This is a genomic window from Sphingobium sp. CECT 9361 (genome assembly GCF_918741285.1).
Lineage (GTDB): Bacteria > Pseudomonadota > Alphaproteobacteria > Sphingomonadales > Sphingomonadaceae > Sphingobium.
In genome coordinates this window covers 1-45,199 of the sequence record NZ_CAKKNC010000025.1, presented here as the reverse complement: position 1 = coordinate 45,199, position 45,199 = coordinate 1, and the positions used below count along the sequence as shown (strand labels likewise).

At 63.5% G+C, this 45,199-nt stretch carries 45 protein-coding genes and 2 pseudogenes; 31 read left to right on the top strand and 16 right to left on the bottom strand.

Features of this window, described 5'->3' with window-relative positions:
* Positions 1–611: recombinase family protein (locus LQ220_RS21670; RefSeq protein ID WP_230190181.1), on the bottom strand; the 611-nt coding region annotated here is incomplete at its 3' end.
* A gap of 94 nt (positions 612–705) precedes the next feature.
* Between LQ220_RS21670 and LQ220_RS21665 the strand changes: the two genes are divergently transcribed.
* From LQ220_RS21665 to LQ220_RS21650, 4 genes and pseudogenes are all read left to right on the top strand, one after another.
* A complete protein-coding gene (locus LQ220_RS21665) occupies positions 706–3,603 on the top strand; it encodes a Tn3 family transposase (protein WP_230190180.1) in 2,898 nt (965 codons plus the stop codon).
* Positions 3,604–3,636: 33 nt separating this feature from the next.
* Positions 3,637–3,858, top strand: a pseudogene (locus LQ220_RS21660) (ATP-binding protein); the annotation flags it as partial.
* A gap of 178 nt (positions 3,859–4,036) precedes the next feature.
* Positions 4,037–4,692, top strand: a pseudogene (locus LQ220_RS21655) (transposase); the annotation flags it as partial.
* Positions 4,693–4,834: 142 nt separating this feature from the next.
* The gene (locus LQ220_RS21650; RefSeq protein ID WP_230190179.1) at positions 4,835–5,758 is read left to right on the top strand and encodes a lytic transglycosylase domain-containing protein; all 924 of its coding nucleotides are present in this window, start codon (positions 4,835–4,837) and stop codon (positions 5,756–5,758) included.
* 238 nt (positions 5,759–5,996) lie between these two features.
* On the opposite strand, the gene LQ220_RS21645 is transcribed toward LQ220_RS21650, so the two are convergent.
* Both LQ220_RS21645 and LQ220_RS21640 read right to left on the bottom strand, forming a co-directional pair.
* Positions 5,997–6,464 (bottom strand): hypothetical protein, encoded by a 468-nt coding sequence (locus LQ220_RS21645; RefSeq protein ID WP_230190178.1) that lies wholly within the window; start codon positions 6,462–6,464, stop codon positions 5,997–5,999.
* A gap of 144 nt (positions 6,465–6,608) precedes the next feature.
* Complete coding sequence (locus LQ220_RS21640) at positions 6,609–6,968, bottom strand: hypothetical protein (RefSeq protein WP_230190177.1); 360 nt, start codon at positions 6,966–6,968, stop codon at positions 6,609–6,611.
* Between the two features lie 345 nt (positions 6,969–7,313).
* Here LQ220_RS21640 and LQ220_RS21635 point away from each other — a divergent pair, with 345 nt between their 5' ends.
* The 20 genes from LQ220_RS21635 (at position 7,314) to LQ220_RS21540 (ending at position 27,516) form a co-directional block, all read left to right on the top strand.
* Positions 7,314–7,628 (top strand): hypothetical protein, encoded by a 315-nt coding sequence (locus LQ220_RS21635; protein WP_230190184.1) that lies wholly within the window; start codon positions 7,314–7,316, stop codon positions 7,626–7,628.
* Positions 7,629–7,696: 68 nt separating this feature from the next.
* Complete coding sequence (traL, locus tag LQ220_RS21630) at positions 7,697–7,981, top strand: type IV conjugative transfer system protein TraL (RefSeq protein ID WP_019054103.1); 285 nt, start codon at positions 7,697–7,699, stop codon at positions 7,979–7,981.
* A 1-nt stretch (position 7,982) separates the two neighbouring features.
* A complete protein-coding gene (locus LQ220_RS21625) occupies positions 7,983–8,555 on the top strand; it encodes a type IV conjugative transfer system protein TraE (RefSeq protein WP_230190176.1) in 573 nt (190 codons plus the stop codon).
* The gene (locus tag LQ220_RS21620) at positions 8,555–9,349 is read left to right on the top strand and encodes a type-F conjugative transfer system secretin TraK (protein WP_230190183.1); all 795 of its coding nucleotides are present in this window, start codon (positions 8,555–8,557) and stop codon (positions 9,347–9,349) included. Before LQ220_RS21625 ends, LQ220_RS21620 begins: the two co-directional genes overlap by 1 nt.
* On the top strand, positions 9,349–10,728 hold the full coding sequence (locus LQ220_RS21615) for a TraB/VirB10 family protein (protein WP_230190175.1): 1,380 nt from the start codon (positions 9,349–9,351) through the stop codon (positions 10,726–10,728). The genes LQ220_RS21620 and LQ220_RS21615 overlap by 1 nt, the downstream gene beginning before the upstream one ends.
* A gap of 11 nt (positions 10,729–10,739) precedes the next feature.
* Complete coding sequence (locus tag LQ220_RS21610; RefSeq protein WP_230190174.1) at positions 10,740–11,600, top strand: DsbC family protein; 861 nt, start codon at positions 10,740–10,742, stop codon at positions 11,598–11,600.
* Positions 11,597–12,784 carry a hypothetical protein gene (locus tag LQ220_RS21605; protein ID WP_230190173.1) on the top strand — a complete coding sequence of 396 codons (1,188 nt, stop codon included), beginning with the start codon at positions 11,597–11,599 and terminating at the stop codon, positions 12,782–12,784. The genes LQ220_RS21610 and LQ220_RS21605 overlap by 4 nt, the downstream gene beginning before the upstream one ends.
* Positions 12,785–12,791: 7 nt before the next feature.
* On the top strand, positions 12,792–15,398 hold the full coding sequence (gene traC / locus LQ220_RS21600; RefSeq protein ID WP_230190172.1) for a type IV secretion system protein TraC: 2,607 nt from the start codon (positions 12,792–12,794) through the stop codon (positions 15,396–15,398).
* On the top strand, positions 15,395–15,748 hold the full coding sequence (locus LQ220_RS21595; protein ID WP_230190171.1) for a hypothetical protein: 354 nt from the start codon (positions 15,395–15,397) through the stop codon (positions 15,746–15,748). Before traC ends, LQ220_RS21595 begins: the two co-directional genes overlap by 4 nt.
* Complete coding sequence (locus LQ220_RS21590; protein ID WP_019054095.1) at positions 15,735–16,337, top strand: type-F conjugative transfer system protein TrbI; 603 nt, start codon at positions 15,735–15,737, stop codon at positions 16,335–16,337. Before LQ220_RS21595 ends, LQ220_RS21590 begins: the two co-directional genes overlap by 14 nt.
* A 13-nt stretch (positions 16,338–16,350) precedes the next feature.
* Positions 16,351–16,839 carry a S26 family signal peptidase gene (locus tag LQ220_RS21585; RefSeq protein WP_230190170.1) on the top strand — a complete coding sequence of 163 codons (489 nt, stop codon included), beginning with the start codon at positions 16,351–16,353 and terminating at the stop codon, positions 16,837–16,839.
* Entirely contained in the window at positions 16,836–17,510 is a 675-nt protein-coding gene (gene traW / locus LQ220_RS21580; protein WP_230190169.1) for a type-F conjugative transfer system protein TraW, read from the top strand. Before LQ220_RS21585 ends, traW begins: the two co-directional genes overlap by 4 nt.
* The gene (locus LQ220_RS21575; protein ID WP_230190168.1) at positions 17,507–17,773 is read left to right on the top strand and encodes a hypothetical protein; all 267 of its coding nucleotides are present in this window, start codon (positions 17,507–17,509) and stop codon (positions 17,771–17,773) included. Before traW ends, LQ220_RS21575 begins: the two co-directional genes overlap by 4 nt.
* Complete coding sequence (gene traU, locus LQ220_RS21570) at positions 17,770–18,792, top strand: conjugal transfer pilus assembly protein TraU (protein WP_230190167.1); 1,023 nt, start codon at positions 17,770–17,772, stop codon at positions 18,790–18,792. The genes LQ220_RS21575 and traU overlap by 4 nt, the downstream gene beginning before the upstream one ends.
* A 14-nt stretch (positions 18,793–18,806) precedes the next feature.
* On the top strand, positions 18,807–19,565 hold the full coding sequence (trbC, locus tag LQ220_RS21565; RefSeq protein ID WP_230190166.1) for a type-F conjugative transfer system pilin assembly protein TrbC: 759 nt from the start codon (positions 18,807–18,809) through the stop codon (positions 19,563–19,565).
* A gap of 1 nt (position 19,566) precedes the next feature.
* Positions 19,567–21,708 (top strand): conjugal transfer protein TraN, encoded by a 2,142-nt coding sequence (locus LQ220_RS21560; RefSeq protein ID WP_230190165.1) that lies wholly within the window; start codon positions 19,567–19,569, stop codon positions 21,706–21,708.
* A gap of 10 nt (positions 21,709–21,718) precedes the next feature.
* On the top strand, positions 21,719–22,108 hold the full coding sequence (locus tag LQ220_RS21555) for a hypothetical protein (RefSeq protein WP_230190164.1): 390 nt from the start codon (positions 21,719–21,721) through the stop codon (positions 22,106–22,108).
* On the top strand, positions 22,108–22,929 hold the full coding sequence (gene traF / locus LQ220_RS21550; RefSeq protein ID WP_230190163.1) for a conjugal transfer protein TraF: 822 nt from the start codon (positions 22,108–22,110) through the stop codon (positions 22,927–22,929). Before LQ220_RS21555 ends, traF begins: the two co-directional genes overlap by 1 nt.
* Complete coding sequence (locus LQ220_RS21545) at positions 22,929–24,407, top strand: conjugal transfer protein TraH (RefSeq protein WP_230190162.1); 1,479 nt, start codon at positions 22,929–22,931, stop codon at positions 24,405–24,407. Before traF ends, LQ220_RS21545 begins: the two co-directional genes overlap by 1 nt.
* A 13-nt stretch (positions 24,408–24,420) precedes the next feature.
* The gene (locus LQ220_RS21540; RefSeq protein WP_230190161.1) at positions 24,421–27,516 is read left to right on the top strand and encodes a conjugal transfer protein TraG N-terminal domain-containing protein; all 3,096 of its coding nucleotides are present in this window, start codon (positions 24,421–24,423) and stop codon (positions 27,514–27,516) included.
* Between the two features lie 4 nt (positions 27,517–27,520).
* Here LQ220_RS21540 and LQ220_RS21535 read toward each other — a convergent pair whose 3' ends face one another.
* Positions 27,521–27,727, bottom strand: coding sequence for a DUF4346 domain-containing protein (locus LQ220_RS21535; RefSeq protein ID WP_230190160.1), 207 nt, complete (start codon positions 27,725–27,727; stop codon positions 27,521–27,523).
* Positions 27,728–27,978: 251 nt separating this feature from the next.
* Here LQ220_RS21535 and LQ220_RS21530 point away from each other — a divergent pair, with 251 nt between their 5' ends.
* Entirely contained in the window at positions 27,979–28,332 is a 354-nt protein-coding gene (locus LQ220_RS21530; protein WP_230190159.1) for a type II toxin-antitoxin system PrlF family antitoxin, read from the top strand.
* Between the two features lie 37 nt (positions 28,333–28,369).
* On the opposite strand, the gene LQ220_RS21525 is transcribed toward LQ220_RS21530, so the two are convergent.
* The gene (locus tag LQ220_RS21525) at positions 28,370–28,600 is read right to left on the bottom strand and encodes a DUF5818 domain-containing protein (RefSeq protein WP_230190158.1); all 231 of its coding nucleotides are present in this window, start codon (positions 28,598–28,600) and stop codon (positions 28,370–28,372) included.
* Positions 28,601–28,795: 195 nt separating this feature from the next.
* Between LQ220_RS21525 and LQ220_RS21520 the strand changes: the two genes are divergently transcribed.
* Entirely contained in the window at positions 28,796–29,167 is a 372-nt protein-coding gene (locus LQ220_RS21520) for a DUF6516 family protein (protein WP_230190157.1), read from the top strand.
* Positions 29,164–29,535: a helix-turn-helix domain-containing protein gene (locus LQ220_RS21515; RefSeq protein WP_230190156.1), complete on the top strand. Its 372-nt coding sequence runs from the start codon at positions 29,164–29,166 to the stop codon at positions 29,533–29,535. The genes LQ220_RS21520 and LQ220_RS21515 overlap by 4 nt, the downstream gene beginning before the upstream one ends.
* Before the next feature lie 62 nt (positions 29,536–29,597).
* Here LQ220_RS21515 and LQ220_RS21510 read toward each other — a convergent pair whose 3' ends face one another.
* From LQ220_RS21510 to LQ220_RS21485, 6 genes are all read right to left on the bottom strand, one after another.
* Complete coding sequence (locus LQ220_RS21510) at positions 29,598–29,972, bottom strand: hypothetical protein (protein WP_230190155.1); 375 nt, start codon at positions 29,970–29,972, stop codon at positions 29,598–29,600.
* Positions 29,973–29,988: 16 nt separating this feature from the next.
* Positions 29,989–30,192 carry a hypothetical protein gene (locus LQ220_RS21505; RefSeq protein ID WP_230190154.1) on the bottom strand — a complete coding sequence of 68 codons (204 nt, stop codon included), beginning with the start codon at positions 30,190–30,192 and terminating at the stop codon, positions 29,989–29,991.
* Positions 30,182–30,385, bottom strand: a complete 204-nt coding sequence (locus LQ220_RS21500) for a hypothetical protein (protein WP_230190153.1) — start codon at positions 30,383–30,385, stop codon at positions 30,182–30,184. Before LQ220_RS21500 ends, LQ220_RS21505 begins: the two co-directional genes overlap by 11 nt.
* 67 nt (positions 30,386–30,452) lie before the next feature.
* Complete coding sequence (gene mobF / locus LQ220_RS21495) at positions 30,453–33,497, bottom strand: MobF family relaxase (protein ID WP_230190152.1); 3,045 nt, start codon at positions 33,495–33,497, stop codon at positions 30,453–30,455.
* Positions 33,498–33,500: 3 nt separating this feature from the next.
* Positions 33,501–35,870, bottom strand: coding sequence for a type IV secretion system DNA-binding domain-containing protein (locus tag LQ220_RS21490; protein ID WP_230190151.1), 2,370 nt, complete (start codon positions 35,868–35,870; stop codon positions 33,501–33,503).
* The gene (locus LQ220_RS21485) at positions 35,857–36,150 is read right to left on the bottom strand and encodes a ribbon-helix-helix protein, CopG family (protein ID WP_230190150.1); all 294 of its coding nucleotides are present in this window, start codon (positions 36,148–36,150) and stop codon (positions 35,857–35,859) included. The genes LQ220_RS21490 and LQ220_RS21485 overlap by 14 nt, the downstream gene beginning before the upstream one ends.
* A 457-nt stretch (positions 36,151–36,607) precedes the next feature.
* Here LQ220_RS21485 and LQ220_RS21480 point away from each other — a divergent pair, with 457 nt between their 5' ends.
* On the top strand, positions 36,608–36,835 hold the full coding sequence (locus tag LQ220_RS21480; protein WP_230190149.1) for a hypothetical protein: 228 nt from the start codon (positions 36,608–36,610) through the stop codon (positions 36,833–36,835).
* 126 nt (positions 36,836–36,961) lie between these two features.
* On the opposite strand, the gene LQ220_RS21475 is transcribed toward LQ220_RS21480, so the two are convergent.
* Together LQ220_RS21475 and LQ220_RS21470 are read right to left on the bottom strand one after the other, a co-directional pair.
* Complete coding sequence (locus LQ220_RS21475) at positions 36,962–37,273, bottom strand: hypothetical protein (RefSeq protein ID WP_066213957.1); 312 nt, start codon at positions 37,271–37,273, stop codon at positions 36,962–36,964.
* A gap of 433 nt (positions 37,274–37,706) precedes the next feature.
* Positions 37,707–38,750, bottom strand: coding sequence for a DUF2493 domain-containing protein (locus tag LQ220_RS21470; protein ID WP_230190148.1), 1,044 nt, complete (start codon positions 38,748–38,750; stop codon positions 37,707–37,709).
* Positions 38,751–39,533: 783 nt separating this feature from the next.
* On the opposite strand from LQ220_RS21470, the gene LQ220_RS21465 reads away from it, so the two are divergent.
* Genes LQ220_RS21465 through LQ220_RS21455 form a run of 3 tightly spaced genes read left to right on the top strand, consistent with a single transcriptional unit; the run spans position 39,534 to position 41,500 of the window.
* Positions 39,534–40,142, top strand: coding sequence for a DUF6088 family protein (locus tag LQ220_RS21465; RefSeq protein WP_230190147.1), 609 nt, complete (start codon positions 39,534–39,536; stop codon positions 40,140–40,142).
* Complete coding sequence (locus LQ220_RS21460) at positions 40,135–41,181, top strand: nucleotidyl transferase AbiEii/AbiGii toxin family protein (RefSeq protein ID WP_230190146.1); 1,047 nt, start codon at positions 40,135–40,137, stop codon at positions 41,179–41,181. The genes LQ220_RS21465 and LQ220_RS21460 overlap by 8 nt, the downstream gene beginning before the upstream one ends.
* Before the next feature lie 49 nt (positions 41,182–41,230).
* Positions 41,231–41,500: a PilW family protein gene (locus tag LQ220_RS21455; RefSeq protein WP_230190145.1), complete on the top strand. Its 270-nt coding sequence runs from the start codon at positions 41,231–41,233 to the stop codon at positions 41,498–41,500.
* 203 nt (positions 41,501–41,703) lie between these two features.
* Here the strand turns inward: LQ220_RS21455 and LQ220_RS21450 are convergent, their stop codons facing one another.
* From LQ220_RS21450 to LQ220_RS21440, 3 genes are all read right to left on the bottom strand, one after another.
* The gene (locus LQ220_RS21450; protein ID WP_230190144.1) at positions 41,704–42,945 is read right to left on the bottom strand and encodes a type II toxin-antitoxin system HipA family toxin; all 1,242 of its coding nucleotides are present in this window, start codon (positions 42,943–42,945) and stop codon (positions 41,704–41,706) included.
* A complete protein-coding gene (locus LQ220_RS21445) occupies positions 42,942–43,154 on the bottom strand; it encodes a type II toxin-antitoxin system Y4mF family antitoxin (RefSeq protein ID WP_230190182.1) in 213 nt (70 codons plus the stop codon). Before LQ220_RS21445 ends, LQ220_RS21450 begins: the two co-directional genes overlap by 4 nt.
* Positions 43,155–43,558: 404 nt before the next feature.
* Positions 43,559–44,953: an ISNCY family transposase gene (locus tag LQ220_RS21440; RefSeq protein ID WP_230190143.1), complete on the bottom strand. Its 1,395-nt coding sequence runs from the start codon at positions 44,951–44,953 to the stop codon at positions 43,559–43,561.
* Between the last annotated feature and the right edge of the window lie 246 nt (positions 44,954–45,199).

Sequence of the window (45,199 nt, the reverse complement as noted above, 5' to 3'; positions counted from 1 at the left end):
CGCGCTCGAACTGCGCAATGCCTGCGAGCATCGTCGCCATCATACGACCGTGCGGCGTATCGACCTCGAAGGTCATGCCGCTCATCGCGACCACCGACACGCGCCAGCCCGACAGCCGGTTGAGCGTGCCGATCCGACTTCGGGCGGACGCCGGTCTGCCGCCCGAGTTTCCGACCCCGCGCCCGTGCCGCGGCGAGGCCGGAGCGAACCCGCTCGCTGAGCATGTCGCGCTCGAACTGCGCAATGCCTGCGAGCATCGTCGCCATCATACGACCGTGCGGCGTATCGACCTCGAAGGTCATGCCGCTCATCGCGACCACCGACACGCGCCAGCCCGACAGCCGGTTGAGCGTATCGAGCAGGTCCTGCGTCGAGCGCCCCCAACGACTGAGTTCGGTGACAAGGATCGCATCAATGTGGCGCGCTTGGGCCAGCTTCATCACTTCGGCACGTGCCGATCGGTTGGCCTTCATCCCCGAGGCGGTTTCTCGAAAGACCTCGACCACCTCATAGCCGCCACGCTCGGCAAAACCGGCGAGGTCGCGAAGCTGCCGCTCGCACGACTGGTCGGCTGTCGAGACCCTGGCGTAGATGGCGGCGCGCTGTCCCAATTGAACCCTTCTGGAATTAGGCCTCGAAAAGCCTTGATCTGCGTGGGGTCAGTGTTGTCCAAAACAGACTTCTGTTCAACAGGGACAAAGCCGCATGCCGAGACGCCATATCCTGAGCGCCCGGCAGCGGTCGTCGCTGCTCGACCTGCCGACCGACGAAGCGTCGCTGCTACGGCATTATATCCTGGCGGACGACGACCTGATCCACATCGACCGGCGACGCCGACCGGAAAACCGGATCGGCTTCGCGCTGCAACTGTGCGCGCTGCGCTATCCGGGACGAATGCTGGTGCCGGGCGAGGTGATCCCGCTCGCGGTATCCGCTTTCCTCGGCGCCCAGCTCGGCATCGCCGGTGACGTGCTCGTCCACTACGCCGTCCGGCGCCAGACCCGCCAGCAACATATGGAGGTGCTGCGCTCCATCTACGGATACAGGACGTTTCCTGGTCAGGGCGCGCCGGCACGGACGTTCCGTGACTGGCTGTTCGCCGAAGCCGAGCAGGCACACTCGAACGACGATCTCGCCCGGCGCTTCATCTCCCGCTGCCGCGATACCATGACCATCCTGCCGGCGATCACGACGATCGAGCGCCTGTGCGCGGATGCGCTCGTCGCGGCCGAACGCAGCATCGAGAAGCGCATCGCATCTCGCCTTGATCTTGTCGCCTGCACCCGTCTCGACCGGCTGACGACCGAGATGCTGCCGGGGGCAATCAGTCGCTTCATCTGGCTGCGCCGGATCGAGCCGGGCAACAATTCCGCCGCGGCAAATCGACTGCTCGACCGGCTTGAGTTCCTGCGTGCGATGAACCTCGATGCCCGCCTGCTCGGCGACGTCCCGCCGCATCGCGTCGCCCGGCTGCGCCGACAGGGCGAACGTTACTTCGCCGATGGCCTGCGCGATCTCGGTGCCGACCGGCGTCGCGCCATCCTCGCGGTCTGCATCATCGAGTGGGCTACCGCGACCGCGGATGCGGTGATCGAGACGCATGACCGGATCGTCGGGCGCACCTGGCGCGAGGCGAAGCAGCTACATGACGTACGCGCCGCGGAAACCAGAGGTGGGGTCACTGCGACGCTGAGCGGCTTCACTGCGCTTGGCCAGTCGCTGCTCGAAGCGCATGGCGACGGCGCGTCGCTGGAGGATGCGGTCGCGCGTGCGGCGGGATGGGACCATCTCTCCCGCCTCGTCGCGACGGCCAGGATTCTGACGGACACGCTTGGCGATGATCCGCTGGCGCATGTCGATCAGGGGTATCACCGCTTCCGTCGCTATGCCCCGCGTATGCTGCGCTGCCTCCATCTCCAAGCCGCGTCGGCTGCGCGCCCCTTGCTGGACGCGGTGATCGCCATCGCCACCAAAGACGCGCTCCCGGCGACCGACGATTTCCTGCGCCCACATTCCAAATGGCGGCGTCAATTGCGGGCGAAGGGCGACGATGATGCGCGCCTCCGGGAAGTCGCGGTCATGTTCCATCTGCGCGACGCGCTGCGCTCGGGCGACATCTGGTTCGACCGCTCGCATCGGTATGGTGACCTGCGCCACGTCCTCGTGCCGATGGCGGTCGCGCATGCCGCGAAGCTAGCGGTCCCGTCCGACCCGCATGTCTGGCTGGCTGACCGCAAGGTGCGTCTCGCCGATGGCCTTGCCCGGCTCGGTCGCGCCGCGCGCAGCGGTACAATTCCGAAAGGCAGCATCGAAGACGGCACGCTGCGCATTGATCGCCTCACCGCCGACGCGCCGGATGGGATCGAGGATCTGATGCTCGATCTGTATCGCCGCCTGCCGCCCGTCCGCATCACCGATCTGCTGCTCGAAGTCGATACCGCGCTGGGTTTCACCGATGCCTTCACGCATCTGCGCACCGGCGTGCCGTGCGGCGACCGAATTGGTCTGCTCAACGTCCTGCTCGCCGAGGGCCTGAATTTGGGCCTGCGTAAGATGGCAGAGGCTTCCAACACCCACGACTATTGGCAACTCTCCCGTCTCGCGCGCTGGCACGTCGAAAGCGAGGCGATCGACCAGGCGCTGGCCAACGTGGTCGCGGCGCAAGGGGCGCTGCCGATGGCCCAGGTGTGGGGTATGGGTAGAGCCGCATCGGCCGATGGCCAGTTCTTCCCCGCAGCACGGCAGGGCGAGGCGATGAACACGATCAACGCCCGCTACGGCAACGATCCCGGAATCAAGGCCTATACTCACGTCAACGACCGCTTCGCGCCGTTTGCATCGCGGACTATTCCAGCCACAGTCAGCGAAGCACCTTACCTGCTCGAAGGGCTGACGATGAATGAGGCAGGGCGACGGATCGAAGAGCAATACGCCGACACTGGCGGGTTCACCGATCATCTGTTCGGGATCAGCGCCATGCTCGGCTACCGCCTTGTGCTGCGCATCCGCGACCTCCCATCCAAACGACTGTACGTATTCGACCCTGCCACCACGCCGAGCGAGCTGCGCCCGCTGGTGGGCGGCAAGGTTCGTGAGGCGCTGATCGTTTCCAACTGGCCCGACCTGTTCCGCTGCGCCGCCACCATGAGCGCGGGGCAGGTCGCGCCGAGCAGCATCTTGCGCAAGCTCGCCGCCTATCCGCGCCAGAACGATCTTGCAGCCGCGCTGCGCGAGGTGGGCCGGATCGAGCGGACGTTATTCATCGTCGAATGGATTCTCGACGCCGGTATGCAGCGCCGTGCACAGGTGGGCCTCAACAAAGGTGAGGCACATCATGCGTTGAAAAATGCCCTGCGCATTGGCCGTCAGGGCGAAATCCGCGACCGCACGACGGAGGGTCAGCATTACCGGATCGCTGGCCTCAACCTACTGACCGCCATCATCGTCTACTGGAACACCCTGCATCTCGGCCATGCCGTCGAAGCTCGCCGCCGCGAAGGGCTCGATACCCCCGACCATCTTCTCGCCCATATCTCGCCGCTCGGGTGGGCCCACATCCTTCTCACTGGTGAGTACCTTTGGCCCAAGGACTCCGCCGCTTAGGGTGTCATTCCGCCCTCAGCCAGAACTGACCCCTATCTGCCGTTCGCCCGCTCAGGCGGCCAGTTGCTGTTCCACCTGATCAGCAAGCTCTACGAACAGACCTCGGTAATCATCACCACCAACCTGGCGTTCGGCGAGTGGCCCACCGTGTTCGGCGATCCCAAGATGACCACCGCGCTGCTCGACCGCATCACCCATCACTGCGACATCGTCGAGACCGGCAACGACAGTTGGCGCTTCAAGAACCGCAGCTGATCCGCCCCGATAGCCGACAGAAATGACCTTCGCTCTGCTGGCGCCTCCGGTCGGGCTACGCCCTCCCTACGCCACCAGCAGAGCGAAACCCGCGCCCCCCATCAACGGATCGCACTATCGCAAAGGGGGTCCCTGTTCGGCGCCGATCGGGGGTCCCGTTTGGACGCCGATTGACACACCAGCACCATTCCACGTCGTGCCGCGTGGATGGGCGGGCCCGGGCTTCCTTGCCATGCTGCTGTTCGAGAAGTTCGGACAACACCAGCCCCTCAACCGGCAGGCCGAACGCTTTGCTCGCGAGGGCGTGCCCTTGAGCCTGTCGACACTCGCTGACCAGGTCGGTGCGGCAAGCGCCGCACTGATGCCTCTCTATCGCCGGATCGAGGCCCATGTCCTGGCCGCAGAGCGATTGCATGGCGACGATACGACGGTCCCGGTTCTCGCCAAGGGCAAGACTGATACCGGTCGATTATGGGTTTATGTGCGCGACGATGCTCCGTTCGGCGGACCAGCACCACCTGCCGCGCTGTTCCATTACTCGCGCGACCGGCGCGGCGAACATCCGCGCGCCCATCTCGTATCCTGGGCAGGCATCCTGCAGGCCGACGCGGCGTGACTCTTGGTCGTAAATCGTGGCTCTTCTGCGGCTCCGACCGCGGCGGCCAGCGCGCCGCCGTCATGTACTCGCTGATCGGTACCGCCAAGCTCAACAACGTCGATCCGCAGGCCTGGCTTGCAGACGTTCTCACCCGCATCGCCGAACAGCCCGTCACCCGCCTCGACGACCTGCTGGCATGGAACTGGCGCAAGTCGAACACCGCGCTCGCCGCCTGAAACAGTTCATAACGCGGTACTCGGCGGATGCTTACGTCGATTGTTCGTTGTTTGCGATTTTTCGTTTGACACGAGGTTCCTCGTTTGATCCTTTAACGATGCGCAAAACCCACTAGCTCAGTGCGCCCATGCGGGGTGCACAGTGAAATTACCCAAAGCTGCGATTCATTTATGCTTAGTGGCATGCTGCTGCGGTAGTGCCGCTGCGCGCGAAGTCGACATCTTGGATTTCGCAAAGTTGCATGCCGTGCAGCAAAAGCTGGTTGACCCTCAATTGCGGCATGGCTCTCCCAAGCGAGACGTCGAGTTATCGTTACGAGCCCATCTCGAACAGAGTGGGCTGGAGCATTGGGGTGGAACTTCGCCGGCAGATGGGACTAATCTTAGCACTGTAATGTTTGGTGGCAATTTTGAAGTGGATCAAAGGCTTTATAGGGGGGTGATGCCAATCATACAGCAGGCACATGAACGCGGGCTCGGAGCAAGAAACATCGAGAACTGCGAAAGTGTTCGCTACGCTCCGACTTGGTGGTTGCCAAAGGAAATTGAGAGCCGCAGGGCACTCAATTTCGACACGGTCGCAGCTATAGCCTGCGAGTTCGGCCTCCCGACCAATCTGCTCGACGCTGTTATCACGCAGGAGTCCGGACATAAATCCTGGGTGATCAGCAGTGCTGGTGCAATGGGCATCATGCAGATCATGCCGGGAACCGCCCGCCTTCTTGGGCTATCGTATCCGTTTAATAAAGTTTCAAACATGCGGGCAGGTGCGCGGTATCTGCGTCAACAGCTTGACCGTTTCGGACGAGTGGACCTAGCACTTGCCGCTTACAATGCAGGTCCGGAACGACGGGCTCTGCAACGAGGTTACGTGCCGGCCATTCCGGGAACCCGAAACTATGTGCGCACGATTACCACCAATTGGGCACGACTTGCGCGACTGGGCGTTGCAACCACCGATGCCGAATTTCGGGGAAATGTGGCCATGAAGGCCGTGATCGCATCAGGCTACCGTAGCATTGAGCTGGTCCGCTACGATGGATTGAACGCTTCGAACCCGATGTAATGCGCATAAAGCAAGGCAATGCCCATGATGCACGGGAACCCGCTCAAATAGCTAAGCTGAAACTGTAACCAGAGACGTGGAACCCAGAGAACCTTCTGTTTCCACGTTGTAAGTGGGACGGTGACGGCGCCACTTCGCAGTTCAAGGATTGTTTTCAAAGCCGCACAGCCTGCGCAGATGACGGCAAGCAGGCCAACGGCTGCGTAAAGCTGTGTCCAGGCGTGGACAGCCTCTGGCTTCACGCCTGAAGGGCCCGGTCGTTCTCCATGACTCGCTCCTGGTGGGAAAGGAGAAGTTCATAGGCCCGGCCCAAGGCTTCGTGGATGATCGGCGGGCGCAGCGCCACCTGGATTTCGCCGCGACGGCGTGAAATGATCTCGCAGTAGAAGCCCTTCAGCCCCTCACAAACCAGAAATACGTCAGGATCATCGTAGACCGTGTGATCGTGCAGGAAAGCAACGCAGAACTTGGCGCGCACGCAATCAATACCGAGTGCCTCAAACAGGCGGTCCCGGAGGTCATCTTTGAGCGCCAAGTTCTTCCGGATCACCTTGTGCAATCGCGGTCGCCCTATCACGAGGCGGTCGGCCAAATGCGCTAGTGGCACGCTCTGCTTCGCAGCCTGGTCGTCAATCAGGCGCTTGTACTGCTCCTGCTCGGTGAGCCTCGGCGATATTTCGCCGAAGGAGAAAACCGAGTCATGCATCGAGGCAGGCCTCGGCCGGAACACGGTCTCGGGTGTCACAGTGCGATGCGGCATGGCTCGTCCCTCCCGAGCCGATTGGTCTATGGGATGCCATAGAGTGTCAAGACGTGAACGTGTTGTTTGCCTTGTACAATCCGAAATGGTTCAAAAGAGGCCCCTGGCCTGCGCAAGGTGGACCACGAAAGGTATGACCGCCTTGTCCTGCACTGGTTTTCCGCTGATCTGCGCGATTTTTCGGCGGATCGCGTCATAGTCGGCGAGCCAGTCTGGCTTTATCTCGAGCCAGACCCTGATCTTGCCGTCGAATGGATGTTCGGCAATAAAACGCTCGAGATCCTCGCGCTCCAACGCGATGGATTTGGTGCTTACGCACGCATGCTGAACGGTCGAACGAAGGCTCTGGAATCTCGTTGTTTTCTTGGAATATTCACACATGGCATCGGCCAGGAAGGCGAAGCAATCCTGGTTTATAAGCATCCGGATGTTGCGTGTGCCACTGGCCATTCAGTTCGCGCCCGGTTTTCCATTGTTGCCACCATAATGACCCCGAATCGTTAATTTTACGAATCCGTCCTTTTGAGCTGGCGATTCGCTGGGTCCTTTCCCGTTCAGGCAACTCCAATCGCCTTGATCGGGTCTCGCGATCCCGTTTTGCGATAATCATTGTTCTTGTTCCGGAACCCCAGATTTCCGATCTGGCAAACAACTTCAGCAACGAATCTGTAATCGGCAAATGTTGCGATTCGCAGTCCACAATAAACCAACCGTTAATTGCTGAACGACGCGCAGATCTGTTCTTTCGAGAAGCCCCTGGATGACGGAGGCGGTTTCGAGAAAGGGAACGATGCGATGCAAAACAAGTTCAAAGGAAAAGGAGCGCCGCTTGTGCAGGCAGCAGCCGTGGTCGCGGTTGCCGCACTTTTCGGCAGCGAAGTCGCGATGGCGGGCGCCGACACGACCTTCAACACCGCGCTCTCCAGCTTCACCGGCTTCCTCGAAGGCTCGGGCGGCAAGATCATCACGGTGCTCAGCCTCGCGGGCGGTATCGTCGGCCTCGCCTCGGGCCGCTTCAGCCTCGGCCAGGTTGCGATACCGGTCGGCGTCGGTGTCGGCGCGGGCACGGGCGTGCCGATCGTCACCGCTGCCGTCACCGCGACGGTCTGATCCGGGTTCGCCGATCCGCCTCGCCTCAACAGGCTTAACGCGGAACGGTTGGAGGGCGGTGCTGCCTCATGAACAGATACACGGTCCCGGCGCATCTCGATGATCCCGAGCTCATCGGCTTTTGGACGCTCGATGAATTCCTCGCGATGATCCTGCCATTCGCCTGGGGCGTCCTGTCTCAACATATTCTGATTGGGCTCATTTCAAGCGTGCTGGCCTGGTGGGGATTGCGCAAGTTGAAGGCGGGACGTGCCGTTTCGTGGATCATACATACGGCCTACTGGTACCTGCCGGGTGCCTTCATGGGTCTGAAGGCAACGCCGCCCTCCCATCTTCGACTGATGGCGGGCTGATATGGACCTCTCGATCACGCACCAGCAATCGCAGCGGCTCCTGAAGCAGCGCAACCTGCTAGCCGGCTCCTGTCTGATCCTGTTCGGCGTCTCTGTGATGCTGACGCTGACCGCGCTGAAGCGCGACCGCGAAGTGGTGCTGCAGCCCGTGCTGGCGCGGCCGCTGACGCTGAGCTCGAGCCATATCGACAAGGACTATCTCGAGCTGGTGACGCGCGATGCAGCGCTGCTGACATTGAACCGCTCGCCCTCGAACCTCCAGTACTGGATGGATTCGATCCTCAGCATAACCGACCCCAGGACGCACGGCCGGATGAAGGCCGAACTGATGAAGGTGGTGGGCGAGCAGAGCGGTTCGAACGTCTCGCAATACTTCACGATCCAGAAGCTGAGCGTCGATCCGGACGCGCTCACGAGCGACGTGAACGGCACGCTCCACACTGTCGTCGGATCGAAGGAAGTGACAGCCGAGGCGCGCACCTTCCGCTTCGTGTGGAGCTACTCGGGCGTGTCGCTGAAGCTCGCCGGGTTCGGCCGGATCACCGAAAACGAAAAGAAGGGAGATCTGCCATGATGGCAGGGCTGGGATGGGGCGCGATAGGTGCAGGCGCGGCGCTGGCGGGTCGGCCCTTCGCCGTCTCCGGACGACTGGTGGGCGCGGCGCTGATCTGTCTCGGCGCGCTGTGCCTGGCATCGCCGGCGCTCGCCGACCAGAATGTGATGGCTGCCGACAATGGCACGGTGAGTTGCGTGGCATCGGCCAAGGACCTCACCCGGATCAGTCTCGCGGGCGACCAGTTTGCCTCGGTGTCGAAGATCACGACCGGAATCCCCAGCGAAGACTTCAAGGTCGTCAACGAGCCGGTGCGCGGTGACATCTACATCTCGGTCCCCGATGGCTTCGTCCGGCCAAACCTTTCGTTCTTCGGCACGACCCGCAAGGGCTTCGTCTACAAGTTCGTCTGCCAGGTGCGAGGGAGCGACGCCGAGCAGGTGTTCATCGCCAATGCCGCGATCAAGGCCGAGCAAGCACGCGACTGGGAAGTGCGGTCCTCGCCCGAAGACGCGGCGGTGCGGCTTGCCCAGGCCATGTACCGCAGCGAGGTGCTGGACGGTTTCGACATCCGTCAGTTGGTGCTCGAACCGGTCACGGTCGGCAAACTCGAGGTCCAGCAGGTTGGGGAATACCGCGGCGCGGACCTAAAGGGCCTGATCCTGCGCGTGCGCAACTCTGGTCGCGATGCCCAGGTGCTCAATGAGAACCTGCTCGCGGCTCGCGGCGCAGTCGCCTTCATGACGCCGGTGAGCGAGCTCGCCGCAGGCCAGGAAACGGCCGTCTACCTCATTCAGGCAAATGGAGGCCGGTGATGGATCTGCGCAGGATATTCCGGAAAGTACCCAAGGCGCTCGATGCTGGCGGGAGCGACGATGCCTCGCCGCTTGGCGATGCCATCGCCGCCAACGAGGTGACCCGGAAAAAGCAGATGCTGCTGCTCGGTTCAGCAGGCGCCGCAGCGCTGGTAGCGGGCTCTCTCTATATCTTCGACGATAGCGGCAAGGCGAGCGATGCCGAGGTCAGGCAAGCCGCCGAAGGCGTCTCGGTCGACGAACTGGTCAACAAGAACATGGCTGAGAAGGAGTGGCGCGCGCAGTCCGAAGCGCAGATGATGTCAATGAACAACAACATGCGCGCACTCGCCTCCCGGGCCGAGCGCGCCGACCATCTCGAACAGCAATTGGCAGCTGCACAAGGTGCTGGCGGAGGCCAGGGCGGAGCCATCTCGTCCGATACCGAACGCGTATTGTCGGCCTACCAGGCGGAAAACGAGCAGCTGCGCGCAGCGCTGAATGCCGCGCGCCAATCGCCGGTTGGTGCGAGCGCTGGACCAAATGCGCTTTACGGACGCACCAGCCCGCCAAGCTACCAGGTCGCCGGTGCTCCGCGGGTTGGCGGACCGCTGCCGTCGACACCCGCCGGACAGGCAGCAGCCTCGGCAGCAGGTCTTCCGGCGATGCGCGGGAGTGAAGTGAGCCTGGTTTCGTTCAGCGAAGGCGCGAGCGGGACCGGCACACCGGTGCCCAAGGGCAATACGGTCTTTACCGACAGCGCAAATTATCTGCCGCCCAATTCGATCGCGGTCGCCAAGGTGATCGTCGGGGTCGATGCCATTGCGGGGGTCGAGAGCCAGACTGATCCCTTGCCAGTCGTGCTGCGGATTACCGGACCGGCGCGCTCTGTCTACGAAAACGGCCGGCTGCTCACGACCAATATCGCCGGCTGCCTCGTCAACGGTGCGGCCCGCGCCGACCTCTCCTCGGAGAAGGTCTACGTCAAACTCCAGCGCATGACCTGCCCGCAGCCGGGCGGGCGCTACGCGGTCTCCGACGTCAAGGGCTTTATCGCCTTCGGCGGCAAGACCGGGGTGCGGGGCCGGGTGGTGAGCCGCGAAGGCGCGCTTGTCGGCCAGGCGTTTCTCGCCGGGCTCGCCGGCGGGTTCGGGCGCGGGTTTTCGGCCAACACCAGTTCGCTGATGACAGGCACCAATGTCTCGGTGAACGGCCAGCGCCCGAAACTCGGGGCGGGCGCGATCCTCGAAGGCGGGCTCGGCGAGGGCGTCGCGACCTCGGCTGACATGGTCTCCAAGTACCTGATCGAGCGGGCCGAGCAGTATCAGCCCGTTATCGAGATGCCGACCGGGATCGATGTCGAAATCGTCTTCCTCGAAGGCGTGTTCATCAGCGGGTGAGGAGAAATCGCATGAAGCTTGAACAACTGCACCTGCGCCAAATAGGTTGGGCACTTGCCGCCGTGACGCTCGGCAGCGGCGCATCGCTGGTCTGGGCGCAGGCAGGCGAGGGGGCACCCGCAAGGCCATCACCGCAGGATACGTCAGTCGCAGCCCTGCTCAAGGAGCGCCTGCCGCGCACGCAGGTCTCCCGCGTCAACTGCCAGGTGGTCGACGGGGTCTGTGAAGTGACCGCAGGCTCGCAGCTGTTCTACGTCGACAAGACGGCACGCTACCTGATGATCGGGCGGGTCTACGACATGCAGACCCGCCAGGACCTGACCGCTGTGCGCCTGCTCGAGGTCAATCCCGATCTGCTGGTGGGCGGTGCAGCAGGCAGCCGGCGTGAGGCCGAAGCTGTCGAATCGCCAAGGCGCGGTGTGAACACAGCTGCCGCGCAGGCGGCCCCCCGGACGATGTCCCTGGCCGCACTGCCCGAGGCCGGCGGCATCGTCTGGGGAAATCCATCGGGTCAGACCGTCACCGTCTTCAGCGACTTTCGCTGCGGCTACTGCCGCGCGCTTTCAGGCGTGCTCGAGAGCCTCAACGTGCGGGTGATCGAGCGGCCGATCTCGGTGCTCGGCAGTCGTGATCTCGCCAACCAGGTGTTCTGCGCGCGCGACCGCCGCCGCGCGGTCAAGGCTGCCTATGCGGGTGAGCCGATCGCCGACACGCGGCCTTGCGACACCTCGCCGCTCGATGCCAACGAACGCTTCGCGCGCGAGAACGGCATTGCCGGAACCCCGGTGATCGTCCGCTCGGACGGCGCAGTGATCGAAGGGTTCCGCCCGAAGGAATTCCTGATCACCTGGCTCAAGGGAGCGCGCTCGTGACCTCGCTGTCGGCGCTGCAGTTTGCGGGATTCCAGCGCGCCGCCAGACGTCGCTCGCGCGGGCAAGTGACGATCCCCGATGTGCGGCTGAGCCTCGCAGAAGCCACCGCCCTGTGGACCGATATCCGCGCCGCCTTTGGCCCTGCCACTGGCAGGGACCTCGCGCCCCAGGAACTCGGTCACTTGCGCCGGCGTGCCTGGCGCCGATCCTCTGGCTTTGCGAGCCTGTCGGCGCTTTCGATGTCACTCGAGGCTGCCCACGCCTTCTGGCGGCTTGCCGGAAAGCTCGGCGCGCTGGCGGCCCGGCGCAAGGCTTCGCCGCGCTCGAAAGTCGCGGGCGCCGCGGTTCTTGGCCTTGCCGCGACGCAGATGGCGGCCTGCACCACCTTCCTGGGCAGCAACATCAAGGGCAGTTTTTCGTGCAATGCGCCGGGCGGCACCTGCGCGCCCTCGACCGTGATCGATGACCAGGCGCTTTCCGTTATCCAGAACGCACGGCCAATGAGTCCGGCCGGGCCTTACTTTCAGCCATCGGCGCGGAGGCCAGCCTCAGTCGCAGCCCTCGCACCTGCCGGACGCGGACGCTTGGCGGCCGCCAGCGAAGGCCTCGTCCACCGCGAGCGCCGGGTCCTGAAAGTTGTGTTCCCCGCCTTTGTCGATGGTGCGGGCAACCTGCACGAACCGCGCATTGTCCATACCGTCGCCGACCAGGGAGGCTGGATGCAGTTGTCCTCGGGCGAGCCCAATGCGGGTGATCAGCTCGCGGGCCGCGGCGATGCCGCAGCTGCGATCCCTGCATCGCTGGCCGGCACCATGACTGCGCCAATGCCGGGGATGAATGACACCGCTCAGGAGTTCAGGGACGGCCCCACCCAGGCTCTGGTCGCCTCGCAGGTACAAGGCGGGCCGCCCGACCCGAGGCTCGTTGCCGAAGCCCGGGCAAGGGGCACCGAGCGACGCGCAGCGTCGCCGGTCGATGCCATCAAGTCCGAAGTCCAGGCGCAGCTTGCGCGGGTCCCCAAGGCGTCGGGCAGCGTCGGCACGGTTCAATCGCCGCCACTTGAAGGGCCGCCAGAACCGGCCGCCTCGCAACCTGCGGCACAAGGCGCGGCACAAAGCCAGGTCCCGCCTGCCCCCAAGGTCGCCAACCCGCCCGCCGGTTTTTCCGGCAAGATCGAGGAGTAGGCCCGTCATGGCCGCCCGCAGCTTCTGGGACAGCTTTCTCACCCTGATTTTCGGCGACGCGGCGCATCCCGAGGCGCAGCGCCCGTTGCTCGGCGCACCGATGCTGTCGAACTGGCTCCCATACCGCAGCTTCGACGCCAAGAGCCGCATGTTCATCAACACCGAGTCTGTCGGTTTCATCCTCGAGCTCGCCCCGATGGTGGGGGCGGACGAGCGCAGCGGCGAGATCCTGACGCAGTTCCTCTCCGATGCCGTGCCGTCGGGCTGCGAGATCCAGCTGATCCACTGGCAAAGCCCGTCGATCGGGGAGCGCATCGCCGACTGGGTCATGCCGCGGGTGGTTGCCAAGGGCGTCTATGGGCGCGCGGCAATGCACCGCGCGCGCTGGCTGCGGCGCGGGGCGTGGATGTCGATCTCCAAGGACGCGCCCTTCTTCGTGCGCTCGCATCGGGTGATCCTGAGCGTGGGCGCTTCGCTGCGAAGCCCGATCGGCGCAGACATGCTTTCGACTGTGCGCGACAGCCTGATGGGCACCTGCCAGGCGCTCTCGATCCTGGCGCGCGATATGGGGCCCGTTGAGCTCATCGCCTTCCTCGACGATTTCCTCTGCCCTTCGGTCGACAACGCCGATCGGCCCGAACACTATTCCGAGCTCGATCCGATCAACGTGCAGTGCATCCGCCGCGACCTCGAAACCCAGGTCACGCCCGACCGGATCGTGCTCAAGACCGAGCGCTTCCGCCCCACCGGCGAGGAGATCGACGGCGCCCCGGTGATCGGCGAGGTCGTCCCCGACACCTTCGACTGGCGCTTTTTCGCGGTGCGTCACCTGCCCAAGCAATGGGCGCCGTGGGACGTCCAGAAGATCATCGGCGACATGGTCAACGACAAGCTGCGCTTTGGCTGCAACGTCATGACCGTGCTTGGTCTGTCCTTCCAAGACGATGAAGCAGTCGCCTCGCGCACCGGGCTCAAGGTCATGCGCACGACGAGCCTGGCCGACAGCCGATCGGCGCGCTTCCTCCCCCAGCTCTCCGAGCAGCGCGATGAATGGCAGTACGTGCAAGGACAGATCCGTCAGGGCCGCAAGTTGTGTCAGGCCTACTACGGCGTCGGCGCGCTCTCGCCGCTCGGAAAGGGCGACATCAACGAGCGCATGGTTAAGTCGGTCTACAAGGGGGCCGGGTGGGACCTGATCGACGAGCGCTACCTTCAGGTCATGGGATTGCTCGCGGCCATGCCGCTCTCGTTTCCCAACGGATTGTCGGCGGACCTGCGGCGAATGAAGCGCTTCAAGACGATGCTGACGACGACCGCCGCATCGATCGCCCCGCTTCAGGGCGAGCATATGGGCGGGCTCATCCCGCATGTGCTGCTCATTGGCAGGCGCGGCCAGCCCTTCTTCTGGTCGCCGTTCCAGAATGCGGCCGGCAACCACAACGTCGCGGTCTTCGGCAAGTCGGGCTCTGGCAAGTCGGTGTTCCTGCAGGATGTCTGCGCGGCGATGTCGGGGGCAGGGGCCAAGGTCATCGTTATCGATGACGGACGCTCGTTCGAACATATGGCCAAAGCCTTCGGTGGGGCGTTTGTCGAGTTCAAGCTGTCCTCGGGCTTCTCGCTCAATCCCTTCGACATGATCGACGTCGCGGCGCTGACCAGCGACGAGGACGGCGAGGACTACGAGGTCGAATGCCTCGCGATGCTCAAAGCCATTGTCGGCCAGATGGCCCGCCAGCAGGACCGCCTGTCCGACACCGAGCGCGGCCTCATCGATTCCGCAGTGAGCGCGGTCTGGCGGGCCAAACAGCGTGAAGGGACGATCGACGATGTCGCGGCCGCCTTGCGCGCCCTGTCCTCGCCGTTCGCCGGCGACCTTGCCGATGCCATGGCGCCGTTCCTTACTGGCGGGACTTACGGCCGCTTCTTTGAAGGTGCCTGTTCGATCGACCTTTCCGCCGGGCTCACGGTGTTCGAGCTGTCGGACCTGTCCTCGAAACCCGAGCTGCGCTCGGTCGCGCTCACCGCGCTGATGTTCCTCACATTGCGGGTCATGCGCGATCTCGACCGCTCGGTGCCCAAGCTCACAATGATCGACGAGGCCTGGCAGCTCCTGGGCGGCGGACAGATGGGCCAGGCGATCGAGACCTATGCCCGCACCTGCCGCAAATATGGCGGCTCGCTCATCACCGCGACGCAGTCGCTCAATGACTTCTACAAGTCCGAAGGGTCGCTCGCCGCGCTCGAGAATTCCGACTGGTCAGTCGTGCTCCAGCAGAAGGAAGAGACGGTGAGCGACCTTGCCAAGCACCAGCGCTTCGAGATGGACCGTTATACCGAAACCCTGCTGCGTTCGCTGAAGCGGAGCGGCACCGAATACTCCGACGTGCTGATCAAGGGGCCAGAGACGCTCGCGGTCGGACGCCTGGTGCTCGATCCCTATTCGGCGACGCTCTATTCTTCGAGCCCGCGCGTGTTCTCGAAGATCGAAGAACTGGTGAAGGGCGGCATGGCGCTGCCCGACGCGATCGAGCGCGTCGCCTTTCCCGATTTTGTGCCGCCCGCGCCCGGTGCGCCCGATTTTCATGAGGGCGAATTCATGGCAGCCGCCGAATGAGCATGAGCGCGCCTGGCCGCCTGCCAAGGCCAGCCCCGAGCAGGTTCCAGGACGCCTGCTATGCCGCACTGCGCCTTTCGGGATGGCTGACCGTCACTGCGGCCTGTGTGATCGGCCTCTGGGCGGCATTCTTCGCGGTGCTCGGCCAGTTCACTTTCGCGGGCACCATGCTTCATCTCAGCAACCTGGCCGCGCGCTACGTCGCCGCCGGGGCCGAACGCCAGGATGGGTTCCGCGCACTGTTCTGGGCGTGGAGCGCAGGGCTGTTTGTCGTCGTGGGCTTTTTCCGTCGCCGCGCGCTCACCGATCTTGTGAACCAGATAAAGGAGAAGGCCGATGGCCAGGAATAGGCTCGCATCCGGTGATGCGGCAGCGGCCGGCGACGGCCCCCTGTTCGAGGACAAGTCTGGGCTGCAGACCCCCGCAGGTCAAGCCGATGTCAGCCCTACCGCGCCGCCGCGCAGGATGGGCTGGATGCCGGTGGCGCTGGTTGGCGGCCTCGTTGCCGCAGGCCTCTGGGGCGCCTGGGTCACCAAGAACCTGCTGGCCGATGAGGCGATACCGCCAATCACGCGGGTCCAGCTCTCAGGCATAGTCGGCGAATATGTCCAGGCCCAGGCACGCTCGGCAACGCCGCCCGAGCAGGTCACCGCCGAGACCCGGGCTTTCATGGCCGAAATCCAGCGCAACCTCGAGGCGCGTGGGCAGCGAGGCCAGATCGTGCTGGTCGGTGAGGCGGTGCTCGCCGGCAATGTTCCCGACATCACCGCGAGCCTGCGCAAAGAAGTCTACACCAAGGTCCGCATGCCACAGCCGGCCGCACCCAATCCCAACCAGGCTGTGAACGATGTGATGGGCGCGATGCGCTCGGCGATGGCGGGGCCAGCTGCGCCGCAAGCCGCGCAGGCAGGGGGGCAGGGCCGTGGCCCCGGTTACTGAGCCCAGGCGGCAATTGCACCGCTGGCTCGCTATTGGCGGGCTAGCCTGCCTGCTGGCGGGCAGCTCGGCGCTGGCCGCGTGGCGGGACGAGCACGCAATCCTGATCAATACCACCGAATCGCTGCCCAACTGGGCGTTCTTCATCGACAAGCACCGCCGACCTCAGCGGGGCGATTTTGTCGTGTTCACGCCGCCAGTTACCCCGATCATCACCGCGCATTTCGGGCCAAAATCGCCGCCGTTCGCCAAGCGGGTTTACGGCATGCCCGGCGATCTCGTCACCCGCGAGGGCAATGCGGTCTTGATCAACGGGGCGGAAGTTGCCCGGCTCAAACCTCGTACCAGGCGCGGCGAGGTGCTCGTCCCGGGCCCCACCGGGCGAATCCCGGAACACTGCTACTACCTTGGCACGGCGCATAGTGACGGTCTCGACAGCCGTTATGCCGACATCGGTTTTGTCTGCCGGGCCCGCATCATCGGCACCGGGGACGCGATCCTGTGACCAGGGCCCGCCTCTTCGCCCTCGGCGCCTGCCTTGCTGCCATGACCGGATGGCCGATCGCCGCACATTTGCAGGCCGCCGATCACGGTCAGATGGGCGATACCTTTCCGATCATCGAGACCGATCTTCTGACCACGATCGAGGCTAAGCTGCGCGCGCTCGAGGCCTCGGGCGGGATCGCGGCGCTCCAGCGCCAGATGCAAAACCAGGCGGTAGCCAGCGTTCGGCGGCCCAAACCGGTCGAAGGGCTCTCGGCAGCGACAGTGCGGCGCGAATGGCTGTTCGATCCCTCGGTGGTCACCGAAGACGACATTCATGACACCAAGGGCAACCTGATCGCCGCGCGCGGCACCAAGGTCAATCCGCTGGGTTTGGTGCAACTGCGCCAGGACCTGGTGTTCGTCGACGGAAACAATGCCGCCGAAGTAGACTGGGCGCTGCGCAGCTGGAGCGATCTCAAGGCCAAGATTGTCTTTGTCTCGGGCTCGCCCTTCGATGAGATGAAGCCCCGCCAGCGCCGGCTCTATTTCGACCAGGGCGGCATGCTCGTCGCCCGCTTCGGCATCCGCCACACGCCGGCGGTGGTGAGCCAGTCCGGTGACGCGCTCAAAGTTGCTGAGATCCCGCTGGTGCGAGCCGCGCCAGGTCCCAGGGGAGGGCCGGCGACATGAAGCACCCTCTGCTCATCGCCATGCTGACCCCGCAGGCTGCACCCGAAACGCGCGGGCTCAGGATCATGCGGCTTGTCTGGATGGCGCTCTGCGCCAGCCTCGCGGGCGCGGTGCTCGGGCTGCAAGTGCTCCTCGCGCTGCTTGGCCCGAAAGGTGCGCTGGTCGCGGCAGCACTGTGCCTCGCCGCGCCGATCCATGGCTTGTTCTACTTCCGCGCCAAGATCCGCGCGGACGAGGACTTTGCGCGAGGGGAGGGGGCATGAAGGCGCTGCGTCATATCTTCGTCATGACGCTCGCCGTCCTGGCCATGGCCTTCGCAGGCCCAAGCCCCGCGCGCGCGGCATCGGTCACCTGCCACGGCAAGTTCGTCAATCCGATCACCGATGTCTGCTGGTCGTGCCTGTTTCCGCTGTCGATCGGCGGCCTCTCGATCTGGAAGGGCTCGCGGCCCGATCCCAAGAACCCGACCTTTCCGCTCTGTGCCTGCGGCTCGCCCATTCCGCGCATCGGCATCTCGGTCGGCTTCTGGGAGCCAGTGCGGCTGATCGATGTGACCAACAAGGCCTGGTGCTTCCCCAATCTTGGCGGGATCAGCCTCAACCCGGGCTTCGATATCGGCAACGGCCATGTCCAGGGGCGCAGCCAGGTCGGCGGTAAGACCCAGAACAGCTCGCAGTGGCAGTCGCACTACTACATCTACCCGCTGCTCTACTGGATGGAGATCCTCACCGATTTCCTCTGTTTCGAGCAAACCACCTTCGACGTTGCCTATGTGACAGAGCTCGATCCGCTGTGGCAGGATTCGGCGCTGACCTCGATCCTCAATCCTGAAGTCGCGCTCTTCGCCAACCCGATTGCCGCGGCGGCTTGCGCCGCTGATTGCGTGGCTTCCACCGCGAAGCTGCCGATCGACCAGATGTTCTGGTGCGCGGGCTGCAACGGCTCGATGTATCCGCTGAACGGCCATGTCCCGGCCCATGTGACCCCGGTCCAGGCCTCGCGGCTCGTCGCGGAACGCATGCTCTACAAGGTTCACCGCCAGGCGCTGGCATGGGGGACGATGGGTTCGAAGGCGCTGTGCCACAAGTACCTGATGCCGGTGATGCGCAAGCAGCAATACCGGCTGCAGATGACCAATCCCATCTCGACAGTGAAGGGCCGCTACGCCTGCGCACCCATCGGCGCGACCACGATCATTCCGCACACCGGCAAGTCCTTCCCGGTGAAGGGCGAGGACTTTGGCTACCTCGTCTGGCGCAAGCGCAACTGTTGCATGCTGTGAGGAGCGCGCGCGCCATGATCCGGAAGCTGCCCCGGCCCACGCTTGCCGGTATGGCGGGCTTCCTTGCACTTGCCGCAGTCTCGGCGGCGCTAGCCCAGACAGTCGGCGACCTCGATCTCGGCGCGATCAAGGCGCGCGGGACCGAGCAAGTGAAGGAGGCGCAAGCCTTCGTCCACGAAGTGGCGGGCAGGGGCGAGGCACACCGGGCCGAGGCCGAAGAACTGAGGGATGAAGGCCTGAAGGCGGTTTCCGAACTCGATCCCGCCAGTCTACCCAAGGGTCCGGCGGGGCCAGTGGACTTCGACGAACTGCTGAGCGGCGCTGCCGCCAACACGCGCGCACCCATGGGCGAGGGGCCGCTGTTCACGGTCTTTGCCAGCCTGTCGATGCCGCAGGCAAGCCTGAGTGCCCTGATCCGCGACACGACAAAGGCCGGGGGTGTGGTCGTGTTTCGGGGATTTCCGCACGGCAGCACCAAGGCCTTTGTCGAAGGTTTGAAGCGCGTGGTCACCGATCAGGCGCAGGAAGCCCACATCGCGATCGACCCGCGGCTGTTTCGCGCCTTCAAGGTCACCGCTGCGCCGACCTTCGTGGTGACGGGCCGCGCATACGAGCTGTGCGACGGGTTCGATTGTTCGAGCGCAGCCCCTGACCATGACCGCATGGCGGGCAACGTCACGGTCGAATACGCACTCGAGAGCTTTGCTTCGGCGCGCGGTCCCGGTGCCGGTGTCGCCGGCGTCGCGCTCGCCAACTTGCGCAAGCGGGACTGATATGCGCGCACGCTCCCTCCCTCGGCGGGCCTGGTCCCGGCTCACGCCAGCAATACTGCTCCTCGGCGCGGTGCTTGGCCTTATTGGCGGGACAGCAAACGCACAGGTCTATATCCCGCCGCCCGACGACCTGATTGAAAATCTGCCTGTCCTGCCGTCCGCGATCGACCCTGGCATCGCGCCGCCCGCACCGCCGCCCCCTTCCGCGCCTGTGACCATGACGGCGGACGAGGCCAAGGCCGAGGCGCGTGGGCTTGGAAGCACGCTGCGCGGAGCCTACGAAGGACTGACCCAGGCTCCGGGCGCAGCCGGGCAGATTCCAGGCTATCAGGACACCTATCCGGGCCAGACGAGCTATTACACCAACTCCGAAGCCATGCAGAGCGATGGCGCGGTGGCGGGCTGGAACAGCGAGGCCTACCAGACCGCCAATTCCACAACGCGGCCGACGGTCGATATCACCCGCGGCGATCTTTCTCGCGCCACAGCAATCGAGGCCGATCCGAACGCCTATCTGGACGGCATGAGCGCCGATGGTTCGACCGGATCCTGCACGCCGCTGCCGCCGGGCTCGGGCACAGCCAATACCGCCGAATGGACCTGTCATGTGGGTTCAAGCGTGGTGGAGCAGCCACGGACCTGCACCCGCAGCGTGGCAGTCGCTGAATGGAACGACACCCTTTACCAGTATCTTTGCGTTACAGCTGCCGGTTTCGATGGCTGCGCATCGCTCGCCGGCAATGCCATGTGCCACAAGACCGCGAGCTATCCGGTACCCGAATATGGCCTGACGGTCGATTATTACGACTGCGACAGCCCGGTCAGCGATCCGGGCGCCTACCTCATGGGCACGCTGCCAAAGCCGCCGCCTGCGGACGCATTTCAGGTCGTGAGCAATGTCTATCGCTGCAACCGCGAGGGGATCGCTGCTGCCCTGACCTTCGATCCCATCACCGGCACGCCGCTGCAATATCTGACTGGCCTCCAGCAATGCGGGTCGATTGGCTCGAATGCCAGTTGCACGGCCACCAGCGCCACCGCTGCTGGCCTAGCTGAGCGCTCACTTTGCAAGACCTGGGACTTCATCGGCGATCCTTTCGGCGGCGGCTCGCTCTATTGCCTTGAGCCCGCCGTGCCCGAGGAAGTCTACGTCTGCACCGCAAATGTTGCGGGGATGACGGCGGAAAGCTCGATCTCGAAATGGTTCGTCGAGACCTGGACCGACAACGCCTGCGCCATCGACCTTGGCTCGTGCACCTATGCCAGCGAGCAATGCACTGCGGTAAACGAGACGCGGGTCATCAGCGGCGTGGCAGTCACCCGGCCCTGCTGGGAAATGACCAAGACCTACCAATGCCAGACCGTGGTCGGCGGCGGTAACGATTGCGGGACGCTCGAGGCCACGGCAGGCTGCTCGCAAACCCGCGAAATATGCCTCGACGATCCGCCACGCAGCGATGGCGCCTGCGACGTGCTCGAGCGCGTCTACACCTGCCCGATCCCGAGCACGGTCCAGGAACCTACCCAGTATATTTGCGGCGGCGACGTCTACTGCGTCAACGGCGAATGCGAGGCCGTTGAGCGCGAGGCTTCCGACGAGTTCAAGGATGCTGTCGTTGCCCTGAACGCGCTTGGCCAGGCCAATGCCGAGTTCGATGAAGCCGCCCTCACGCTGTTTCGCGGCACGCGAGAGAGCTGCTCGCACAAGGTCTTCGGGCTGTCGAACTGCTGTTCGGGCAAGGGCATTCCGCTCCTGACCCCCTGGTTGTGCTCCTCGGCCGAGAAGCTGCTCGACGAAAAGGACGATGCCGGGCTCTGCCACAAAGTCGGCACTTATTGCTCATCGAGCTTTCTTGGCATCTGCGTCACCAAGAAGGACGTCTACTGCTGCTTCCAGTCGAAGATCAGCCGCATCCTCCAGGAGCAGGGCCGCCCGCAGATCGGCAAGCCCTGGGGCAAGCCCAAGACCGAAACCTGCGAAGGCTTCTCGATTTTCGAGTTCCAGCAGCTCGATCTTGCCGCGATGGATTTTTCCGAGGTCTACGCCGACTTCATGGAAGCCGCGAAGCTCCCCGACGAAGCCGCAGCCCTCGTCCAGATCCAGCAGAAAATCGCCGACTATTACGCCGCGCACAAGCCGTGAGGAGATCGTCATGACCAAAACATTCGAGAAGCAGCCTCCCGGCGACGTGCGTGCGTTTGAGGTCGGCGGCAACCTGCTTTGGCCCAACATGACCCTGTCCGAATTCTTCGTCGTCTTGGCTTTGTGCCGCCGCGGACCTTCGACCTCTGCCGAGGTCGCACGCGAGGTATCAACCTGGCTTGACGCGCCGCTTCCTCCCGGTGGCCTCAAGCGAACGCTGCACGTGGTGGCCGGGCTGGGCTGGGCGCGCCACACCGAGGGAGTTTACGCGATCAGGAGCGCGGGGATCAAGATCATGCGCAGCTGCCATGTCGCCTACATGCGCATGTTGGCTGGCGGCCCGGCACACTCGGATGCCGCCGTTCACAAGTGCTGCGTCGAAGAATTCGAAAGGTCCTGATGATGCTCCAGCGTCAACGAATATCGCTCGCGGTGTTGGCCGCTCTGCTGGCAGCACCCACCACTCTGGCGATTGCGGCTGACCGGAACGGCGACGGCGTTGAAGTCGAACAGCAGGAAGACGCGCTGTATTGCAAGGAGCGCAGGCTCGGCACCTGGTTCTACTGCGAAAAGCCGAAGCAGACGCCGCGGACCACTGCCGTACCGCAAGCGTCCGCGCGGGATCGTTTGGCCGCGATCAGCTCCAGTCTCGAGGAGCTGAAGGCGCGCGCGATCCTCGAGCCGAGCCCCGAGAACGTCACTGCCTATGTCCGCTTCCAGCGCGAGCAACTCGATCGTTCCTCGATGTTCGCCGACGTCTGGCAGCGCGCACTGTGGCAGGATCCAGGGCTCGACTACACATTGCAGCGCCCGGTTTCGACGCTCGGCAAGCGCGCGTGGATTGACCAGCGCAAGGGCGATCGCGACCTGGTCATGGCCCAGCTCTCGCAGCGCTACGGGGTGTTCTACTTCTACGCCTCGAGCTGCGGAGCCTGCGACATCTTCTCGCCGATCCTCAAAGCCGTCAGCGACAAATACGGGTTCTCGGTGCTCGCCGTCTCGATGGACGGCGGCCCTTCGGCGGTCTTCCCCGGCTACATGGTCGATACCGGTCAATACGAGCGCCTGGGCATGGGCACCGACCGGCAAGTGCCCGCGCTCGTCCTGTTCGACAGCGTGACCAAGCAGCCCATGCCGATCGGCTACGGCATCCTCAGCCAGGACGAGATCATGGACCGGGTGTTCCAGCTGACCCAGGTTGCCGCCGGGAGTGACTACTGATGCGCAATTCTCGTTCCTCCCACCGCTGCGCAATCAAGCTTCGGCCCCGGTTTGCCGGAGTCTCGACGCGGATGCTCGGGTCCCTGCTCGCCGGCTCGATCGTGCTCGCCTCGCCGGCCCCGGCACTTGCCGGGGTCGAGGGCGAGATGCAGAACTTCATGTCCGAGATGGGCGTGCAGGGGAACGTCACGGGCCCCAGCGCCTACCAGGGCCAGTCAGCGGGCTATTATTCGGGCGGGGCGGTCTGGTCGCGGTTTCCGCAAAAGAACATCCAGCCCTTCAACATACAGCTGCCGCATGCCCGCGCCGGCTGCGGCGGCATCGACCTGTTCGCCGGCTCGTTTTCGTTCATCAACACCGCCGAACTCGTGGCCATGCTCAAGGCCACCGCCAACAACGCGCTCGGCTTCGCCTTCAAGCTCGCGATCGACACGATCTCGCCCGAGATCGGCAAGGTCATGGATGAGCTTGCCCAGAAGGTGCAGCAAATGAACCAGATGAACATCTCGAGCTGCGAGACCGCGCAGGCGCTGGTTGGCGGGCTATGGCCGACTTCCGACACCGCCTCCTCGGTGATCTGCGAGGCGATCGCCAACAGCCAGGGCGCGGTCGCCGACTGGGCCAAGGCGCGCCAGCAATGCAATAACGGCGGCCAGCGCGAGGCCTTGAAGGGCGCCAACTCCGACCCGGACATGAAGGAACAGGCCGGGATGCCCAACAATTACACCTGGGAGGCATTGGGCAAGAAATACGGCGGGTTCGATGCCCAGTTCCGCGAGTTCCTGATGACGCTTGTCGGCACGGTAATCTATGACCCCAATGGCACCGGAGGCAAACCGCGCGTCCAGTTCATTGGCCCGGCCGATAGCGCGCTAATCAGTGCCATGCTCGATGGCACGTCATCGACGCCGCACAAGGTCTGGAGCTGCGGCTCGGATACCACCAAGTGCATGAGCCCCAGCGAGATCGACATGGTGATCGGGCCCAACGCGGCGATCAAGACCAAGGTGCGCGCGCTCATCGAGTCCATGGCCCTCAAGGTGCGCGACCCCGGAGCCTCGCTGACGACGGGCGAGGTCCAGCTGCTCGGCATGGCGAGTGTGCCGGTCTACAAGATCATCACCGTGAGCGCGGCCGCCGAATTCGGGATCTCTGCCCAGGAGATCAACGTCCTTTCCGAAATCGTCGCGGTCGATCTGGTCACCACCATGACCATGCGCTTCATCGACATGGCGATCAATTCGCGGTCCGACTTCAACGGGGCGGACGCGGATAGCTTGCGCGAATGGCGTGAGGGGCTTTACGAAACCCGCCGCAACTTCCTCGGGATCGCGGCGCGCACCTCTGACCGGTTCGACCAGACCTTTGCGCTGATCCAGCGCACACAGATGCTGGAGAAGACCCTGCGCACGCAATTGAGCCCGCAGATGTCGGCGGCGCTGCGCTTCTCGCGCACCTTGAACCAACAGGTCCAGTAAGGGGCGCTGGCGCATGCTCGAGGTCTTTACGGTCGGCGGCGGCGACTATCTCGTCAATACCTTCAACGCCATCGCCGCCTGGACCGGCTCGGGCGGGTTCAAGTCGCTGATCCGGGTCGTCATGGTGATGGGGCTGATCTACGCGCTCCTCATCACTGCAATGGACCTCGACTGGCGCGCCTGGTTCCGCTGGTTCATCCAGTCGACATTGATCTACCTCGTGCTCATGGTGCCGACGGTCACGATCAAGGTCACCGACCGCATCAATCCGGGCCTCGCGCCCGCAACTATCGCCAATGTACCGATCGGGCTCGGCGTCATGGCCTCGTTCACCAGCCAGGTGAGCGACTACTTTACCCGCACTGCCGAGACGGTGTTCGTCATGCCGGCGGCCTTGAACTATTCCAATGGCGGCTTCGTCTACGGTGCGCGGATGTGGGACAAGGTGCGCGGGTTCGAGATCCGCAATCCCGTGTTCAAGGCCAACCTGGACGGCTACCTCAAGCAGTGCGCTTATTACGACATCCTGCTCGGCACCAAGAGCTTGAAGCTGCTCAGCGAGTCGACCGATCTCTGGGCCGACCTTGGGGTGGGTGCCGCCACCAATCGCGGCATGAAGTATCTGACCGATACCGGGGGCGGGACGGTCGATATTGAGGGCAAGACCTGCGCCGAGGCCTGGGGCCTGATCGATGCGCAGTGGGACACCGAGATCAATGCCTATGCGCTGCCGTTCGCCCATTCGATGTACCCCAAGCTCACCCAGGCTGCCGCCGGTGCCAAGCTCGCCGCCGATGTGCCGGTGGTCTCGCAGCTGCTCACCGGCAGCGCCATGACCCGAAACCAGTTCTTCAAGCAGAAGAGCATGGTCGATGCTTTCGAGGCCGCCCAGCTCGACTTCGGCAATGCCGACAGCGATTCCTTCGCGCTCCAGCGCGCCGACGCCCAGACCCGCAACGCGATGACCACCACGGCCGAGCAGGGGCTGATCTGGATCCCGGTGCTCAATGTCGTGCTGACGGTAGTGTTCTACGCGCTGTTTCCGATCGTCTTCCCGTTGCTGCTGTTTCCGCGCAGCGGTATCGCGACGCTCAAGGGCTATTTTGCCGGTTTCTTCTACCTTGCCGCCTGGGGACCAATCTACGTCCTCATTCACATGTTCATCATGGACCGCCTCGCAGCGCAGACCAATGCGGCGGCGGCGGGCGGGGTGAGCCTTGTGAACTGGGCCGGGATCGATGCCGTCAATCAGGACGTCGCCACCATGGCGGGGTTCCTGATGATGTCGGTGCCAGTGCTTGCGCTCATGGTGATGCGCGGCACCATGTCGGTCGCCTCCAACATGGGCTCGATGCTCGCCCCCGCGCAGGGCGGGGCGGATGCGGCCGCGCTCGAGCGGACCACCGGCAACTATGCCTTCGGTGATGTCAGCCATGGCAATCTCAATGCCAACAACCGCCAGATGGCGCAGTGGAACCAGGCGCCCAACCTCGCCGTTGGCGCCGGGCACATGGGCTTCCGGAGTGACGACGGTGCCATGGTCCATGAGTACGGCAGCGGCGCGCGCGTGATCGACACCAGCTGGGCGATTTCCCAGCTGCCGTTCAAGGCATCGATGACCCGGGGCTATGCCAGCGACATGCGCAACCAGGGCCAGTGGTACATGAACGAGGCCAACCGGATCGAGAACGGCACTTCGGCGAGCTGGAGCAGTACGCGCGGAACCTTCGGCAGCGCGGTCGCCGCCAGCAGCGAAGGGACCGGGTCTCGCAGCGAACGCGGATCGCGTTCTTCCGACACGCACAATGTCGGCGGCAACGTCATGGTCGAAGGCTCGACCGGCAAATCGACCCGGGAGGTGACCAATGACGATCTGATCCTGAGGCAGGGCAACAGCCGTTCCAATTCGGACTTCGAAAATCGCACCTTTGGATACTCTCTCGGTCTCGGTGCGCGCCTCGGAGGCTCAACTCCAGGAGCAGGCAGCGGAGATGAATCCGCCCCAAACGCAGGCACCAAAGGAGATGGCGGCGGCCGTTCGAAAGGTGCTGGACTATCGGGCTCGCTCGGCATCAATGGATACGGACGAAAGGAATGGGGCGAAGATTCACGAGTTAGCAGCGAACGTTCGGCAACAAACCAGGTTACGCGGGGCACCGATAAGTCCGAAGATGTCAGCAGCCGGGTTGTGGTCAGTGGCAACAGCGGCGACGTCCAGTCTTCGGGCACGTTCAGCCAGAACTCCGAGTACACCGATGCCAGCCAGAGCCGAACCAACAGCGAAGGCACCGACTGGCGAATATCCGAGGCCGAGGAACGCCGTTCCGCCGCCGCGCGCTATCGCGAGATCGGCAGCCGGATGATGAGCGAAGCGAGCTATGCCGAGAGCCACGGGTTCCAGGTTTCGAGCGATATGTCGAATCTGATCCAGGATCGCTACGAGGCGCTGCAACGCGAGCATCCTGAATGGCACTTGCCTGACATCGCCAACCCGCGTCTCGATTACCGCGACATGGCGCGCCGCGATCAGGCGATCAGCTACATCATGGATGACCTGATGAGCGACCTCAGGAACCGCCGGATCGATGAACTGGGCGATGTGATTGCAATCGCCGGGCAGGGCAAGCTTGGAAGCAATGCCGATCTCGGAATGCCGGAAAGCTCAGCGCTTCCGCCCGCCGATCGCTCGCCGCCGCTCGCGGCCTCGCCCCTGGAAGGGGGAACGCTGCTTGTCGCCCCCGACGGCCCGGTGGACGGTGCCAGGCTGGCGCGCGAATTGGGAATGGGCGTGAAAACCGGTGCGCGGCTCGGTCGGATGGACGGCGATCTAGTTCCGGCCATGGGCGTGGTGGCGGAAGAAGCGAGGGCGCTCGGGCTACCTCGGCCCTTGGTCACCTCGGGAAATGACAGTACCCAACACGTCTCCGGCTCGGCACACTATGCCAATCGCGCGCTCGACTTCCGTGGAAACAACATCTCTGATCAACAGGGCGAACAGTGGGCAGAACGCGTGCGCGAGCGTCTAGGCCCGAACTATGCGGTCGATTTTGAAAGGTTCCCGGATAACCCTTCCAATGACCATCTGCATGTAGCGAAGCGGAAAGGATAATCGACTACCCCAGCAGTTTGCCCTCGATAACAAAGAACGCCAAGAAGGCGGTCGCCAAGACGACGAAAGCTATCGAATATGGCTCGAGAGCGAATTCTCCGTGGGGTTGCGAGTTGACTGGTCCCGGCAAGCGCTCACCTGTAACCGGGTCGCAATCAATGCCTTTCACGCTGATCGGCAAACCATCCAGTCCGTAATGATTGTGGTCCATGGCGGGCTCCTTGCGCTGGCAAATCCATACCCGGTTCACGCAGGAATTTCAATGATCTGCCAGAATAAGGGAAAACCTCCCGCACCCTCTCAAAACCTCCGTACTCCACGGCGCGAAGCGCCGATTGCCCCTTCCGGCGATCGGTGGCGACGCGGAGATTGGACAAGTTATTCTCCGCATACCCTGCGGAGCTTCTCATATGGCGAGGTCGATCGATCCCGAGCGCCAACTTGACAGGGCAGGGATTTTCCATGTTTTCATGCCTCGGCATGAAGAGCGGAATTACGAGTGTGCTCGAGGAAATCAGCACCATTAACGCAATGGGGCAAACGACGGTCCCCAAGGCCGTGCGTCAGGCGCTGGGCGTCTACAATGGCGGCCGCATTGTCTTTCGCATGAGCGGTGGGAGGATCACCGTCTCCCGTGTCGATGACGATGAGGACCCAGCGATCGACAGCTTCCTGAGCTTTCTGGCGGCGGAACTGAAACGCCGCCCCGAGACTGTGAAAGCGCTTAGTCCCGAATTGGCCGCGCGCATTACGCCGCTAGCAACAGATGTTCGAGTCGATCTCGATGACCCAATCGACGGTCACGTTGCCCTTTGACCAAGCGGACAATGGCTGGGCGGTCACGGAAAGCTGATCAAGAGTCCTCTGCATCAGCCTGAACCTCAACGTATTCGACCTCGATCCTGTCGACATCGACGATGCGCCCGCGCACCCGGACCCGCCCGTTGAGACCGTCTGCCATACGTTCATCGACGAAGCCAAGCCGCCAGCACAAGCCGTCATCGTCGCGCAGGATCGGTCCTCGAGCACCGGGCTCGATTGTTCCGATATGGAATCTCGCTGAGTAGGAACTGGTCGAATTCATGGGGTGACTTGGTGTCGGATGGAGGAAACTGCCTGGGGCGCATGCCGCAGGCCCTGGTCGGCCTTAGCCTGCAGGATCGAATTTGCCCAGCCATCGCAGGAACTGGCGCATACTAACGACCCGTCCAAGGGGCCGACCAAAGGCCCCGCTAACGATGCAGGTTGCATAGTTATCAGCGTGTGATAACTATGCAGGGTGGATGAGCCGCACGACTCGAGCCTTGATGCCTTGCTTCCGCTCGATGGCGAAGTGTTTGTCATCGATCCTTCGGGGAACCACTGGGTCAAGTTCGAGGTCAAACGTGTGGCAAGCTCACCCGAGAGACCGCACGGCTTGCGCTACTCGCTCACTCTGCACGACGGGAAGGGCGAGCGGTTGGTCGGATTCGACAATGCCCATCCGGTGACGTCGGGTTCCGGACCGGGGGCGAAACAAGCGGCTGCGTTCGACCACAAGCATCGGCTGCGGACCATTCGTCCCTACGAATACGCCGATGCCGCAAGCCTGTTGGCCGATTTCTGGACAGAAGTCGAAGCGGTGCTGGCGCAGCGAGGAGTGAAGTTATGACGACGTTGAAAATCGGAATCGCCAGCCCGGCGGACTACAAAGCCCGGACCATGGCCATCGCGCGGGGCGAGCTGAAGCCGTCGGGGCAGGGGCCGAAGGTATGGTTCACCTCGATCGAGAGCCTCGCCAAGGTGCTGTCCGACCGCAACCGGGAACTCCTGGCGCTGATCGCCAAGGAAAAGCCGGAGTCCTTGCAGGCGCTGGTCGAACGAACCGGGCGAGCCAAGTCGAATCTGTCGCGCACATTGAAGACGATGGAGCGTTACGGTCTCGTGCGTTTCGAGAAGCGGCCCAACCGTGCACTCGCTCCACGAGTAAATTACGACGATATTCGGCTCGACCTGTCGTTGCGCGCGCAGGCTGCCTGATCGCGCAATCCGCAAAATGGTGGCGCGGCCCGGTGGGAGGCGACCCGGGCCGCGCCTTCTGGTCAGGCCAGGATCGCTTCTTCGACGCAGTCGATGCAGTCGCGGTTGCGAACCTGGCTGGCAGAATCGGGGCGGGGAGCAACCGCCTTGTCAGGACAATCATCGCAGTCTGGCTGCTCGGCAGTAGGGGAGGGCCGCTTCATTGCCTTGAACCGCGCCTTGATCGCCGGGGCTGCATCTTGCGTGTTCACGGCTGCTTTCGCACTGGCTTCGGCGGTCAGCGCATCGGCGACGCGCTGCAGCTCCTGCCTGCGAACCGCAGCGACTGCGGCGGCCGGCTCAATAGCAGTCTCGCCAAGGCCGGATGCCGGCTCGGCAGCGAGCGAAGGCTGGGAACCCACGGCAAGAAGCGCGAACAACAGGTATTTCAGTTTCATGGGTGGTCTCCTGGTTTCAGAAAAAGCCGGTCCGGCGGCCGTATGAGAGGTCGCTGGTTGCAGAGTCCCCGAGCGCCGACCGGCGCACGCTCAGGGTAACGCCCCGACTACCGCGACTGCGGTAGTGGAGGTCGCGGACATCGAGGTTGTTTCGTTCCGCCCAGTCCTGAGCGTCCTTCTCATTGGCGAAGTCGCCGATTTCCTGGTGGTCATAGGACATGGGACTCGTCCTCCTTCCTGATCGGTGAAGCACTGCCGGATGTCGGGACAGGGGGCGCTGCCGCGCCTGTGGCTTCCGGCGCAATTGGGAAAAGCACCGCCAATGCCGCGGCAAGCGCGACGGCACCCATGGCGGCGAGCGCCAGCCTCTCGACCGCCGGATCGGACACGACACAAGCGAGCACGCCAGCCACACCAGTGCCGCCTGGCAGCCGTCGAACAGACGAGCCCTGCGCTCGCGCGAAAGGAAAGGCAGGGGCCTCACAGGTCGAGTCCCAGCGACTTTTCCGGGACAGGGAGCTGGCGTACCGGAGGCGCCGCGACCGGGCCGAGGACGGCATCAAGCTTCGCCTTCAGTTCCGGGCTCATCCTGAGTTCGGGTAGCTGGCGAGGCTCGATCGGGTTCGCCGGCTTGGTATCGACATCAAGCCTGCCAACCGTCTCCAGCGCCGAGGTCTTGTTGCCCGGCGTCCGGTCGAGTTGGAATTTGAGCGCTTCGAGGTCGTTGGTCACAACGCGCATGTCATCGGTCGCACGGGTATTGAGGACGTTCTGGGTGCGCTGGGTGGCGAGGTTTCGCTGCGTTGACGAGATCACCTCAATCGCCTGAGCCTGGGTCATGCCCTGCGCCATGTGAGCGTTGAGCGCATAGCCCAGATCAAGCCGCCGCAGCATGGGATCGCCCGAGGGCAGGGTAAGCTGCCGCTTGTCGGCCAGCTCAAGCGTCACGGCGTCCCTGGTTGCCGAGACGACCGTGGCATAGGTCGACTTGGCGATGTCACGGGCCGCGTCCTTCTCGCGCCAGAACACCGTCTCGCCGTCATGGAGAGTGATGTCCTTGCGGTCGTAGAGCCCGATCCGGTCGAAGCGGTGCTGCGGGTCGATCCGGTCGGGGTCGATGACCTTCCTTTTGCCCTCGCGCTCCACCGTCACCTTGCCGCCGCGGCCGATTGCCACGACGTCATATTCGCCGCGCTTCAGCCCCAGTTCGCGCAGGTCCATCCGCGCCTCGAGCACCTGGCCGGCCCGGTAGGTAGAGGCGAAGCGCATCTCCTCGCGGGTGGCATTGGCACTTTGCAGCGTCGATAGCGGGACGCCAGGACCGGTGAGGCTGCCCTCCTTGAGCAGGCCCTGCTGGACGAGTCCGTTGATCCGGGTGCGGTCATCGCGGCCAGCAGTGAATATGGCAGTGCGCGCGCGCTCGTCTGGCGCTAGCGACAGCCAGAGGTCGGCGGCTGCCGCAATATGATCGGCCTTTTCCTCGATTACCCGGCCGTGCGCGGCCAGGAGATCGAGCGCGAGCCCGGCATGGCCTTCGTTCGACAGGCCTGCCACCGCGAGCAGCAGCGGCGAGCCCTTCTGGCGAATATTCTCATCCATGCGCACGGTCGCCTGCCCAGCGGCCTGCGACACGGCGAACATCTTGCCTTGCTCGATCGCCGACAGCTGCTGACGGTCGCCCATGAACGGCACCTTGGCGAGGTCGAGCCGCTGGGCGATCATCGTCAGGCTCACCATGTCGCGCGAGGAGACCATCGAGCTTTCGTCGGTGATGATGACCGTGTCCTTGAGCGCGGTGCGCGCGGCCTCGAACCGTTCTCCATGGCCTTGCGCCGCAGGCCCGGCATAACGGTTGACGAAGCTAGCGATGGTCCAGGCCTCGATCCCCGCCTCGCGCATCTGCTCGGCCGTCATCGTGCTCGTGCCTCCGCCGCGCAGGTCGGCGACCATCTTGTTCTGGAAGGCGAGGCCGATCAGTTTGACGCCTTCTGCGCCAAGCACCTTGTCGAGCGCACCCAGCAGGGTCGACTTGCCGGCACCCGCGACGCCTTGGATGTTGAGGAAGCGATCCTTGCCCGACAGTACGGCGACGCCCGCGGCGAGTTGTCCGGCATTGAGCTGCCAGCCATCGCCCCCGGCCCGCTCGATCCCGAGTTCGCGCGCCGCCGCCTGCAGCCGCGCCATGGCGACGTCCGGCGCCATGAAGGCCCGGCCCTTGCTGACCCCGGCATCGATACGGTCCAATATCTGCTGCTCTCGGCCAAGCGCCGCGGGCGTGGTCACGAGATCGTAGTGCCCATCGAGCCGGTCCGACTTGCCGGGGATGAGGTGGCCCTCGCGGACAAGTTCGCCGATCCTCTCCACCACTGCGCCGCCTTCGAGCCCCTTGATCTGGAACCCGAGCGCGGCGCTCAGGATCGCCTGGGGGCTGAAGGCTGCCTCGCGCTCCGAGAGATGCCGGATCGCCGAGGCCGTGGCATGCTGTGCCTTGATCGTGGCGGCGCTGAGCAAAAACGCAGCCGGACCGCTCGCGGCCAGTTCGCTCGGTGGACGCAAGGCCGCACCGATCCTGACCGCCACTTCGGCAAAAGCCGTGCTCGCTGTTTCGCGCAAGGAAGGGCGTGTCTGTTCCTGGGCCCGCTCACGCGCTTCGGCGACAAGCGCCTTGCCGGTGAACCCCAGCGCCTGGGCCCTGTCCTGCCAATCGCGGGTCAGCGCTTCCCGGTCGGCAACCGCAAGCTTGGCGTCGCGCGTGTTGACCGTGATCCGGTCGAGCCCCTTGGGAGCCGATATGCCAGTCTCCTCAGCCTTGGCGAGGATGTCCTCGCGGCGCTGGCTGAACGCCTTGATGACCTCGGCGGGCACGCCCTTGATTTCGAAAGCGCCGTGCTTGCCAGCGGCCTCGGTCTCGTAGCCGAGTTTTTGCAACTGGGCGCGGAATGCTGCGTGATAGAACTGGCCGACGGTCGTGTTGTTCTTCCAGATCTCTCCGTTCCACAGCGCCTTCCAATTGCCCTTGAGATCGCGGGTGAGGTTGGCGACGACGGCATGAATATGCCCCTGCGGATCGAGCGCACGGCTCGTGTCGTGGGCGAAGAGGGCATAGACCAGGTTGCCGGTCTTCTCAGGCTCACCATTGCGATTGCGTTCGTAATTGCGCGCTTCGGCGAACTGCTTTTCGACGAGCTGCGACATGGTCGATCTGACCGCCGCCATATGGGCGTCAAGGATCCGCGTGTCGCCGCTGACCAGCGCCAGGATCGACGCTGACTTTGGCATCGAGAACGTGAGGTCGACACCCAGCCTGCGCCCCTCGACCTGGCCGACCATCTCACCGTCGGGGAGCCGCCCATTCAGGATCGCTTCAAACGTGTCCTTGTCGACCTGGCCCGAAAGCCCAAGCAGACGCGCACCCTCGCCGGCCCAGACCCCGACTTCCGCGTTTTCCTGCACCGTGTAGTAGTTGTCCTGAGCGAAATAGGCGGCAGCGCCGCCCGACGAGCGGACTGGGGCGATCGAATGCATGGCCTACATCTCCATGCCGTCGTCAGGGGTGGGCGGAGCTTCGGGGGAGGGGGATGTACCGTCCCGGCTGCGCGTATCGCGCGGGTCGGGTTCGAGGTTCTCGCCAAGCTCGCGGTTTGCCTGAGCCGTGCGCGGCGAGGTCGTCTTGCCTGACGAGCGGGAGGCTGGCTTCGCGGAGCGCGCAGTGTCTCGATTGGCCTCGCGGGCGCTGCGCCCAGATGCAGGTCCGGCCGACTGCGACCGGAACCGCATCTGGCCCGCCATGCCGTTTTGGGGGAGAGGATTGGCAGGGGCGGTCTGCTCAATCTGGCGCGCGACATGCTCGTGCGAGGATCCGCGGACCGGTGCCTCGCGGGGAACGGGTTCGGCCGCGCGCGCAAGGTCGGCTTCAAGCGCATCCCTGTTCTCGCGCCCGCCCGCTTCTTCCGAAGAATCCTCGTCGTCTTCGTTACCATCTCCAAGGTCGAGAGCGACGTACTCGATCGGCTCGACATTCTCGCGCAGCACGTAGCCCGGCGCGATCGCAGGATAGTCCTTGTATTGAAGCTTGATCCGGGCGGCGTCGAAGCCTTCGGGGAACACCAGGATGCCATAGAGCGACTTCAGCTTCATGATGTCGGATGCGAGCATCAGGGGCTGGAGTTCGGTGCGCGGCGTGATCGTCGCGGCATCGCGGATCGTCGAGTAGCCGTAGCTGTAAGCCTCATCCATGATCCGCACTTCGCGCTCACCGATGAACTCCGAGCATTGCTCGGCGGTGTCGTGGTCGGCGGCCGAAAGGATGAGCTTGGTGCGCGCCAGCGACGCAAGGTTCTGCGCGCCCTCCTTGCCGTAAGTCTCCGACAGTTTGGCGAAGGAATGGATGCCAAGCACGAAGGCTCCGCCGAACCCGCGCGCGGTCTGCATGCCGTCCTCGATTGCGGGCAAGCGGTGAAGCGCGTGGACCTCGTCGAAGAAGAACCAGGTGCGCAGGGAGCGGGTCCGTGGCAGCCGCATCAGCGAGTGCACGGCAAGGTTCATCCACAGCGAAAGCAGGGCGCGATTGAGCACCAGTTCGGTGTGCGAGGAGGTGATGAACAGGATCGAGCCAGGCAGGTGCTCCTTGCCGATCCACTCGCGGATCGAGAAGTGCGCCTTGCCCTCGGGAAGGAACCGCAAGGCTTGGGCATTTGTGTTGAACACGGCCCGGATCGATTCCGCCATCTTGGCCGCCTCAGGTGCGGTCAGAGGGTCGGCGACGGTGCGCTCGAGAAACTTGTGGACCTCCTTGAGGTCGGCCATCATCAGTTTGCTGGCAAGGGCCTGGTTGGTCGCCTGGCCGATCCGTACAAGCTTGACGCAAGTCTCGACGAACAGCGTGCGCGCAGCCAGCATCCAAAAGGGCTCAGCTCCGCCCCCGTCGCTCGGCAGAAGGGACGCGGCAATGGCGATGAAATCGGCATGGTTCTTCGCCTCGTCGAACACTGACCAGGACGGGCAACGCTTGTCCATCGGATTGAGGACGATGTCGGTCTCAGGGTTGTAGAAAGCCTCGACGTAAGCCCCTGTGAGATCGAAGACCACGGCCCGGTCACGGCGCACGCGCATCTGGGCAATCAGGTCGCGCATCTGCGTCGTCTTGCCGGTGCCGGTGGAGCCGATCATCATCGCATGGGCCTGTTCGGTCCGCCAGGGATAGGGCACGCCGGCGATGGTATAGGCGTGGTGAATGCCGGACGCCTTGCGCTTGGCCAGCGGCATGGCGAGGACCTGTTCGAGGGTCCTGCCCGGGAGCCGTTCGGCAACTTCCGCGATCAACGCGGCCCGGTTATGTTCGTGGATTGAAGCGGCGAGCGCAGGCGCATCCACCAGCATCGCGCCGCGCTGGTGCCGCTCCTCGAGAATGGCCTTCCCGCGCTTTCGCGAATAGTCGATGAACCACACGGTGAGCGGCAGCGCGACGAACAGCGAAATGAACAGCGAGCCGAGGAACGCGCGCGTCAGCTTGTTCCAGGCGATCACCACATCCGGGTGCGAGGCGACCATGCCGATCGGCGCGGGAATGACCTCGCCAGAGGGCAAGGTAAGATTGATGATCTTCGCGCTGCTGAACTCCATGAAGCTCCATCCCGATGCATAGATCCGCATCAGGATCATCTGCACTTCGTGTTCCTGGAGCCGCAGCGCGAGGGCGACTGAAACGATGAACAGAAACGCGAAGAACCAGACCAGGAAGGGCAGCCGCGCGGAAGCGAACCACATCAGATATTCATGGGTGATGAGCTGCGATCCGCGAGTAAAGTTTCCGGCGTTGCGCGGCGTCGTGCCGCGCGCCGAATGATGCAGCAGCTTGCCCGGGCGGGTCTGATCGGACCAGGCGTCAGGACGCGCCATGAAGCGCCTCCATCCGGCGTTCGGCTTCGGTCAACAGTTCGTTGTGGACATCAGGATATTCGCGCTGGGCGATCAGGTCCGCGACGAGGAAAACATACTCGGCTGAGAACTGTCGGCGCCGCTCCGCATCGCCGGCACCGGCGAGCGTGCCGAGATATGTCTCGAGCGCAGCGCGAAGAATGATCGAAGTGTTGACCGATTGTGCTTCGGCAGCCTTGTCGAGCGCTTCGGCAAGCCGCCTTGGCAGGCGAACGGAGACGCGGGTTTCATCTGTCATCATCTAGCCCTCAGCGAGGGCCCGATGGGAATTGCGCGAGAACCGTTCTAGGCGATTGGTCCATGCTTGGCAAGTCAAGCGGCGCGAACAATAGCTGTGTGACGCCGTCAGACGGGTAAATGACGGATTTACGTTGTCCGCCACGATGTCAGACACATGTCATATGGCGGCGGACAATCGCAAACCCGCATAAGTCCGATGATTTCACTACGGCAATGCCGTGTAGGGTGTGCTATCTATACCACTGATCCACCAACCTTCGTTTTGTGCATGTTACAGGTTTCTTAAGCGACATGGGGAAGGGCACTTCACGTTGTGATGGATTGTCATTTGTGTTTGGATGTTACTTATCGGTAGCTGATAATTTCTGCCGGGACATGCAGGACAGGTCTTGCCAAAGTCGTCCAAGCTTGGAACGATGGGCGCGGGAGGTTTCAGCGCCAACCCACGAGGTATCATCATGGCCAGGAAAGGAAGTCTTGAAGCGGAACGACAGGCAATCGCAAGGGAGCGAAACGCGCTGGAAGCGCGCGAAGCGAAGCTGCGGGAAAGCGAGCAGAATGCCATGGCCGAACTGCTGAGAAAATCGGCACTCGGCAAGGCACCGTTCGAGCGGGTTGAAGGCTTCTTCGCCGCACTCGGAAAGCTCGGCCTGGACGAAGTGGAAAAGCGCTTGGCGAAAAGCTGAAACCGGTCTCGCAAGAGACCAGCGCAGCCGGGGCTCGATGCCCCGGCTGCGCTTTATGAACCGGAGCAAAAAAGGGGCCGGAGAGCCCCTGACGAGCCCTCCGACGCTGTGCGATATATCTGCATCTCAGAACGGGCAGTCCGCGTCCCATTCGGGATCCATCACCACGCTCATGAAGCTTGCGGCGCGGGCGATGTTCGCCTCGTCGAAATCGTCTGCCATCATGCCCGGTACCGTATGGACGATCCGGTCGATCAGGTGCTGGGGCAGCGCATTATAGTCGCCCTCGTCGATAGCGACGAAGCAGCCCTCGTCGTCCTCGATCACGTGCTGGTCGAAGAAGCTGTGCTGGGCCCGGACAGTGGCGGCGCGCAGTGCGGCGTCATAGCTGATGGGATCGAAAGCCGGGATGTCGAGTGCGGTCGTGAGAGCGTTCATTTGAGCCTCCTGTCAAAATCATTGAAGAGGCCTCCGAAAAGATGACCGAGCTTGGCCCGGGTCAGGAACGGGCCGCCCGCGGCCCGCCGCGAAGCGGGGGTGGGGGTGCCGATTTTTCTGGAGCGCAGGCGCAGCCGGAGTGGCAAGAAAAATTGGGGGAACCGCCCTTCTTGACGCGGGACAATGGGGGTCATCATGCTTGGAATTCTGCGAGAGTTTTAACCCCTGTTGGTCAACGCCACCGGTGGGTCCAAGTGTTGGCCTGCCGCCCGGCCGATGCGAAGGCTGGGAACCGGGCAGGCCGGCAGGCCGTCACCCGGGGCCCAGCGAGCGAGCCGGGTCAGACCAGGGGCGATCCAAGCGACAAAAAAGAAGGGCATCCGGCGGTTAGACCGGACACCCTTCGGTAAAGTCGGATCACGTTGTCTCCCGCTCAGAAGGGCGGGAGATCGTCGCCATTGACCGTGCGCTTTGCCCCGCCGCGTTCTGCCTGAGCCGGGGCCTTTGACCGCGCCGGGGGAGCCTCGTTCTGGGTACCGGCGTCGCGCACAATGTGCATCGGCACGCGCGCCTCACGCAGCCGGTCGGCGAGGTTCGCCTGGATGCCGCCGCCGCTGCACACCACCGCCTCGACCGGTTTGAAGCTGAGCATGCGCGCATTGCGTTGGTAGGGCGCCGATGGACCCCGCGAGGCATCGGGCTTGCACAGGATGACGGGGACGTTCTTGCTCGATGCCCAGGCTGCCGCGATCACGTCAGCGCCCTTGTTCTGTGCGGTCGTTGCCAGCACCATCGAAGGGATGCGCGTCCGGATCGCATTGAGGTAGTCTTCAACCTGAGCAATGTCGGTGAACTGCTGCCCGCCCGAGAACACCACGACCGGGCCCGTAGGCGCAAACTGTTCGCGCCGCTGCGCCTTTTGCGCGGCAAGGTAATCGCGCGCCTCGATCATCGAAGCATTGGTCTTGGACGACACCCGCGAGCCGCGCACCGGTGAGAAGGGACGACCGGTCTCCACGAGGTAGATCTTCGCAGCATGGTCGCGCATGCATTCCATCGCATCGCGGCACTCGGCGAGGCTGCGGGCCTGCATGGTGAGGTCTTCCAGATCGGTCGCATAGACTTCGCTCGGATCGTATTCGCGAAGCTTCTCCTGCAGCCGGTTCGCCATCGAATCCTCTCTGCTGTCGAGGCGCTTGGCCACCACGTGGAAGCTGTTGGCAATGCCCCAGGCGACCTCGCTTGCCATGTCCTCCATCCGGGTATCGCGGAACAGGTCGAACACGGTGGCGAGCATCATCTCGATTGCCGCCTGCGCCACATCTGGATCGGGCATTTCGGCAGCGCTCGGTTCATGCTCGATCGAAAGCTTGGCAAGCTCGGTCTGCTCCATGAATGCGGCAGCATAGTCGGGCATGGCAATTTCCCGCGCATAGTGTTCGGCAAGGTCGGCGAAGTTCGAGAAACGGTCCGTCATGATAACCTCCAAAAGGAATTTTCTCTCATCACGCTGATGAAAGTGAGCCTTGAAGGACGCCGGAGTCAGGCGGTCAGGGACGGCGGCGCGCACGCGCTGCCGCCGCGAGTAGCGGGCGTGGGGGGAGCCGATTTTTGCTCGCAAGGCAGTAGCCGCAGCAGGCCAAAATCGGGGGGCACCCGCGATCCTTGACGGCCGCCAATCTCCCAGGCGTCATGCTATGGCGATGCTGATTTCGCTCAGCCACCGAGATGAGAGAGAGATTTCGGTTTTGCCCCCGAACCCCTTCAGGGCGTTCGGGGTTAACCGCAAAACGCCATCTCCTCTGCGCCCCGCTTGATTGCCCTGGCTGAAGGATGTTGGTGGTTGTCGCGGGGCGCGCTGGCTGCGCCGTTGTTGGCGGCGCCAGCAACAAAAGACGGACCCCTTGCCGGAGCCAGTCAGTCGGCCCGTGGCCCGGTGCATCGCACGGGCGCGGGACGGCGACGGAGGCGAAGGCAAGAGCGCCGGCGGCCCAATGCAGGAAACCCCGCACCCGCAGGAGCGCGCCAGCAAGGCGCGCGGGACCGAGTGCGGCAATCTTGACGGGGCCGCTCCTTCACTTCTGACCGGCGATGTCTGGCACCCTGCCGATCATCGGCATCACCAATGCCAGAAGCGCCAACGTTGATGATCAGCAGGCAAGCGATGGCGATGATCATGATCGTCATCAAAACCCTTTCACGGGGATATGGTTTGTTAGAAATATGTGTGCTAGTTTCTAACGAAAGGAGCACTCGAATCATGTCCGCCATGGCCGACAAGATCATGAAGCGCGTTCGCGCGAAGGGGAGAGGGTGGGTATTCACCCCCAAGCATTTCATCGACTTCGGCACACGCGGCTCGGTCGACATGGCACTGTCGCGCCTAGCGCAGGCTGGGGAGATTCGCCGGATCGGGCGCGGCCTCTACGACTATCCGCAGTTGCACGACAAGCTGGGCGCGCTGACACCCGATGCCGAGATGATCGCGCAGGCCGTATCGGCGCAAAGCGGCGACCGGCTCGCGCCCTCGGCAGCGGCAGCGGCGAACAGGCTTGGCCTGTCGACGCAAGTACCTGCCAGGACGAGCTATGCGACGACAGGACGAACCCGCGTGCGCCAGGCCGCTGGCCGAAGCGTCACGCTGAAGCACAGCCGCGCGCCAGTGCTGGGCAATGCCTCGGAGGCTGCCAACGGCGTGGTCCAGTACCTGGCTGGACTGGGGCGCGACAACGTCAATGCTGATGCGATTTCGCAGCTTGCCGCGCGGCTCGATGACAAGGACGTGCAGACGTTGCTCAAGGGCCGCGTGCAGATGCCGGGGTGGATGGGCGATGTCGTGCTGAAGATCGGGGCGGCGCACCATGGATGAATTTGCCCGGCGGCCTGCCGAAGAGCGGCGGGCGTTCTTTGCCGAAGCAGCCGCACGCCGCGATCTCACGCCGCTCATCGTAGAGAAGGACTTCTGGGTGTGCTGGACCCTGCGCCGGCTGATGGGCGTGCCCGAGCTGGCCAAAGTCCTGACCTTCAAGGGCGGGACCTCGCTCTCGAAAGCATTCGGGATCATCAAACGGTTTTCAGAGGACATCGATCTCACCATCAATCGCGCAGCGCCGCTGCTCGGCGAGGTTGCTTCGCCGATGGCGAGCGACATCAGCGGCAAGGAGCGCGAACGGCGCGGCAAGGCGCTCGGCGCTGCCGCGCAAGACTGGGTGGGGACGATCCTCCTGCCGACGCTCGCGCAAGCGATCGAGGAAGTCCTGGGCACCCGTGATGGTTGGAGCATCGAGGCCGATCCCGATGACAAGGATCGGCAGACCGTCCTGTTCAACTATCCGGCATCCTCGGGCTACGGCCTCGACTATGGTAACACTTATGGCGGGCGTACCGGCTACGTGCAGCCGAGAATCAAGCTCGAGTTTGGGGCAAGGGGCGATCCCGAGCCATTCGAGCAGCGGGACATCCTGCCCTACGTCGCCGAGGACTTTCCGGGCGAAGTGCCCGATGCGGTGACTGCCGTGCCAACGCTTGCGCTCGAAAGGACCTACTGGGAGAAGGCGACGATCCTGCATGCGCTGCACCACAGCGGCAAATTGCGGCCAGGTCTGTCGCGGCACTTCTACGATGTGTTCATGCTCGATGCCGCCGGCGTCACGGAACGGGCGCTGACCGAGCGTGAGCTGCTGGAGCAGGTCGTCAGGAACAAGAGCCTGCTCTTCGCTGATGCCAAGGCCTCCTATGGAACGGCGCAGCTCGGAACACTGCGGCTTTCGGTCACCGAAGCAATGCGCAAGGAACTGGCGGTGGACTACGCCGCCATGGCGGAAATGTTCATGGAGGAGCCGCCGGCCTTCGAAGAACTGGTGTCCCGCCTCGCGGATATCGAGGGGCGGATCAATGCGGCCGGCTAGCCCGCAAGGGCACCGGCAAGGCGATAAGAGAAATCAGGAGATGCCTCGGATGGAATTCGACGACCAGATGCGGCGCTTCTTCGGGACCGATGATCTCGGTGCGGTTTCGCCCGCAGCGATGGCCAGCGGTATCGAACGGATGCAGGTCGAGTTTGGCCTTGAAGCCGACAAGGGCCGCAGGTTTGCGATGTGGTCGCTGCTCTACATGCTGGGTTCGGCGCCGGACCTCGACGTCGCCTTCAAGGACCCTCGTGACCGCGATGCGGCGCGGACATTCATGGATCTGCTGGATCAGGCCAATGCCGACGAGAGCAGTTGATCGCATTCCATGTAGTCAGGCGTGAGGCAGATTTACCCTGCAATTGGGTGAGTCCGGAATTTGCAGGGTAAAATGCGACACACACGATCAAGCAGGTCTAAATCTCGAAAATTCGCAAATCGTACCGCTTAAAGCGCGTTTTCTCGGAATTCGGCTGCCTATGTCGCGAATTCTCGGACCGGTCCCACCAAGCGGCTCGGATATCACAACTTCCCTTCGAGCAGCCCGGCCCGTTCCCGGACAAAGTCTATTACTGGGGCAAACCCATCTGCCGCCCAGGCGGGGTCGGTGCTTTCGCTGTCCAGTGCAGCGATGACAGCCTCGCATAATTGCCGGGTCCGGGTCCGCACGAACGGGGCGCCAAGCCCGCAGTCGGCGGCGAACTTGTCCCAATGACGAGGCTCGAGTTCATTGAGGAGGTGCTTCCCGCCGATCTTCATGGCGAGCTTGGGCGAGAGCTCGGGGTAGAGGACCGTCGACAGCAGATCGTAAAGCGGCGCGAGCACGATTGCGCCGTCCTTGTGCAGGAGACTGAAGTTCTTGGCATGGGCATCGGCGTTACCGATGATCAAGTTGAAGATCGCGGCGTCGAGCAGCCGAAGGATGTCGCGCGGTGGGCGGGTCGCCACGCGGCGCAACAGTGCGAAGCAATCAGGGAAGTTCGGCCCGCCTTCGCTCGCATATTTGCGGTGCGAGGGCACACCCAGTGCTTGCGCAAAATCCTCCTGATGCATGCGAACCAGTTCACCTGACGGACCGATGGCCCGATCATAGCGACTGATCAACAGAAATGAACGATCGCGAACCGTACGCATTTCGACCGGAGCGACATCAAGACCAATCGCGCGGGCAAGCGACATGCAGAAGTATTCGTTCTCGGTCGTCGCGGGAAACCGCGTGATCGGAGGCTTGAGGATATGGCTGGTCGGCTGCCCCGGTGCGGGAAGGGCGACCTGCCCGTCGATCAGCAGTACCGGCAGTTTGGATTGCGCGCCCGCGAGTGAGAGCCGCAGCCCGTCCTCGCCCGCCAGCATTGGGCGCATCGGCAAATGATCGAGCAACTGGATCAGGCGATCATCATCGAGAAGTCTGGGCGCTGCGGCGCTAAGGAGAGTAGGGGCTTCGCCTTCGGGCAGTAGCGTCAAAGCGCCTGCCACTTCACCGCCGAGATGCTCAAGCAGCCGGAATTCATTGTCGGCCGAGACACCAAGCGCGCGGGCGATGGCAGTACGCTGGCTTTCCTCGGGCAGAATGCCGCCGAAGAACGGCTGACAATCCCGGCGTTGGAATGGCTCGGCCTGCTTGGGCAGCGAGAATGACAGCGCCGGAGCGCGGGGCTCGGCCAGCCAGGCTGGATCATAGGCGAACTGGGTTTCGCCGAAGGGGTCAAGATAGAGGGTGCCGGCAACGCGGCCGTCCCACCAGACGGTGAGCCTGTTGCTCATGAACGGCTCGCGGGCGGGGCGATCTGGACTTCGCAGCCGAGCGTCGTGATGACCTGAAGCACCTTGCCGAGTTGCAGCGTCGGCTTACCTGCTTCGAGATCGACAATGAACCGGACGCCAACGCCGCTCACTGCCGCAAGCTCTGCCTGCTTCAGGTTCTGCGCCTTGCGTTCGCGGCGCACGAGGAGGCCAAGTGAGGTGCTGTCCATATTACCGAGCGGGAACTTAGGCTCGATTGCGACCGATTGCAAGCCATTTATTCCCGTTCGGGAACAACAACGCAGATCTAGGCATCAGTTCATGCACAAATTCCCGAACGGGAATGTCAAAGCGGTGCGATATGAGGCGGTGGGTCGCAAGTTATCCCACAATCTGACCGTGGCCCGGATTTGTGGGATAACACAGGTGGAATAGGCCGGTGTGACATCTCTAATTAGCGGAGAAATTTGTTCGGGCAAGTTAGAGAAGTCTTATTTTCTTCAAAGTAGAGATGTCCCGCTCGCGTTCAGCAGGGGCTATGCGTAGCGTTTCAACCTTGCGCAGCATAGGCCCTGCTGGTGCGCTGCGGTTGCTGGGATGCGCCTTGGACCCGCTGCGATAGCAGTGGGCTCCCTCAACAGTTCTCCAGTACGCGCAGAGCTGCATCAGTAGGCTTGATCCGCCGAAGGGGAGGGCGTCCGCGCTTGGGCTTGATTGGCAGGCCGTCGGGGCCGAGCGGGGGAGGGAAGAGGTGCGTCGGTTGCGAGCGACGCTTCGGCTCGTTGTCGTTCCGCTTCCTGGGAGGCAACTGCTCCTGCATCAGCTTCGCCATGGCCAGCGCTGCGTCGAGATGCTTGTTGTCGACGATGGCAGCCTGGTTCACCTGCCGGATCTTGTCGTGCATCCGGTAGGGGAGGGCATGCTCGCCATGGCGGATCTCGAGGCCACCATCGGGGTACTCGCAGACCTCCACGCGTTTGCCAGCCAGTGCCCGGCTGATCTCGTTCGGATCCAGGATGAACAGCGCCTTGTTGTAGTGCAGCGCCAGCGCTTGCGTCACCGTGCGCCACTCGCGCCAGACCAGCTGCGTGCGCAGATCGTCATGCGGTGCCAACGGCCGGTGCAGATCGCGCGGATCGAACGCCGGCTTCGCGAACCGCTCGTTGTGCCGCTCCATGTAGTCCGGCAGGAACGCGTTCGCCTCGGCGATCGTCGATATCCCTTCCAACCGCATCGCCTTGACCAACCGGTCCTGAAGCGTCGCGTTGGCACGCTCGACCCGGCCTTTGGCCTGCGGCGAGTTGGCGCAGATGATCTCGATGTTCAGCGATTCCATCGCCCGCCCGTAGTGGGTCATGCCATCGCCGTTCGCACTTGCGGTGTTGTTCCGGAAGACGCCGTGCTTGTCGGAGTAGAACGCTACGGGCTTGCCATGCTTTTCGATGTACTCGCGGGTCGCGTCCATGTAGGCGAACGTGCTCTCGCTCTCGACCATCTTCAGCTGCATCAGCTCGCTAGTCGCGTCGTCGATGTAGACCAGCAAGGTGCATTGCGGCCCGCGGTCTTCCATCCACCAATGCTTCGAACCATCGACCTGGATCAACTCGCCGCGACAATCCCGGCGGTAGCGAGGCTGGTAAGGCCGAGGACGCCGCGCGTCGCGATCCTTCCAGAGCCCGGCCATGATCATCAACTTGCGCAGCGTCTCGTGCGAAATGACAATGCCGTGCCGCTCCGCCAGATACTCGGCCGCCAGAGTTGGACCAAAATCCGCGTAATGCTCGCGCACCAGTGACAGGACCTGTTCCCGAAAGGCATCGCTGTGCCTGCGGTTGCTCGGGCGACCACGCTTTCGTGAAACAACGCCTTCAGCGCCGTCAGTTCGCACACGGATCAACAGCCGGCCAACCTGGCGACGCGTCAAGCCCAACAGGTTTGCCGCATCCTGAACCCGCAGCTCCCGACGCATCACCCGAAGCAGCGTATCGTACCGCGAAAGCTCGCCATGGCTCATCGCCACCACCGTCATAAGCGCCGTCCTCCAGTGCAGAGGATGACTATGCCACCGCTGCCCGCGAGCACCCATCACAATGGGACATCTCTAATTTGCGGGATGGGACATCTCTACTTTGCGCTTACAGCGCTTACAGAAATTTGTTCGGGCAAGTTAGAGAAGTCTTATTTTCTTCAAAGTAGAGATGTCCCGCTCGCGTTCAGCAGGGGCTATGCGTAGCGTTTCAACCTTGCGCAGCATAGGCCCTGCTGGTGCGCTGCG

What these genes read in the sequence shown, in the direction of transcription:
- LQ220_RS21665 (WP_230190180.1), top strand. Translation starts at nt 706, where the DNA reads ATGCCGAGACGCCATATCCTGAGCGCCCGGCAGCGGTCGTCGCTGCTC.
- LQ220_RS21645 (WP_230190178.1), bottom strand. Translation starts at nt 6,464, where the DNA reads ATGCATGACTCGGTTTTCTCCTTCGGCGAAATATCGCCGAGGCTCACC.
- LQ220_RS21640 (WP_230190177.1), bottom strand. Translation starts at nt 6,968, where the DNA reads ATGGCCAGTGGCACACGCAACATCCGGATGCTTATAAACCAGGATTGC.
- LQ220_RS21635 (WP_230190184.1), top strand. Translation starts at nt 7,314, where the DNA reads ATGCAAAACAAGTTCAAAGGAAAAGGAGCGCCGCTTGTGCAGGCAGCA.
- traL (WP_019054103.1), top strand. Translation starts at nt 7,697, where the DNA reads ATGAACAGATACACGGTCCCGGCGCATCTCGATGATCCCGAGCTCATC.
- LQ220_RS21625 (WP_230190176.1), top strand. Translation starts at nt 7,983, where the DNA reads ATGGACCTCTCGATCACGCACCAGCAATCGCAGCGGCTCCTGAAGCAG.
- LQ220_RS21620 (WP_230190183.1), top strand. Translation starts at nt 8,555, where the DNA reads ATGGCAGGGCTGGGATGGGGCGCGATAGGTGCAGGCGCGGCGCTGGCG.
- LQ220_RS21615 (WP_230190175.1), top strand. Translation starts at nt 9,349, where the DNA reads ATGGATCTGCGCAGGATATTCCGGAAAGTACCCAAGGCGCTCGATGCT.
- LQ220_RS21610 (WP_230190174.1), top strand. Translation starts at nt 10,740, where the DNA reads ATGAAGCTTGAACAACTGCACCTGCGCCAAATAGGTTGGGCACTTGCC.
- traC (WP_230190172.1), top strand. Translation starts at nt 12,792, where the DNA reads ATGGCCGCCCGCAGCTTCTGGGACAGCTTTCTCACCCTGATTTTCGGC.
- LQ220_RS21595 (WP_230190171.1), top strand. Translation starts at nt 15,395, where the DNA reads ATGAGCATGAGCGCGCCTGGCCGCCTGCCAAGGCCAGCCCCGAGCAGG.
- LQ220_RS21590 (WP_019054095.1), top strand. Translation starts at nt 15,735, where the DNA reads ATGGCCAGGAATAGGCTCGCATCCGGTGATGCGGCAGCGGCCGGCGAC.
- LQ220_RS21575 (WP_230190168.1), top strand. Translation starts at nt 17,507, where the DNA reads ATGAAGCACCCTCTGCTCATCGCCATGCTGACCCCGCAGGCTGCACCC.
- traU (WP_230190167.1), top strand. Translation starts at nt 17,770, where the DNA reads ATGAAGGCGCTGCGTCATATCTTCGTCATGACGCTCGCCGTCCTGGCC.
- trbC (WP_230190166.1), top strand. Translation starts at nt 18,807, where the DNA reads ATGATCCGGAAGCTGCCCCGGCCCACGCTTGCCGGTATGGCGGGCTTC.
- LQ220_RS21560 (WP_230190165.1), top strand. Translation starts at nt 19,567, where the DNA reads ATGCGCGCACGCTCCCTCCCTCGGCGGGCCTGGTCCCGGCTCACGCCA.
- LQ220_RS21555 (WP_230190164.1), top strand. Translation starts at nt 21,719, where the DNA reads ATGACCAAAACATTCGAGAAGCAGCCTCCCGGCGACGTGCGTGCGTTT.
- traF (WP_230190163.1), top strand. Translation starts at nt 22,108, where the DNA reads ATGATGCTCCAGCGTCAACGAATATCGCTCGCGGTGTTGGCCGCTCTG.
- LQ220_RS21545 (WP_230190162.1), top strand. Translation starts at nt 22,929, where the DNA reads ATGCGCAATTCTCGTTCCTCCCACCGCTGCGCAATCAAGCTTCGGCCC.
- LQ220_RS21540 (WP_230190161.1), top strand. Translation starts at nt 24,421, where the DNA reads ATGCTCGAGGTCTTTACGGTCGGCGGCGGCGACTATCTCGTCAATACC.
- LQ220_RS21535 (WP_230190160.1), bottom strand. Translation starts at nt 27,727, where the DNA reads ATGGACCACAATCATTACGGACTGGATGGTTTGCCGATCAGCGTGAAA.
- LQ220_RS21530 (WP_230190159.1), top strand. Translation starts at nt 27,979, where the DNA reads ATGTTTTCATGCCTCGGCATGAAGAGCGGAATTACGAGTGTGCTCGAG.
- LQ220_RS21525 (WP_230190158.1), bottom strand. Translation starts at nt 28,600, where the DNA reads ATGAATTCGACCAGTTCCTACTCAGCGAGATTCCATATCGGAACAATC.
- LQ220_RS21515 (WP_230190156.1), top strand. Translation starts at nt 29,164, where the DNA reads ATGACGACGTTGAAAATCGGAATCGCCAGCCCGGCGGACTACAAAGCC.
- LQ220_RS21510 (WP_230190155.1), bottom strand. Translation starts at nt 29,972, where the DNA reads ATGAAACTGAAATACCTGTTGTTCGCGCTTCTTGCCGTGGGTTCCCAG.
- LQ220_RS21505 (WP_230190154.1), bottom strand. Translation starts at nt 30,192, where the DNA reads ATGTCCTATGACCACCAGGAAATCGGCGACTTCGCCAATGAGAAGGAC.
- mobF (WP_230190152.1), bottom strand. Translation starts at nt 33,497, where the DNA reads ATGCATTCGATCGCCCCAGTCCGCTCGTCGGGCGGCGCTGCCGCCTAT.
- LQ220_RS21490 (WP_230190151.1), bottom strand. Translation starts at nt 35,870, where the DNA reads ATGGCGCGTCCTGACGCCTGGTCCGATCAGACCCGCCCGGGCAAGCTG.
- LQ220_RS21485 (WP_230190150.1), bottom strand. Translation starts at nt 36,150, where the DNA reads ATGATGACAGATGAAACCCGCGTCTCCGTTCGCCTGCCAAGGCGGCTT.
- LQ220_RS21480 (WP_230190149.1), top strand. Translation starts at nt 36,608, where the DNA reads ATGGCCAGGAAAGGAAGTCTTGAAGCGGAACGACAGGCAATCGCAAGG.
- LQ220_RS21475 (WP_066213957.1), bottom strand. Translation starts at nt 37,273, where the DNA reads ATGAACGCTCTCACGACCGCACTCGACATCCCGGCTTTCGATCCCATC.
- LQ220_RS21470 (WP_230190148.1), bottom strand. Translation starts at nt 38,750, where the DNA reads ATGACGGACCGTTTCTCGAACTTCGCCGACCTTGCCGAACACTATGCG.
- LQ220_RS21465 (WP_230190147.1), top strand. Translation starts at nt 39,534, where the DNA reads ATGTCCGCCATGGCCGACAAGATCATGAAGCGCGTTCGCGCGAAGGGG.
- LQ220_RS21460 (WP_230190146.1), top strand. Translation starts at nt 40,135, where the DNA reads ATGGATGAATTTGCCCGGCGGCCTGCCGAAGAGCGGCGGGCGTTCTTT.
- LQ220_RS21455 (WP_230190145.1), top strand. Translation starts at nt 41,231, where the DNA reads ATGGAATTCGACGACCAGATGCGGCGCTTCTTCGGGACCGATGATCTC.
- LQ220_RS21450 (WP_230190144.1), bottom strand. Translation starts at nt 42,945, where the DNA reads ATGAGCAACAGGCTCACCGTCTGGTGGGACGGCCGCGTTGCCGGCACC.
- LQ220_RS21445 (WP_230190182.1), bottom strand. Translation starts at nt 43,154, where the DNA reads ATGGACAGCACCTCACTTGGCCTCCTCGTGCGCCGCGAACGCAAGGCG.
- LQ220_RS21440 (WP_230190143.1), bottom strand. Translation starts at nt 44,953, where the DNA reads ATGACGGTGGTGGCGATGAGCCATGGCGAGCTTTCGCGGTACGATACG.